Annotated in this window: 52 protein-coding genes and 1 other RNA gene (2 of these 53 cut by a window edge); 26 read left to right on the top strand and 27 right to left on the bottom strand. The window is 64.7% G+C overall.

Annotation, left to right across the window (positions count from 1 at the left end; all coding sequences use genetic code 11):
• From ABQU90_RS20785 to ABQU90_RS20750, 8 genes are all read right to left on the bottom strand, one after another.
• Positions 1-665, bottom strand: partial view of an argininosuccinate lyase gene (locus ABQU90_RS20785; protein ID WP_323522683.1) — the 5' portion only. It extends 631 nt beyond the left edge of the window; 665 of the gene's 1296 nt are visible here — the first part of the coding sequence; the start codon lies at positions 663-665; its stop codon lies off the left edge, out of view.
• A gap of 103 nt (positions 666-768) precedes the next feature.
• Positions 769-1722 carry an N-acetyl-gamma-glutamyl-phosphate reductase gene (gene argC / locus ABQU90_RS20780; protein ID WP_323522682.1) on the bottom strand — a complete coding sequence of 318 codons (954 nt, stop codon included), beginning with the start codon at positions 1720-1722 and terminating at the stop codon, positions 769-771.
• Positions 1719-2330, bottom strand: coding sequence for a GNAT family N-acetyltransferase (locus ABQU90_RS20775; RefSeq protein ID WP_323522681.1), 612 nt, complete (start codon positions 2328-2330; stop codon positions 1719-1721). Before ABQU90_RS20775 ends, argC begins: the two co-directional genes overlap by 4 nt.
• A gap of 5 nt (positions 2331-2335) precedes the next feature.
• Positions 2336-3679 carry an acetylglutamate kinase gene (locus tag ABQU90_RS20770; protein WP_115513153.1) on the bottom strand — a complete coding sequence of 448 codons (1344 nt, stop codon included), beginning with the start codon at positions 3677-3679 and terminating at the stop codon, positions 2336-2338.
• A gap of 48 nt (positions 3680-3727) precedes the next feature.
• Positions 3728-4828, bottom strand: a complete 1101-nt coding sequence (locus ABQU90_RS20765; protein WP_323522680.1) for an acetylornithine deacetylase — start codon at positions 4826-4828, stop codon at positions 3728-3730.
• A gap of 196 nt (positions 4829-5024) precedes the next feature.
• The gene (locus tag ABQU90_RS20760; RefSeq protein ID WP_311238580.1) at positions 5025-6266 is read right to left on the bottom strand and encodes an argininosuccinate synthase; all 1242 of its coding nucleotides are present in this window, start codon (positions 6264-6266) and stop codon (positions 5025-5027) included.
• Between the two features lie 72 nt (positions 6267-6338).
• Positions 6339-7364, bottom strand: coding sequence for an N-acetylornithine carbamoyltransferase (locus ABQU90_RS20755; protein ID WP_055852061.1), 1026 nt, complete (start codon positions 7362-7364; stop codon positions 6339-6341).
• A 309-nt stretch (positions 7365-7673) separates the two neighbouring features.
• On the bottom strand, positions 7674-8165 hold the full coding sequence (locus ABQU90_RS20750; protein WP_055852058.1) for a hypothetical protein: 492 nt from the start codon (positions 8163-8165) through the stop codon (positions 7674-7676).
• Positions 8166-8342: 177 nt separating this feature from the next.
• Between ABQU90_RS20750 and cysS the strand changes: the two genes are divergently transcribed.
• From cysS to ABQU90_RS20735, 3 genes are all read left to right on the top strand, one after another.
• A complete protein-coding gene (gene cysS, locus ABQU90_RS20745; protein ID WP_323522679.1) occupies positions 8343-9758 on the top strand; it encodes a cysteine--tRNA ligase in 1416 nt (471 codons plus the stop codon).
• Positions 9759-9988: 230 nt separating this feature from the next.
• Positions 9989-10426, top strand: coding sequence for a SufE family protein (locus tag ABQU90_RS20740; RefSeq protein ID WP_055852053.1), 438 nt, complete (start codon positions 9989-9991; stop codon positions 10424-10426).
• A complete protein-coding gene (locus tag ABQU90_RS20735) occupies positions 10423-11673 on the top strand; it encodes an MFS transporter (protein WP_323522678.1) in 1251 nt (416 codons plus the stop codon). Before ABQU90_RS20740 ends, ABQU90_RS20735 begins: the two co-directional genes overlap by 4 nt.
• Positions 11674-12250: 577 nt before the next feature.
• Here the strand turns inward: ABQU90_RS20735 and dksA are convergent.
• Positions 12251-12613 (bottom strand): RNA polymerase-binding protein DksA, encoded by a 363-nt coding sequence (gene dksA, locus ABQU90_RS22860; protein WP_267191048.1) that lies wholly within the window; start codon positions 12611-12613, stop codon positions 12251-12253.
• Positions 12614-12728: 115 nt separating this feature from the next.
• Between dksA and ABQU90_RS22855 the strand changes: the two genes are divergently transcribed.
• The 7 genes from ABQU90_RS22855 to eutC all read left to right on the top strand — a co-directional run bounded on the left by ABQU90_RS22855 (position 12729) and on the right by eutC (position 20204).
• Positions 12729-13340: a hypothetical protein gene (locus ABQU90_RS22855; protein ID WP_407078793.1), complete on the top strand. Its 612-nt coding sequence runs from the start codon at positions 12729-12731 to the stop codon at positions 13338-13340.
• Positions 13341-13360: 20 nt separating this feature from the next.
• Positions 13361-13660, top strand: a complete 300-nt coding sequence (gene yidD / locus ABQU90_RS20725) for a membrane protein insertion efficiency factor YidD (protein ID WP_323522676.1) — start codon at positions 13361-13363, stop codon at positions 13658-13660.
• Complete coding sequence (locus ABQU90_RS20720) at positions 13657-15006, top strand: dihydroorotase (protein WP_115513159.1); 1350 nt, start codon at positions 13657-13659, stop codon at positions 15004-15006. Before yidD ends, ABQU90_RS20720 begins: the two co-directional genes overlap by 4 nt.
• Entirely contained in the window at positions 15006-15845 is an 840-nt protein-coding gene (locus ABQU90_RS20715; RefSeq protein WP_323522675.1) for a M23 family metallopeptidase, read from the top strand. Before ABQU90_RS20720 ends, ABQU90_RS20715 begins: the two co-directional genes overlap by 1 nt.
• Positions 15846-16612: 767 nt before the next feature.
• Entirely contained in the window at positions 16613-17977 is a 1365-nt protein-coding gene (gene eat / locus ABQU90_RS20710; protein ID WP_115553923.1) for an ethanolamine permease, read from the top strand.
• Positions 17974-19386, top strand: a complete 1413-nt coding sequence (locus ABQU90_RS20705; RefSeq protein ID WP_323522674.1) for an ethanolamine ammonia-lyase subunit EutB — start codon at positions 17974-17976, stop codon at positions 19384-19386. Before eat ends, ABQU90_RS20705 begins: the two co-directional genes overlap by 4 nt.
• Positions 19383-20204: an ethanolamine ammonia-lyase subunit EutC gene (eutC, locus tag ABQU90_RS20700; protein ID WP_323522673.1), complete on the top strand. Its 822-nt coding sequence runs from the start codon at positions 19383-19385 to the stop codon at positions 20202-20204. The genes ABQU90_RS20705 and eutC overlap by 4 nt, the downstream gene beginning before the upstream one ends.
• 309 nt (positions 20205-20513) lie before the next feature.
• Here eutC and ABQU90_RS20695 read toward each other — a convergent pair whose 3' ends face one another.
• Both ABQU90_RS20695 and ABQU90_RS20690 read right to left on the bottom strand, forming a co-directional pair.
• The gene (locus ABQU90_RS20695; RefSeq protein WP_115513166.1) at positions 20514-20804 is read right to left on the bottom strand and encodes a hypothetical protein; all 291 of its coding nucleotides are present in this window, start codon (positions 20802-20804) and stop codon (positions 20514-20516) included.
• A gap of 258 nt (positions 20805-21062) precedes the next feature.
• Positions 21063-21566 (bottom strand): pyridoxamine 5'-phosphate oxidase family protein, encoded by a 504-nt coding sequence (locus tag ABQU90_RS20690; protein WP_193552451.1) that lies wholly within the window; start codon positions 21564-21566, stop codon positions 21063-21065.
• A 190-nt stretch (positions 21567-21756) separates the two neighbouring features.
• On the opposite strand from ABQU90_RS20690, the gene ABQU90_RS20685 reads away from it, so the two are divergent.
• The 3 genes from ABQU90_RS20685 (at position 21757) to ABQU90_RS20675 (ending at position 25339) form a co-directional block, all read left to right on the top strand.
• Positions 21757-21832, top strand: a non-coding RNA gene (locus ABQU90_RS20685) — sX9 sRNA.
• 265 nt (positions 21833-22097) lie between these two features.
• The gene (locus tag ABQU90_RS20680; RefSeq protein ID WP_323522672.1) at positions 22098-23279 is read left to right on the top strand and encodes a putative acyl-CoA thioester hydrolase; all 1182 of its coding nucleotides are present in this window, start codon (positions 22098-22100) and stop codon (positions 23277-23279) included.
• Between the two features lie 389 nt (positions 23280-23668).
• Positions 23669-25339 carry a glycoside hydrolase family 28 protein gene (locus ABQU90_RS20675; protein ID WP_323522671.1) on the top strand — a complete coding sequence of 557 codons (1671 nt, stop codon included), beginning with the start codon at positions 23669-23671 and terminating at the stop codon, positions 25337-25339.
• A 180-nt stretch (positions 25340-25519) separates the two neighbouring features.
• On the opposite strand, the gene ABQU90_RS20670 is transcribed toward ABQU90_RS20675, so the two are convergent.
• The 6 genes from ABQU90_RS20670 to efp all read right to left on the bottom strand — a co-directional run bounded on the left by ABQU90_RS20670 (position 25520) and on the right by efp (position 30540).
• Complete coding sequence (locus ABQU90_RS20670; RefSeq protein WP_323522670.1) at positions 25520-26209, bottom strand: isoprenoid biosynthesis enzyme family protein; 690 nt, start codon at positions 26207-26209, stop codon at positions 25520-25522.
• 28 nt (positions 26210-26237) lie between these two features.
• The gene (locus tag ABQU90_RS20665) at positions 26238-26903 is read right to left on the bottom strand and encodes a phosphoglycolate phosphatase (RefSeq protein ID WP_349780890.1); all 666 of its coding nucleotides are present in this window, start codon (positions 26901-26903) and stop codon (positions 26238-26240) included.
• 112 nt (positions 26904-27015) lie between these two features.
• On the bottom strand, positions 27016-27735 hold the full coding sequence (gene ubiG / locus ABQU90_RS20660) for a bifunctional 2-polyprenyl-6-hydroxyphenol methylase/3-demethylubiquinol 3-O-methyltransferase UbiG (protein WP_055852321.1): 720 nt from the start codon (positions 27733-27735) through the stop codon (positions 27016-27018).
• A 29-nt stretch (positions 27736-27764) separates the two neighbouring features.
• The gene (locus tag ABQU90_RS20655; protein WP_323522668.1) at positions 27765-29102 is read right to left on the bottom strand and encodes a TRZ/ATZ family hydrolase; all 1338 of its coding nucleotides are present in this window, start codon (positions 29100-29102) and stop codon (positions 27765-27767) included.
• A gap of 17 nt (positions 29103-29119) precedes the next feature.
• The gene (locus ABQU90_RS20650; protein ID WP_323522667.1) at positions 29120-29968 is read right to left on the bottom strand and encodes a PA3715 family protein; all 849 of its coding nucleotides are present in this window, start codon (positions 29966-29968) and stop codon (positions 29120-29122) included.
• A 5-nt stretch (positions 29969-29973) separates the two neighbouring features.
• On the bottom strand, positions 29974-30540 hold the full coding sequence (gene efp, locus ABQU90_RS20645; RefSeq protein ID WP_055851998.1) for an elongation factor P: 567 nt from the start codon (positions 30538-30540) through the stop codon (positions 29974-29976).
• A 101-nt stretch (positions 30541-30641) separates the two neighbouring features.
• Here efp and epmB point away from each other — a divergent pair, with 101 nt between their 5' ends.
• On the top strand, positions 30642-31670 hold the full coding sequence (gene epmB / locus ABQU90_RS20640) for an EF-P beta-lysylation protein EpmB (protein ID WP_323522666.1): 1029 nt from the start codon (positions 30642-30644) through the stop codon (positions 31668-31670).
• A 252-nt stretch (positions 31671-31922) separates the two neighbouring features.
• Here epmB and ABQU90_RS20635 read toward each other — a convergent pair whose 3' ends face one another.
• The 3 genes from ABQU90_RS20635 to ABQU90_RS20625 are packed head-to-tail and all read right to left on the bottom strand — an operon-like array spanning position 31923 to position 35782.
• On the bottom strand, positions 31923-34040 hold the full coding sequence (locus tag ABQU90_RS20635) for a putative bifunctional diguanylate cyclase/phosphodiesterase (RefSeq protein WP_055851992.1): 2118 nt from the start codon (positions 34038-34040) through the stop codon (positions 31923-31925).
• Complete coding sequence (locus tag ABQU90_RS20630) at positions 34037-34966, bottom strand: phosphate/phosphite/phosphonate ABC transporter substrate-binding protein (RefSeq protein ID WP_311238597.1); 930 nt, start codon at positions 34964-34966, stop codon at positions 34037-34039. Before ABQU90_RS20630 ends, ABQU90_RS20635 begins: the two co-directional genes overlap by 4 nt.
• A gap of 51 nt (positions 34967-35017) precedes the next feature.
• Entirely contained in the window at positions 35018-35782 is a 765-nt protein-coding gene (locus ABQU90_RS20625) for an RNA methyltransferase (protein WP_115559012.1), read from the bottom strand.
• Positions 35783-35898: 116 nt separating this feature from the next.
• Between ABQU90_RS20625 and ABQU90_RS20620 the strand changes: the two genes are divergently transcribed.
• Positions 35899-36732, top strand: a complete 834-nt coding sequence (locus ABQU90_RS20620) for an inositol monophosphatase family protein (protein ID WP_005994417.1) — start codon at positions 35899-35901, stop codon at positions 36730-36732.
• A 343-nt stretch (positions 36733-37075) separates the two neighbouring features.
• On the opposite strand, the gene ABQU90_RS20615 is transcribed toward ABQU90_RS20620, so the two are convergent.
• Entirely contained in the window at positions 37076-37687 is a 612-nt protein-coding gene (locus tag ABQU90_RS20615; RefSeq protein ID WP_323522665.1) for a superoxide dismutase, read from the bottom strand.
• A 263-nt stretch (positions 37688-37950) separates the two neighbouring features.
• Here ABQU90_RS20615 and ABQU90_RS20610 point away from each other — a divergent pair, with 263 nt between their 5' ends.
• Both ABQU90_RS20610 and ABQU90_RS20605 read left to right on the top strand, forming a co-directional pair.
• A complete protein-coding gene (locus tag ABQU90_RS20610) occupies positions 37951-38391 on the top strand; it encodes a ribonuclease (protein ID WP_311238600.1) in 441 nt (146 codons plus the stop codon).
• On the top strand, positions 38388-38813 hold the full coding sequence (locus ABQU90_RS20605; RefSeq protein ID WP_323522664.1) for a barstar family protein: 426 nt from the start codon (positions 38388-38390) through the stop codon (positions 38811-38813). Before ABQU90_RS20610 ends, ABQU90_RS20605 begins: the two co-directional genes overlap by 4 nt.
• 190 nt (positions 38814-39003) lie before the next feature.
• Here the strand turns inward: ABQU90_RS20605 and ABQU90_RS20600 are convergent, their stop codons facing one another.
• Positions 39004-40899, bottom strand: a complete 1896-nt coding sequence (locus ABQU90_RS20600; RefSeq protein ID WP_323522663.1) for an ATP-binding cassette domain-containing protein — start codon at positions 40897-40899, stop codon at positions 39004-39006.
• A 108-nt stretch (positions 40900-41007) separates the two neighbouring features.
• Between ABQU90_RS20600 and dbpA the strand changes: the two genes are divergently transcribed.
• Positions 41008-42384, top strand: a complete 1377-nt coding sequence (dbpA, locus tag ABQU90_RS20595; RefSeq protein ID WP_055851976.1) for an ATP-dependent RNA helicase DbpA — start codon at positions 41008-41010, stop codon at positions 42382-42384.
• Between the two features lie 355 nt (positions 42385-42739).
• Here the strand turns inward: dbpA and ABQU90_RS20590 are convergent, their stop codons facing one another.
• Both ABQU90_RS20590 and ABQU90_RS20585 read right to left on the bottom strand, forming a co-directional pair.
• Positions 42740-43300, bottom strand: coding sequence for an adenine phosphoribosyltransferase (locus tag ABQU90_RS20590; protein ID WP_055851973.1), 561 nt, complete (start codon positions 43298-43300; stop codon positions 42740-42742).
• Positions 43301-43392: 92 nt separating this feature from the next.
• Positions 43393-44949, bottom strand: a complete 1557-nt coding sequence (locus ABQU90_RS20585; RefSeq protein WP_323522662.1) for a protein adenylyltransferase SelO — start codon at positions 44947-44949, stop codon at positions 43393-43395.
• A gap of 280 nt (positions 44950-45229) precedes the next feature.
• On the opposite strand from ABQU90_RS20585, the gene ABQU90_RS20580 reads away from it, so the two are divergent.
• Positions 45230-46105 carry an alpha/beta hydrolase gene (locus tag ABQU90_RS20580; protein WP_323522661.1) on the top strand — a complete coding sequence of 292 codons (876 nt, stop codon included), beginning with the start codon at positions 45230-45232 and terminating at the stop codon, positions 46103-46105.
• Positions 46106-46214: 109 nt separating this feature from the next.
• Here ABQU90_RS20580 and ABQU90_RS20575 read toward each other — a convergent pair whose 3' ends face one another.
• Both ABQU90_RS20575 and ABQU90_RS20570 read right to left on the bottom strand, forming a co-directional pair.
• Positions 46215-46913 carry a glutathione S-transferase family protein gene (locus ABQU90_RS20575; protein ID WP_323522660.1) on the bottom strand — a complete coding sequence of 233 codons (699 nt, stop codon included), beginning with the start codon at positions 46911-46913 and terminating at the stop codon, positions 46215-46217.
• A 385-nt stretch (positions 46914-47298) separates the two neighbouring features.
• On the bottom strand, positions 47299-47508 hold the full coding sequence (locus tag ABQU90_RS20570) for a cold-shock protein (protein ID WP_055851961.1): 210 nt from the start codon (positions 47506-47508) through the stop codon (positions 47299-47301).
• A gap of 268 nt (positions 47509-47776) precedes the next feature.
• On the opposite strand from ABQU90_RS20570, the gene ABQU90_RS20565 reads away from it, so the two are divergent.
• The 4 genes from ABQU90_RS20565 (at position 47777) to ABQU90_RS20550 (ending at position 52232) form a co-directional block, all read left to right on the top strand.
• A complete protein-coding gene (locus ABQU90_RS20565; protein ID WP_311238606.1) occupies positions 47777-48262 on the top strand; it encodes a YaiI/YqxD family protein in 486 nt (161 codons plus the stop codon).
• Between the two features lie 56 nt (positions 48263-48318).
• Positions 48319-48867, top strand: coding sequence for a YaeQ family protein (locus ABQU90_RS20560; protein WP_311238607.1), 549 nt, complete (start codon positions 48319-48321; stop codon positions 48865-48867).
• Positions 48864-50045 carry a BaiN/RdsA family NAD(P)/FAD-dependent oxidoreductase gene (locus ABQU90_RS20555; RefSeq protein ID WP_323522659.1) on the top strand — a complete coding sequence of 394 codons (1182 nt, stop codon included), beginning with the start codon at positions 48864-48866 and terminating at the stop codon, positions 50043-50045. Before ABQU90_RS20560 ends, ABQU90_RS20555 begins: the two co-directional genes overlap by 4 nt.
• A 117-nt stretch (positions 50046-50162) precedes the next feature.
• Positions 50163-52232: a GGDEF/EAL domain-containing response regulator gene (locus ABQU90_RS20550; RefSeq protein WP_323522658.1), complete on the top strand. Its 2070-nt coding sequence runs from the start codon at positions 50163-50165 to the stop codon at positions 52230-52232.
• A gap of 227 nt (positions 52233-52459) precedes the next feature.
• On the opposite strand, the gene htpX is transcribed toward ABQU90_RS20550, so the two are convergent.
• Positions 52460-53338: a protease HtpX gene (gene htpX / locus ABQU90_RS20545; protein ID WP_115513184.1), complete on the bottom strand. Its 879-nt coding sequence runs from the start codon at positions 53336-53338 to the stop codon at positions 52460-52462.
• A gap of 97 nt (positions 53339-53435) precedes the next feature.
• Between htpX and gluQRS the strand changes: the two genes are divergently transcribed.
• The 3 genes from gluQRS to phaR form a co-directional block, all read left to right on the top strand.
• Positions 53436-54335 carry a tRNA glutamyl-Q(34) synthetase GluQRS gene (gluQRS, locus tag ABQU90_RS20540; RefSeq protein ID WP_323522657.1) on the top strand — a complete coding sequence of 300 codons (900 nt, stop codon included), beginning with the start codon at positions 53436-53438 and terminating at the stop codon, positions 54333-54335.
• Between the two features lie 85 nt (positions 54336-54420).
• Positions 54421-55161 carry a beta-ketoacyl-ACP reductase gene (locus tag ABQU90_RS20535; RefSeq protein WP_055851936.1) on the top strand — a complete coding sequence of 247 codons (741 nt, stop codon included), beginning with the start codon at positions 54421-54423 and terminating at the stop codon, positions 55159-55161.
• A 159-nt stretch (positions 55162-55320) separates the two neighbouring features.
• Positions 55321-55736, top strand: partial view of a polyhydroxyalkanoate synthesis repressor PhaR gene (phaR, locus tag ABQU90_RS20530; RefSeq protein ID WP_005994381.1) — the 5' portion only. The gene runs 160 nt beyond the window's last position; the window shows 416 of its 576 coding nt (coding positions 1-416); it begins with the start codon at positions 55321-55323; the stop codon falls past the right edge of the window.

Here is a 55736-nt window from a genome sequence, read left to right as displayed (position 1 = left end):
CGTGCAAAACCGAGTTCGGCAGTGGTGTGCGCACGGTCCAGCGGAAGATTGACGCCATACCCGGCGGCGGTGCCGAGCGGGTTGCTGTCCACCAGGTGCAGGGTATCGGTCGCGCGCACGGCGTTATCGATAAATGCCTCTGCCCAGCCCGCCCACCACATGCCCGCCGACGACACCACCGCACGCTGGATATGCGTGTAGCCCGGCACCGGCAATGCGGCTTCGGCCTGCGCGCGATCCAGCGCCACCTTGGCGATCTCGCGGCTGAGCTCGGCCACGCGCTGCAGCTTGTCTTTCAGCCATAGCCGAGTGGCGACCAGAATCTGATCGTTACGACTGCGCCCGGTGTGGATCTTGCGCCCGGCATCGCCCAGACGTTCGGTCAAGCGCGCTTCGATCGCCGAATGGCAATCTTCGTATTGCGCATCGAGCACGAACGCGCCGCTGCGGAAATCGTCCGCCAGCAGATCGAGTTGTTCGCTCAAGCCGCCCAGCTCTTGCAAGGACAGGATGCCGATGTGCTGCAGCCCCTGCGCATGCGCCTTGCTGGCTGCGATGTCGTGCAGGAAGAACTCGCGATCCAGGATCACGTCGTCGCCGGCCAGAAACGTCTGGATTTTGGCGTCCACCGCAACACCGGGCTTTTGCCACAACAGATTAGTCATTTGGGTCCTTTTTGCGGTACTGGAGACCGGGGACTGGGGACCCGGAAAAGCTAAGAGCGTTTGCCCTTGCTCTTCCCGGGTCCCCGGTCCCTGGTCCCGAGAATCACATCGAAATTGCGGTCAACTCATCCCAGCCAAACGCCAGGTTGAGATTCTGCATGGCCTGGGTCGCCGCGCCCTTGAGCAGGTTGTCCAGCGTCGCCACCACCACCACGCGCTTGTTGCCGGGCGCCAGGGTGATGCCGCCAATCTGCACGCCGTGTTTGCCTGCGATGCGGCTCACCCACGGCGCCTCGTCGACAAGCTCGATCAGCGGCTCGCCCACGTAACGCTGTGTATAGCGCGCCTGGATCTGCTCGCGCGTCAGCGGCTGCTGTAGCCACAGGTTGACGGTCATGGTGATGCCGCGAAAATGCGGCGCCACATGCGGCATGAACTCTACCGGCACGCCGAGCTGCGCCGACACTTCGCGCTCGTGCATATGGTTGGTCAGCGCATACGGCATCAGATTGTCGGCGAGCAGCTCGGGGTTGTTCTTGTCCGATGGCGTAGTCCCTGCGCCGGAATAACCGGACACGCCAAAGCATTGCGGCGGGCCGGCCAGCTGATCCAGCAATGGGGTGATCGCCAGCTGCATTGCAGTGGCATAGCAGCCGGGGTTGCTGATGCGGCGCTGCCCCGCATACTTGCCACGGGTGAGCTCCGGCAAGCCGTAATACCACGCCGGGTCGAAGCGATAGTCTGCCGACAGATCGATCAGCAGCGTCTGCGGCCGGCGCGCATCGATTGCGGCAACAAACGGCTCGGCCTTGCCATTGGGCAGCGCCAGGATCACCACATCGGCACCCTTGGCGGCCACCGCGTCGGCATCCAGGCTCTCGAATCGCAGATCGCCGCGATAGCCGTCGTTGTGGTCGGCCACGGCCTGCCCCGCCAGTTCGCGCGAGGACACGAACACCAGCTGCAGATGCGGATGCGCCACGACCAGCTTGATCAGTTCCGAACCGGTGTGCCCGCGGGCACCAACGATGCCGATGGTTGTTGCTTGAACACTCATGCGTTTGCTTCCAGGCGGAACTGAAGGTGGCGTTTCACCCCGGCCCATTCCGTATCGATGATGGAGAACACCACGGTATCGCGCGGCGTACCGTCGGCATGGCGGGTGTGATTGCGCAGTACGCCGTCCTGCTTTGCACCCAGCCGCGCGATCGCCGCGCGCGAGGTGTGATTGAACCAGCTGGTTTCGAACACCACGCTCAGGCAGCCCAGCGTTTCGAAGGCGTGCTGCAGCAGCATCAACTTGGCTTCGGTATTGACGCCGCTGCGCTGCACACGCGGTGCGTACCAGGTGTAGCCGATCGACAGCCGCGGCACGGCGGCATCCAGCGCGTAATAGCGCGTGCAGCCGACGATGTCACCTGCCGCATCGCGCACCACCAACGGCAACGCCGTGCCATCGGCGCGGGCTGCCATTGCCGCCGCGATGTAGACATCGACCTGGGCCGGTGCCGGCACGCCGGTGTACCACAAGCGCGACAACGCGCCGTCGCCCAGCGCCGCACGCAGGCCATCGGCATGCGCAGGCTGCAGCGGCTCCAGGGTGGCGTGCTGCCCACGCAAGATAGGCATCTCGCTCCAGGTCGGTGGCAAGGCGACAGGTGTCATTGCGCTCAGCCCAGCAACGTCGGCTGACGTGTCGCGCAGTGCGCCACGCAGTGCTGGATCTGTTCGAAATTCTCCAGCCCGTACCAGAACACCTTCCACTTTTCCTGCTTGATGCAGCCGTCGGATTCGGCGTAGTAGAAGATGTTGACCTGGTTGTTGTGACGCGAGCGCCAGAACAGCTGTGGGGTCTCTTCGCGCATCACATTCCATACCGCACGGCCCAGGCCTTCGCCTTGCGCATCGTCGAGCACGGCGAACTTGTCCAGATAGGTCAGCCGGCCTGCACCGAACTGGCCTTCGTCGGTGAGAATCACCGCAGCGCGATAGTTCTCGCTGACGTAAGCGCGCAGCAGCGTGGTGTTGGCGAAATAATCCGGCACCAATGTGCGGCCGAAGCTGGATTCGATCAGCGACGTCAACCGCGGCAGATCCAGCTCATCCCACGAAGTCGCGCGCAGCACGCGCTCGCCCCGCCGCACCAGCGTGCCCGAGCCCTTATGGGTGAACAATTCCTTAGCCAGGTCCGCCGGCCGGGTGATCGACACCGACGATTCCAGCGGCAGGCGATCGAGCAGATCCTTGATCTGTTCGATCTTCACGCGCATGCCGCCATTGATCCACGGCTGCTGCATCAGGTGATCGTATTCGGTGGACAGGTTGATCGAATCGATCAGCTTGCCATCGGCATCCAGCAGCCCGCCGGTGCCAGTGAGGAAGATGATCTTGTACGGCTGCAGTTCCTGCACCAGTTCGTTGGCAGCAAAATCCGCATTGATGTTGAGGATCTGCCCGCTCGGGGTTTCGCCCAGGCTGGTGATCACCGGGATCGAACCGGCCTGCAGGCTGGCCTCGATCGGCGCCAGATTCACCGCCTTGACCTCACCGACCAGGCCGTAGGTGTCGCGGTCCAGATACTCCGCTTCGAATACGCCGCCGGTGATCGATGTCGCACGCGCACCGTTCTGCTGCAGCGCTTCCACCAGCTTGAGATTGGACGCCTGGAACACCTTGCGCACGATCGCCAGCGCTTGCGGCGAGGTCACCCGCAATCCGTTGACGGTCTGCTTTTCGATGCCCGCTGCAGACAGCTCGGCATCCAGCTGCGGGCCGGCGCCATGCAGCACGATCGGGGTCAAGCCCACTTCCTGCAGAAACGACAACGACGACGTCAGCGCGTCCAGGTCGTCGCGCAGCACTGCGCCGCCCACCTTGACCACCGCAAAGCGCTTGGCGTCCAGCTGCGAAAAACGCTTGAGGTACTGGCTGATTTCCTTGGCGCTGGCCATGCTCGAAAGCAGGCGCACGATGGTCTGGCGGGTCTGTTTGTGGGGCTGTGCGGAGAGGGACATTGCCGTGATCGAAAGAGGAGAAGGATGCGCCAGGCGCAGGAATCGGCGTCAGTGCGCGCCGTTGATGATGCGATTGACCGATTCGGCGTAACGCTGCAATTGCTCCAGCGTCACGAATTCGTCGGCGGTGTGCGCCTGGGCAATGTCGCCCGGGCCATAGACCAGCGCGGTATAGCCGCCGGCCGAAAACAGCGAGGCTTCGGTCCAGAAGTCCACCGCGTTGCCGATCGGCAGATCCAGCGCATCGGCCACATCGCGCGCGGCCAGGCGGCGCTCTTCGGCGCGCGCGATGTCGCCCGACGGCAAGCTCGGCCCACGAAAGGTTTCTTCGAAGTGCGCTGCCGCAGGATCGGCAAAGCCGGCAAACGTGGCCAGCAAGCCCTCCACGTCCATCGACGGCAACGGACGAAAGCCGAAGCGCAGCTCGGCGGCCGGCGCGATCATGTTGGCTTTGATGCCACCATCGACGCGGCCGATATTGAAGCGCAAGCCGGTCAAACCGCCGAAGCGTGCGTGCGCCAACGACTCGACATGGTCCAGTGCCTTGCCACCCCAGCGCATTGCCTGGTGCAAGGCGCTTGCGGACGGATCCTGCTTGCCCGACGCATGCCCGGCACGGCCGGCAAAGCGCATCAACACCGAACTGATGCCGCGATGCGCCAGCACTGCTTCGCTCATCGTCGGCTCGGCCACCAACACCGCCTCGTATGGCAACCCACGCGCCAGAAATGCAGCGATGCATCGCGGGTCGTTGGCCTCTTCGTCGGAAGAAAACAGGAACGCCGCATCGCCATCGCCGGCATTGGCCGCAGCCACCAACGCCGCCGCCGCGCCCTTGATGTCGCACACGCCCAGACCGATCACCCGGTCCTCGGTGGGCCGCATCACGTGCGGGTCGGCGCTCCAATGCGGCGAATCCGGCACCGTGTCCAGATGCACGTTGAACAGATACGTTGGCGTGCCGCGCACCGCGTACAGGCTCACTGCACCGGCGCCGTGGTCGATCACCTCGACCTGGAAGCCGGGCAGCTGTGCGCGCAGGTAATCGAAGATGCCGCCCTCGGCAGCGATCGCCCGCGGCGGATTGCGGGTGTCGAAGGACACCAGTGCCTGTAGATGCGTCAGTGTGTTGTCGAGCAGTGTGGTCATTGATCGCGTCTTGATTGCGTCCAGCAGCGTATGGTTGGTCTTTCTAACGCCCGTCTAGCCCTTCCCCCGCCTGCGCGGGAAGGTGCCCGACAGGGCGGATGGGGGCATGCGTCAAGCCGCCCTCATCCGGCGCTCTGCGCCACCTTCTCCCGCACGCGGGAGAAGGAAGATGCGGGTTGCCGACGCGGCGGTCGCCTCAGCGGTTGACTTGCGCGTACAGCGTGGAGCTCATGCCGAACAGCTTGATGAAGCCTTCCGCCTCTTCCACGCCCCAATCGGCCGACTGCGCGTAGGTCGCGCCCTTGGTATTGAGCAGGTGCGGCGAACGCACCGCCACCGCATCGACGCGGCCGCCGCGGGTTTCCAGCGTCACTTCGCCGTTGACCTTGGACTGCGAGGACTTCAAGAACGCTTCGATATCGGTCTTGAGCGGGTCGTGATAGAAGCCTTCGTACACCAGCTCCACCCACTTGCGCGCCACGTCCGGCTTGAAGCGGTTCTGCTGCTTGGTCAGTACCGCATCTTCCAGCGCACGGTGCGCGGTGAGCAGCGAGATCAGGCCCGGCGCTTCGAACACGATGCGGCCCTTCAAGCCGATCACGGTGTCGCCGGTGTAGACGCCACGGCCCACGCCGTACTGCGCGAACAAGGTGTTGAGCTTGGCCAGGATCTTGGCGCCCGGCAGCGGCTTGCCATCCAGTTCCACCGCTTCGCCTTCGACGAACTTCAAGGTCACCGTCAATGCTTCGGTCGGCCACGCACTGCGCGGCGCGCACCACCCACGTGCCCCCTCGCCCGGCGCTTCCCAACGGTCGATCTCGCCGCCGGACATGGTCAGGCCCAGCAGGTTCTCGTTGATGGTGTAAGCCTGCTGCTTGGCACGCACACCGAAGCCACGCGCTTCCAGATACTTCTGCTCATAGGCGCGGGTCTGGGTGTGTTCTTTCTGGATTTCACGGATCGGCGCGACGATCTGGTAATCGCCCAACGCCTTCACCGCCAGGTCGAAACGCACCTGGTCGTTGCCCATACCGGTGCAGCCGTGCGCGATGATGCGCGTGCCCAGCTCTTCGGCGCGCTTGAGCGCGGCATCGACGATCAGATAGCGGTCGGACACCAGCAACGGGTACTGGCCCTGGTAGCCCTCGCCCGCCCATACGAACGGCTTGACGAAGCCTTCCCAGATTGCCGGGCCACCATCGACGGTGACATGGCTGGCCGCACCGAGCTCGGCAGCACGCTTCTCGATGAAGTCGCGCTCGTCGGCATCCACGCCGCCGGTATCGGCAAACACCGTGTGCACCGCATAGCCGCGCTCCTGCAGATACGGGATGCAGAAGCTGGTATCGAGGCCACCGGAAAAAGCGAGAACGATATCTTTGGTGCCGGGAGTGGAGAGTGGGGATTCGGGATTGGTGGAAGCGGTCTGCTGCGACATGGGGGCTCTCTGTGGAAGTTGACTAAGTTGGGTCGGGAGCGGAGTTCGCCGTTGCGAATCCCCAATCCCCAATCACGAATTCCGGCTGCCCTGGCCTACCAGGGCAGCCATGATCGCCTTCTGCACATGCAGGCGGTTTTCCGCCTCGTCGATGGCGATGCAGTTGGGCGAATCCATCACCGCGTCGGTCGCCTTGACGTTGCGACGCAGCGGCAGGCAGTGCGAGAACACGCCGTTGTTGGTCAGCGCCATCTTGGCTTCGTCGACGATGAAGTGCTGGTACTGGTCGCGGATCGGCTTTTCCGGCTCCCAGTTGCCGAAGAACGGCAGCGCGCCCCAGCTCTTGGCGTAGACGACATCGGCGCCGCTGTAGGCGCTTGCGATGTCGTGGCTCACCTGCAGCGAGCCGCCGCTTTCGGCCACGTTCTGCGCCGCCCAGTCCATGTAACGCTGATCGAGGATGTAATCCGGCGTCGGGCACAGCAGGGTCACGTCCATGCCCATGCGCGTGGCAATCGTCAACGCGGAATTGGCCACCGCGGTGTTGAGCGGCTTGGGGTGATAGGTCCAGGTCAGCACGTACTTTTTGCCGCGCAGATCCTGCGTGCCGAAGTGTTCCTGCAATGCCATTGCGTGCGCCAGTTCCTGGCACGGGTGGGTGATGGTCTCCATGTTGATCACCGGCACCGGCGAATACTTGGCGAAGCTCTTCAGCACCTGATCTTCGCGGTCCTTGGACCAGTCGACGAACTTGGGAAACGCGCGCACGCCGATCAGATCGACATAGCGGCCCAGCACGCGCGCCACTTCGGCGATGTGCTCCTCGGTGTCGCCGTCCATCACCGTGCCCAGGTTGAACTCGATCGGCCAGGCATCCTTGCCCGGCTGCAACACCACCGCATGCCCGCCCAGCTGGAACGCACCCAGCTCGAAGCTGGTCCGCGTGCGCATGGACGGGTTGAAAAACACCAGCGCGATCGACTTGCCCTTCAGCTCGCTTCCCAGCTTGTTGCGTTTGAACAACGCGGCCTGGGTCAACAGCGCGTCCAGTTCGGCGCGGCTCCAGTCCTGGGTGTTCAAGAAGTGCTTCAGTGACATCGATCGATCCTTTGCTGCGTGCTTCTGCTGCGTGGTCCGCCAGGAGCGACGGGGTGCGCGACATGCGCGTTTCTTGCGGTTGAAACTTTTGTGACGCCAGAACGAAAAAACCCAGCCGGTGGGCTGGGTTTTCAGAACGGACAGCAAAACGCCCCGGTTACCCAGCGAAAATGTGGGATTCCGGTCGGCGGGCACGCGAGGTCATGCCGGAGGCCATCCGGGCCGCGCTGGTGTCGTGCTGAAAGGGGATTGCTTGCATAGGGCGCGAATCCTCGCATGCATGCGGGTACGGCGCAACCGCCATGCCCCTCAGCGCGGCGGCGCGACGATGGCGTCGGGAATATAGGGGGTCACCGAGACCCGGATGCGCAGCCGGTTGCCCGGATCTTCCGGCAGCCGCGAGCGGTACTTGGTGCCCTTGTAGACGTAATCCACGTCGAAGGCGATCGGCCGCCGGAACTCGCGTGGCACTTCCACTACCCGGCAATTGCGGCGAGTACTGGTCGGCGGCACTGCAGCCGGGGCGGGCTCGGGCCTGCGCGTGAACATCTCCTTGACCGAATCCACCATGCGGTTGATGCGGCCCTCGTCTTCGACCGACGCAACCGCCACCGGTGCTGCCTGTTCGGCCTCGCACTGCTCTTCGATACGGGTGGCGCGCAGCGTCTGGTAGACCGGCTCGACATTGAGCACTTGCGCATAGTCCAGCTTGACGTTCTCGATCACCACGACCCGGTTCTTGGGGTCCGGCTCTGCCGCGTGCACCGAGACCGCCGGCCAGGCGAACACACACAGCAGCATGAAGAACAGAGAAGGTCGCATCAGTACCAGGAAGGCATAGCCGGGCAATACGTTAGTGTATGGAGCTTGTGATCTCCGGGGCTGAACGCAGCCCATCCGGTCGGCGGTGTCGGTATGCCGGTTCGCCATCCTCCCGCGAGGGGCTAGAATCGCGCGGTTACCCTTTTTCAGATGCCGATGAGCCTGCGCCTGCACAACAACCTGACGCGGCGGGTCGAACCGTTCGCGCCGCTCGATCCGTCCAGCCCCACCCTGTATGTGTGCGGCCCCACCGTCTACAACTACGCGCATATCGGCAACGCCCGCGGCCCGGTGGTGTTCGACGTGCTCGCCGCGCTGCTGCGGCGCCGCTTTGGGGCGCTGCGCTACGCGCGCAACATCACCGACGTGGACGACAAGATCAACGCCGCCGCACAGGCGCAGGGCGTCCCGATCTCCACCATCACCGACCGCTTCGCCGCGATCTACCGGCAGGACATGGCCGCGCTGGGTGTGGTGCCGCCGGATATCGAACCGGAAGCCACCGCGCATATCCCGCAGATCGTGGCGATGATCGAGCAGCTGATCGCCAACGGCCATGCGTATGCCGCCGAAGGCCACGTGCTGTTTGCCGTGGCCAGTTTCGACGGCTACGGCAAGCTGTCGCGTCGCGACCCCGATGAAATGCTGGCCGGCGCCCGCGTGGACGTGGCGCCGTACAAGCGCGACCCCGGCGACTTCGTGCTGTGGAAGCCATCCACCGACGACCTGCCCGGCTGGGACTCGCCGTGGGGCCGCGGCCGCCCCGGCTGGCATATCGAATGCTCGGCCATGGCCGCCGCGCACCTGGGCCCGACCATCGACATCCATGCCGGTGGCGTAGACCTGCAGTTTCCGCATCACGAAAACGAAATCGCGCAAAGCGAGTGCGCGCATGGCGGCGCCACCTTCGCCCGCTTCTGGCTGCACAACGGCATGCTCAATTTCAGCGGTGCCAAGATGAGCAAGTCGCTGGGCAATATCGAGACCGTGCACGATCTGATCGCCAAACATCCGCCGGAAGCGCTGCGTCTTGCGCTATTGAGCGCGCATTACCGGCAACCGCTGGATTGGTCGGATGCGTTGATCGACGATCAGGTCAAGCGGCTCGATGGCTTGTACGGGACCTTGCGAAGCCTGAAAGCGATCGACGCGGAGCCAGCGATTCCAGAGCAGATGGAAGACGCGCTCAACGACGATCTCAATACGCCACTGGCGCTGGCGGTGCTGGCAAAGCTTGCCAAGGATGCGAACCGGGCGCTGCTGGAGTTTGCTCCGGCCGGCGGCCCAATCGATGGGCTTAGCCCAGAGAATCCTGCAGCATTGCAACGCGCCAAGGCCGAGCTGCTGGGTGCCGGAATGGCGCTGGGCTTGTTGCAGCAAGACCCGGCCGCCTGGTTCTCGCGCGGCACCGATGCCGGCGACGATGCACGCATCACCGCCCTGGTCGAAGAACGCAGCACGGCGAAGAAGGCCAAGGATTTTGCCCGTGCCGACGCCATCCGCAAGCAACTCGCCGACGAAGGCATCGTGTTGGAAGACACCCCGCAAGGCGTGCGCTGGAAGCGCAGCTGACCTCTTGCCTGCGTCCGTCAGATTTCTTCTCCCGCGCGCGGGAGAAGGTGCCCCGAAGGGGCGGATGAGGGTGCAGGCGAAGCCGCGTGTACCGCTTTTTTGAGGGCTGGACGACGTCCGCATCGAATTCCAGCGAGGCTTCGCCCGTACCCTCACCCCAACCCCTCTCCCGGAGGGAGAGGGGCTTTGACCGAATGCCCCTAGATTTTGCGAACGATTCTGGAATTTTGATGACCACCACCCCCTTTCCGCTTGAACCCACTGCCGTCGAAGCGCAGGCCGCCATTGCCGACGAGTTTTCATTCTTCAGCGACTGGTCCGAGCGCTACCAGTACCTGATCGATCTGGGCCGCAAATTGCCCACTTTCCCAGAGCAGTGGAAGACCGAAGAACACCGCCTGCATGGGTGCCAGTCGATGGTGTGGATCGTGCCGGAAGGCAATGCCGAACGGCTGGACTTCCATGCCGTCAGCGATTCGGCCATCGTGTCCGGGCTGATCTATCTGGCGCTGCGCGTGTATTCCGGGCGTAGCGCGCAAGAAATTCTGGCCACCGAACCGGACTACATCGCCGGCATTGGCCTGGCCAAGCACCTATCGCCGACGCGTAGCAACGGCGTGGCCGCCATGCTGGCCTTCATTCGCGACACTGCACGCGCACAACAGTGAGCACGCCGACGCCCTCGCCCACCGACTCGCTGCGCACGCTGTTCGCCCATCCGGGCTTCGGCCTGGTGTTGCTGTACCGCGTCGCGGCAATGCTGTCGTACCAGATCGTGGCGGTCACGGTCGGTTGGCACATCTATGAGATCACGCGCAATCCGCTGTCGCTCGGGCTGATCGGCCTTGCGGAAATCCTGCCGTTCTTCTGCATTGCGCCGTTTGCCGGCTATCTGGTCGATCATCTGCCACGCAGGCGCCTGGGCATGGTCGCAGTCCTGGGGTTGGTCGCCACCGCGTTGCTGTTGATGGCGATCGCACAGGGCTGGCTGCCCATCCAGGGCGTGTGGCCGATCTATGCCGCCATCGCATTGACCGGCGCGGCGCGCTCGTTCCTGTCGCCGGTCTACAACGCCTTGTTCGCGCGTGCGTTGCCGCGCGAAGCGTTCGCACGCGGCGCCAGCATCGGCAGCGTCACCTTCCAGGCCGGCATGGTGATCGGCCCGGCACTGGGCGGCGTGCTGGTCGGCTGGGGCGGCAAGGGCCTGGCCTATGGCGTCGCCGCAGGCGTGGCATTGGTGGCGATCCTGGCCCTGGCGTTGTTGCGCGTCAGCGAGCCGGTCAAGGCCGGCCCACGTGCACCGATCTTCCGCAGCATCGCCGAAGGGGCGCAGTTCGTGCTCTCCAACCAGATCATGCTGGGCGCGATGGCGCTGGACATGTTTTCGGTGCTGCTGGGCGGCGCGGTGTCGATGTTGCCGGCCTTCATCCAGGAAATCCTGCATTACGGCCCCGAAGGACTGGGCATCCTGCGCGGTGCGCCGGCGCTGGGCTCGATCGTGGTCGGCGTGTGGCTGGCGCGGCACCCGCTGCAGCGCAATGCCGGCCGCATCCTGATGCTGTCGGTGGCCGGCTTCGGGCTGTGCACGATCGCCTTCGGCCTGTCGCGGCACTTCTGGCTGTCGGCGGCGATCCTGCTGGTCTACGGCATGTGCGACGGCGTGTCGGTGGTGGTGCGGCAGACCATTCTGCAGCTCGCTACGCCGGACGCGATGCGTGGCCGGGTGTCGTCGATCAACGGCATCTTCATCGGCTCCTCCAACGAGCTGGGTGCGTTCTACGACGGCGTCATGGCACGGCTGGTCGGGCTGGTGCCGGCGGTCGTTATCGGCGGCTGCGTCACGCTGGGCGTGGTGGCAACCACGGCCTGGAAGGCGCCGCGGTTGCGCAAGCTGGACTTACGCGATCTGCAATAAGCGCAGCCGACAAGACGACTGCGCTCACTGCAACACGGGCGCAGTCGGTGCTCGGTGCTGTAGGTACACCGCGTGCACGTGGGTTCTGAGCGCGGCGGCCGAATCCGCCTGATGACTTCTCGCTGCGTGTTGTCCGCCGCTTCAAGCCAAGCCTGGCGAGGCATCGGCTGCAAATGCTGACGGTGTGCCCGCAACGGGTTGTCCAGCCGCTCCAGGCCAAGCCTGGCGAGGCATCGGCTGCAAATGCTGCCGGTGTGCCCGCGACGGGTTGTCCAGCCGCTCCAGGCCAAGCCTGGCGAGGCATCGGCTGTAAATGCTGCCGGTGTGCCCGCGACGGGTTGTCCAGCCGCTCCAGGCCAAGCCTGGCGAGGCGCTGGTCGCAGAGGCCGCCAGTGCCCTGCACCGCTTGCGCGTACTCGCGCCGCGATGGTCGATGCAACGGGATCCACCTAATCCGCAAGGCACCGCGTCGCCTGCCCCACTGCAACGACGCGCCACGACAACGGCCCGCAACAACCCACCGCCCACAAAAAACCCCGCACATGGCGGGGTTTTTTATGCGGACGAAGAAAGGCGATTAGTCGCCCTGCTGCTTCTGCAGATGCTCCCAACGCTCCTGGGCGTCGATGGTGCGCTCGGCAGTCAGACGCGCGTCCAGGCGGTCCAGTCCGATTTCTTCGCCGGTGTCCACGCAGTAGCCGTAGTCGCCGTCTTCCAGACGCTTCAGCGTGCTGTCGATCTTGGAGATCAGCTTGCGTGCACGGTCGCGCGCGCGCAGTTCCAGCGAATTCTCGGTCTCGCGCGTGGCACGCTCGGCTTCGTCGCCGATGTCGCGCACTTCTTCGCGCAGGTTTTCGATGGTCTGCTTGGATTCCTCCACCATCTCGTTGCGCCAGCTCTGCAGACGCTGACGGAAGTATTCCTGCTGCAGTTTGCTCATGTACTCCTCGTCCGCCGAAGGCTTGTAGCCCTGCGGGAGGATCGGGCGACCGGTGGTCTCGTCGTTCTTGTAGTCGACCACTTTGTACTTGGTCTTGGGCGTCGGGCTGGATGACTTGGCGGTCACGGCCACTGCCACCTTGCCGACCGGACGGGTCGCGGCGGGCTTGGCGGGGGCTTCGGTTTTGGTTGGCGTTTTTGCGGAAGATTTCGAAACGGGCACGGGATTCTTAAGTGACGGGGTCGCGGGCTTTGCCGGCTTCGCAGGGACGGCCTTGGGGGCCGGTGCGGGCGCGGGCTTCTCAGCCTTGACCGGGACTGACTTGGCCGGAACCGGCTTGGTGGCCGGCTTCGGTACGGACTTGGACGCCACCGGCTTGGCAGCCGGTTTGGCGGCAGCCGGAGCTGCCTTGCTCGCCGCCGGCTTGGCAGCGGTCTTGGCGACAGGTTTCACGGGCTTGGGCGCTGCGGCCTTGGAAGCCGGCGCCGGCTTGGCAGCGGCCTTGGTCGCAGGTGCCTTCTTGGCAACCGGTTGCGCAGGAGCCGGAGTCGCCTTCTTGGCGGCCGGTTTTGCAGCGGCAGGCGCCGCTGCCTTCTTCGCAGCGGGTTTGGCGGACTTCTTGGCGGCCTCTACGGCCTTTTTTGCAGGTTTTTTAGCAGCCACGAAACGCTCTTCCTTGGTTCCCCCGGGGCCCGGGAAAGCGGGCCTTTATAACGTACCCCGCTGACCCCCGGCAACCACCTATTAATGCAAGTGGCATATGATTGGCAAGTGATCGGACGCCTGCTCATCGCGCTGTTGCGCTTCTACAAGCTGTTCATCAGCCCGCTGCTCGGGCCGCGCTGCCGTTTTGCGCCCAGTTGCTCGGAGTATGCGATGACCGCCATCGGCCGCTTCGGCCCGCTACGCGGGAGCTGGCTGGCTGCGCGCCGGCTCGGCCGCTGTCATCCCTTCCATCCGGGCGGCTTCGATCCGGTGCCCGACGCATCCGCGTCCACCGCCCCTTCCCCCTCTTCTTCCTGCAGTTGCAAAGGACCTCATCCATGAGCCGAACCGTCATCATCAACGCCCGCCTGGTCAACGAAGGCAAGGAGTTCGACGCCGATCTCCTGATCGAGGGCGGTCGCATCGCCAAGATCGACAGCAAGATCACGCCCGCCGCCGGCGACACAGTGGTGGACGCGGCCGGGCGCTGGGTGCTGCCGGGCATGATCGACGACCAGGTGCACTTTCGCGAGCCGGGCCTGACCCACAAGGGCGACATCGCTACCGAATCCGGCGCCGCCGTGGCCGGCGGGCTGACCAGCTTTATGGACATGCCCAACACCAACCCGCCCACGCTGGACGCGGCCGCGCTGCAGTCCAAGTACGATGCTGCGGCCGGGCGCGCCTGGGCCAACTACGGCTTCTACATGGGCGCCAGCAACGACAACCTGGCCGCGATCCAGTCGCTGGACCCCAAGACCGCGCCGGGCATCAAGGTGTTCATGGGCGCCTCCACCGGCAACATGCTGGTCGATAACCCCGAGACGCTGGACGCGATCTTCCGCGACGCGCCGACGCCGATCATCACCCATTGCGAAGACACCCCGACCATCGACGCGACGATGGCGCAGTACAAGGAAAAGTACGGCGATGCGCTGACCCCGGACATGCACCCGGACATCCGCTCGCGGCAGGCCTGCCTGAAGTCCTCGCAGCTGGCCGTGTCGCTGGCGCGCAAGCACAACACCCGTCTGCACGTGCTGCATATCTCCACCGCAGACGAGCTGGGGCTGTTCGAAGCCGGCCCGCTGGTGGACGCCGACGGCAAACTGCGCAAGCGCATCACTGCCGAGACCTGCATCCACTTCTTGCGCTTCGACCGCAGCGATTACGCGCGGCTGGGCAACCTGATCAAGTGCAACCCCGCGATCAAGGACGCAGACGACCGCCTGGCCCTGATCGAAGCGCTGGCCGAAGACGTCATCGACGTGCTCGCCACCGACCACGCCCCGCATACCTGGGAAGAGAAGCAGAAGCCCTACGCGCAGGCGCCGTCCGGCTTGCCGCTGGTGCAGTACGCGCTGGTCGCCGCGCTGGAGCTGGTGCATGAAGGCAAGCTGCCGATCACCCGCATCGTGCAGAAGTTCGCGCATGCACCGGCGCAGTTGTTCGATGTGGAAGAGCGCGGCTTTCTGCGCGAAGGCTACTTCGCCGATCTGGTGATGATCGACAACACCCCATTCACCGTGAAGCGCGAGCAGGTGCTGTCCAAATGCGGCTGGTCGCCGTTCGAGGGCACCACGTTCCGCTCGCGCATTGCCGCAACCTGGGTCAACGGGCAGCAGGTGTGGGACGGCGAGCAGTTGGTCGGCAGTGCTGCTGGCCAGCGCCTGACCTTCGACCGCTGATGCGCGCAGCACTGTTTGGTGCATGGCTGGCGTTGGCGCCGGCCATGCTGAGTGCGGGCGCAGTGCAGGCGCAGGCCGCGAGCGAGGCTGGGGTGGTGTTCCCGGCCAACGCCTCGCAAGGAGCCATGGTGATCGGCAAGGTACCTGCCGGCAGCACCGTGCAATATGCAGGGCGCACGCTGCGCGTCAGTGGCTACGGCAGCGTGGTCTTCGGCATCGGCCGCGACGCGACCGGCCCGCTGCAGGTGCAAATCACCTTGCCCGATGGCACCCAGCGCAGCAGCAGCATCGCAGTGACGCCGCGCGATTGGCCAACCGAGCGCGTCAACGGCGTGCCGCCCAAGACGGTGAACCCGCCTGCGGCCATTGCCGAGCGCATCAAGCGCGAGCAGGCGCAGGTCACCGCCGCGCGTGATCGCGACGATGCACGCACGGATTTTGCGCAGCCCTTTATCTGGCCGGTGCAGGGCCGCATCAGTGGGCGCTTCGGCAATGCGCGCGTGTACAACGGCCAGCCCGGCGCCGGTCACTCTGGCATGGACATCGCCGTGCCGACCGGCACGCCGGTCAAGGCCCCGGCTGCGGGCGTGGTCACGTTTGCTGCGCCGGATCTGTATCTGACCGGTGGCACGGTCCTGCTCGATCACGGCTTCGGCATCAGCTCCAACTTTCTGCATCTGTCGCGGATCGACGTCGAAGTGGGCGATCGGGTGGAACAGGGCCAAGTGATTGCAGCGGTGGGGGCGACGGGACGTGCGACCGGGCCGCATCTGCATTGGGGGATGAATTGGTTCGATGTGCGTATAGATCCCTTGTTGGTGCTTGAGCGCGGGAAGTAGCTCTGCTGGCTGTTGGAACACTGGCGCGCAGCGGCGCGGTGGACATGCTGGCAGCCAGATATCTCTGCGGCGCGGTTCGATGTGAGTATCGATCCACTACTGGTGCTTCAGCGCGGGAAGTAACTCCGGATGGGCGGCTTTTCCCTTCTCCCATCGGGAGAAGGTGGCGCGCAGCGCCGGATGAGGGTGCGGCAGCGGCTGGTTAACTGAGTAACCGTACCCTCACCCCAACCCCTCTCCCGAGGGGAGAGGGGCTTTCACTTGCCGGCAGCGAAGCGGGCCCTCGACGAATCCACACAAGTGTTGATTGATCGAATGCGTAGGCTGTGGGCTGTGGCAATGCCAGCGTTTGCGCATCAAGCGCTCAACCCGTGCGCACTCACAGCAACTCGTGGACACCTCCCTTCTCCCTCCGGGAGAAGGTGGCGCGTAGCGCCGGATGAGGGTGCGGCGGCGGCTGGTTAACTGAGTAACCGTACCCTCACCCCAACCCCTCTCCCGAGGGGAGAGGGGCTTTCAGCGATTGCAGCCGCACAGCGGCCTGTCGGCGATTCCACCCACTTGTCGATTGATCGGATTGGAACGCCACCACGTTCCGCCACACCTACCCGCTGCGCTTGTGTCCGTCGCCGGGCTTTGGGGTATAACCGGACGAACGTCGATCATCGCCGATGACAGCGGCGGATCGGCCAGCGACGGTCAGTCCGAGCTGGCGATCACGCCCTTGCAATCGACGTGCTTCGTCTCCCCTCCCCCGACTGCAGGAGATGTGCGACATGCGCAACGAGCAACTCAAGCCCACACTCGGCACCTGGCAGCTGTGGGGCATTGCGGTGGGTCTGGTGATCTCCGGCGAATACTTCGGTTGGAGTTACGGCTGGGGCACCGCCGGCACGCTGGGATTTCTGGTCACCACCGTGCTGGTCGCAGTGATGTACACCTGCTTCATCTTCAGCTTTACCGAGCTGACCACGGCCATTCCAAATGCAGGCGGGCCATTCGCCTACAGCCTGCGCGCGTTCGGCACCTATGGCGGGATGCTGGCCGGCCTGGCCACGTTGATCGAATTCGTGTTCGCGCCACCGGCCATTGCGATGGCGATCGGTGCGTATCTGAATGTGCAGTTCCCCACGCTGGACCCGCGCATCGCCGCCATCGGCGCGTATGTAATCTTCATGAGCTTGAACATTGTCGGCGTGGCGATTGCGGCTGCCTTCGAGCTGATCGTGACCTTGCTGGCAGTGATCGAACTGTTGGTCTTCATGGGCGTGGTAGCGCCGGGTTTCAGCGTGGCGCGCTTCGCCGCCAATGGCTGGGCCGGCAGCGACGTGTTCGGCCCTGCGGCCATCTCCGGCATCTTTGCGGCAATTCCGTTTGCGATCTGGTTTTTTCTGGCGATCGAAGGCGCAGCGATGGCGGCCGAGGAGGCCAAGGACCCCAAGCGCACGATCCCGCGCGCCTACATCGCTGGCATTCTCACCTTGGTGGTGTTGGCGCTGGGCGTGATGGTGTTTGCCGGCGGCGTGGGCGACTGGCGCCAGCTATCCAACATCAACGACCCGCTACCGCAGGCGATGAAGGCCGTGGTCGGCAACAGTTCGACCTGGTTGCACATGCTGGTGTGGATCGGCTTGTTCGGGCTGGTGGCCAGCTTCCACGGCATCATCCTGGGTTACTCGCGGCAATTTTTCGCGCTGGCGCGTGCCGGCTTTTTGCCGCACGGGCTGGCAAAGTTGTCGCGCTTTCGTACGCCGCACCGCGCGATCCTGGCCGGCGGCGCGATCGGCATTGCCGCAATCTGCAGCGATAGCGTGGTGAAGATTCAGGGCATGTCGCTGACGGCGGCAATGATCACCATGTCAGTGTTCGGCGCCATCGTGATGTATGTCATGAGCATGCTCAGTTTGTTCAAGCTGCGACGCTCTGAACCTGGGCTGGAGCGCAGCTTCCGCGCACCCGGGTATCCGGTGGTGCCGGCGATTGCGCTGTTGCTCGCGTTGGTCTGCCTGGTGGCGATGGTGTGGTTCAACCCGATCGTGGCGTTGATCTTTGTCGGCCTGCTGCTGTTTGGCGCGCTGTGTTGCGTGCTGAGCCTGCGCAGCCAGACGTCCACCGTGGCCAGCGGCAGATGAGCGGCTTTGCGTTTACGGCCGGCGGCGAGCGGTTCCAGTTTGCCGATCTCAAAACGTTGCTGGCCAAGGCGACGCCGGCACGTTCGGGCGATCAACTGGCCGGGCTTGCGGCCGATTCCGAGCTGCAGCGCGTCGCGGCGCAGATGGCGCTGGCAGACCTGCCGTTGCGGCATTTTCTTGATGAAGCCGTGGTGCCGTATGACACCGATGAAGTCACCCGGCTGATCGTCGACCAGCACGACGCCGACGCATTCGCCGCAGTGGCGCACCTCACCGTCGGCGGGTTTCGCGATTGGTTGCTGAGTGCGCAGGCCGATGAAGCCGCACTGGCCGCGCTGGCCCCCGGCCTGACCCCGGAAATGGTCGCCGCAGTGTCCAAGCTGATGCGTGTGCAGGACCTGATCCTGGTCGCGCAAAAGATCCGCGTGGTCACGCGCTTTCGCAATACTCTGGGATTGCGCGGGCGGCTATCCACGCGCCTGCAACCCAATCATCCCACCGACGATGCCACCGGCATTGCCGCCAGCGTGCTCGACGGATTGTTGTACGGCAATGGCGATGCGGTGATCGGCATCAATCCGGCCAGCGATAGCCTGGCAGCCACCACCACGTTGTTGCGCATGCTCGATGCGGTGATCACCGGCTACCAGATCCCCACGCAGTCGTGCGTGCTGGCGCATATCACCACCACTATCGAGGCCATCAATCGCGGCGTACCGGTGGATCTTGTGTTCCAGTCCATCGCGGGCACAGAGGCCGCGAATGCCAGCTTCGGCATCAACCTGGCGGTACTGCAGGAGGGCTACGAGGCGGGGCTGTCCTTGCGGCGCGGTAGCGTCGGCGACAACGTGATGTATTTCGAAACCGGCCAGGGCAGCGCGCTGTCGGCCAACGCACATCATGGCGTGGATCAACAGACCTGCGAAGTGCGCGCCTATGCGGTGGCACGACAGTTTAAGCCGCTGCTGGTGAACACCGTGGTCGGCTTCATCGGCCCGGAGTATCTCTACGACGGCAAGCAGATCATTCGTGCGGGGCTGGAGGATCATTTCTGCGGCAAATTGCTTGGCGTGCCGATGGGCTGCGATATCTGCTACACCAACCATGCCGAAGCCGACCAGGACGATATGGATATGTTGCTGACTCTGCTCGGCACCGCCGGCATCAACTTCATCATGGGCATTCCCGGCTCGGACGATGTGATGCTGAATTACCAGACAACCTCATTCCACGATGCGCTGTATGCGCGTCAGGCGCTTGGCCTGCGTGCGGCGCCCGAATTCGAGCGATGGCTGGACCAGCAAGGCATTCTGCGGCTATACGCCGATGGGCGGTTTGAACTGGGCAACGAGGTACCTGCAGCGTTTCGCCGTGCGCTGTCGCACTTCCCCACCGAGTCGCCGCAATGAGCAGCCCGACGACACCCCCGCACGATGCCTGGGCGCAACTGCGTCGGCTCACCCCTGCGCGCATCGCACTCGGGCGGGTCGGCACCAGTCTGCCCACTGCCGCGCACCTGGATTTCCAGCTCGCGCATGCGCAGGCACGCGATGCGGTGCATCTGGCATTCGACCCGGCACCATTGCAGGCCGCACTGGAACAACGTGGGCGCAGCAGCATTCTGTTGCACAGCGCTGCGGTGGACCGGCATGCCTATCTGCAACGCCCGGATTTGGGACGCCGCCTGGCCGACGACGCTGCCACGCATCTGCGCGGGCTCACCGCTGTGCATGGCGGCGGGCATGATGTCGCCGTGGTGGTTGCCGACGGGCTCTCGGCGCTGGCCGTGCATCGGCACGCGGCGCACATGCTCGAACAGATCGATGCCCTGGCTGCACATGAAACCTGGTCGCTGGCGCCGGTGGTGTTGGTTGCACAAGGGCGCGTCGCGATAGGCGACGAGGTCGGCGAGCTGCTCAAGGCACGCGTGGTGATCGTCTTGATCGGCGAGCGGCCGGGCCTGAGTTCGCCCGACAGTCTCGGCCTGTATCTCACCTACACGCCACGCGTCGGCTTGACCGATGCCGCACGCAATTGCATCTCCAATATCCGTACCGAAGGACTGAGTTACGCCGAAGCCACGCACAAGCTGGCGTATCTGTTGCGCGAAGCGTTCCGCCGTAAGTTGTCCGGTGTGCAACTCAAGGACGAAGCGGAACAACCGGCATTGCCGTCGGCGGGGCCTGCCGATGCGGTGCCGCGCACGTTCCTGTTGCCGGATGCATAACGCTCTGGCCGATGAATCGGAGATGGGTCGTCAACAAGGCGACTCATCAGCGACGAGTGCTTGCCCGCCTGCCGCCGCCTGCAAGATGCAATACGCGATCATTGCAGGCCGGCCGATGAGAGCGCGCGGCTGGCGCCTGCAATGCACTATTTTTCGCGCAGCGCCCGCTCACTGACGACGCCGTTAACGCCAGGCTTTCATCAATCAGCGCGCGTCGCAGTCGCGATGTCAGATCGGCGCAAGGTCCGTTGCGCAAGGAATCGACCACGGCAGCCCGCGAGGTCGTGAGTCCGGTCTTGTCGTGGAGGTCTACCTCAGCGCACCATCCTGCGGATTGCTTGCAGCATAAGTACTGGTCTGCAGCTCGCTGTCATGCACATGACGCAGCGCATTGCGCACATCCTCTGGCAACCGATCCACATCCAATAACACCTTGCCAGAATGCACATCGCGCACCACCGACGCCGGCAGGACGAAATCGCCGCCGTTCTCGATATTGATCACCAGCTCGGCGCCATCGTTGCGGATATCGCGCACCGCGCCCACACCAACTTCGCCGTCGCGCAGGAATACCATCTGGCCGATCTCGATCTGCTGCATGTCACTCTCCTCATGAAGCACCGGCGCAAGCGCGCTGTGCCGTGGGGATTGATCATCGCGCCGCTCGGTGTTCTGCCGTGGTGAAGCGCAGATCAGTGCGGCGCATGCAAGGCGCACGGGCGGCCCCTACCCAAGCGTTCCACACCGACAAGACCGTGCGAGCGAAATCCCAACGCTGTCGTCGCGTACCGATGCGCAATCGTCGGGATACAAGCGGCACGCACACGCGACATTGAAGGCCGCGTGTGCATGCAACCGTCAACGCAGCGGAACGTCCGCTACCTTGTCCTGGTAATCCTTCTTCGGGTCGACGCCGAACAGCACCTTGATGCCGGCGAGCAGACTGGAGCCGTTGAGCCAGATCTGCGCGTGATCGGGGTCCAGACGCAACAGCGCCAACTTCGGATCGTCCTTGCCGCCTTCGTACCATGCTGCGACGTACGGGTTCCACAACCGCTCGATCACGGCCGGGTCAGTGTCTTCGCGCAGCGATCCGCTGATGCTGGCGAATAGATCATGGCCCTTGCTGCTGAAGGCGCCGATGACGCGGCGGCCCTGCCCAAGCATTGCGATCAATGCATTGTCCTTGGATGTGAAAAACCAGATCGGACCACCGCTGTCGCCCTCGATCTGCGCGGTCATCGGACGCGCATGGCCGTCTTCGACGCCATCCAGGCCCAGCATCACGGTGCGGTCGGACTTCAACGCCTTCCAGAATTTTTCCTGCAGTTCTTTGGGATCTGCCATTTCGATTCCTGACATACGCGCTTTTACGCGGGCCGTTGAGTCTGGAAGGCCGCACGCCCACGGCATGTGAGGACGCACAGGCAACGCATCGGTATAAGGCAGCCGCATCGAGTCAGCGGCCATGCGCGACTGACAACACGATTAGGAGCGGCCAACACAATGACTGCGCAGCCGCCAGACGGGCGCTAGCGGCGCCAGGTACGGCAGGGATCACGCGTGCACGCCATTTGATTCGCGCCGCCCGCATCCACCTGACGGCTGCTCGCTACGTTGTGAGAGCCGCTCTAGTGGTGCGCGTTGCGACCTGCAGCTGGTGTAAAGCGTGACCACAGCGCACATCCTGCACATTGCTTGGCGTCGCCGGCGCCAACAAGCGACCCCGGCAGTACCATCGCTCTGCACCGCAGGCGGCACCGACGTGAACTCCAACCCGACCACGACGCCTGCTCCATCGCAGGCAACCGCGCTCGACGACTCACGCAGCGCAGAACATCTGCGGTGCCCCCACGTGTCTGTATGCGTCCCTTCCCAAAAGAGCGCCACACCATGTCCGTCTCGCACATCCGCACGACCTGCATCGCCGCTGCACTATTGAGTCTTGTCAGCGTTGATGCGGCAGCACTCACCGGCACCGCTTCACGTCCGCAGCTCACCAGCAGCGAAGCAAGCACTTATACGATCGCCAAAGCGCTGGCCAAGGCCGGGCCGATCACTGCATTGGTCACCGACAACTGGAATCCCACTGCCGGCGTTGCCTTGCTCAGCGCGGACTATGCGGTGGCCGCGGATGGCTCCACGCGCTACCGCACCGTGCAGTCGGCGATCGATGCGGCAGTGACCGCAGGCGGCACCACGCGTCGCTACATCAGCATCAAGGCGGGCACCTATACCGAACTGGTGTGCGTGCCGACCAATGCGCCGCCGTTGACCCTGTTCGGGCTGGGTGCGGCCAAGGCCGACACCATCATCCGCTTCAACAATGCCAACCCCACGCCCAAGCCCACCGGGACGGCGAGCCATGCGTGTGCCAGCAATGCCTCGGCCGCCACGGTGGGGACATCCAACAGCGCCACGCTGACGGTGCGCGCGGCCGACTTCCAGGCACGCCATCTGCGTGTGGACAACAATTACGTCGAAGGCACCTACGCGGACAACAACCAGGCGGCTGTCGCGCTGGCAGTGCGCGGCGACAAGGCGAGCTTCGAAGATGTGCTGGTGACCGGCAACCAGGACACCTTGCTGATCAGTGCGACAAATGCAGCCAATGTCATTCGTGCGTATTTCAAGAACAGCACCATCGATGGCGATGTGGATTTCATCTTCGGCTCCGGCGTCGGCGTGTTCGACACTGCCAACATCCGCTCCACCGGCGCGCGCCTGGGAACCAGCCGAGGCGGCTATGTCTTTGCACCCAGCACGCGCCCCGGCAGCGCGTACGGCTTTCTTGCCATCAACAGCACCTTTGTCAGCCTGTCCGGTTCGCCCGACAACCAGACCTATCTGGGCCGCGCCTGGGACGAAGGCATCAGCAATCTGGGCGCTTACGTCAACGGCACCTCGCCCAATGGTCAGGTGACGGTACGCAACTCCACGCTGGGTAGCCATATCCGCAAGACCACGCCCTGGAATGCCTCCACCGCAAGCCGCCCCTATTGCAGCAGCAGCTGCACCAATTCGGCAAACCGCTTTTACGAGCACGGCAATAGCGGTGCGGGTGCCGCCGACTGAGCGATAGCCAGGACAGCTGCGCCGCTCTCCAGCAGCCTCGCAGCAAAACCTGCGTTTAGCACTGCACTCGTCGCCTGCTGGCAGCCCGCGTGATGCGGCCTGCCAGCAGGCGATATTGTTTGGCACGTCTCCGCTCCACTGATGGCCGCGCATTGCTGGATGAGGCAATGCGTTGGTTGGCTTCGGGGATGCGGTGCCGAGTTCGCCCCTCCGACGTCGGCAGCCGACACGAGGCTCCACGCTTACGGCTCCCCTAAGCGATCGACGTAGCGACATCGATACCCGCACTGCATGCACTGTGCCTCCCCCCCCACGGTCATCCAGTTGTCATGCAACGTATCGATGCCGCGCGCAGATTGCACCGCCGCGCCCCATCGGAGCACTCCCCCATGCAACCTACGTTTCCCTTTCCAGCCATCGCGCCGCTCACACTCGCCTTGTTCGGCATGACGACCTTCCAGGCCGACGCGGCGCGACCGCATGGGCAGGATGTGCCAGACACCGCGCACAGCATCTCCACCCGCTGGGGCGTGGTCCAGCAGCCGAGCTTGCCGACGCAGAGTTGCGCCACGCTCAAGGCCGCGCTGGTGCCGGTGGCCGGTTCGCTGGACACGCTGGATGCCGATCCCGCCCACTCCAAGCGCGATACCGCACGCCTGCAGGCGGCCATCGACGATTGCCCTGCCGGCAGCGCGGTGCATCTGGTCCCCGGCGATGCCGGCGAGTCCGGCCTGCTCAGTGGGCCGCTGACCATCAAGAGTGGAGTCACGTTGTGGATCGACCGCGGCGTCACCTTGTTTGGCTCGCGCAATCCGCAGGACTACGACAACGGCCTGGGCATCTGCGGCACCGCCACCAGCGACAAGGCCAAGTCGTGCAGTCCGCTGATCCACATCTCCGATGCGGCCAAGAGCGCCATCGTCGGTGCGGGCAAGATCGACGGCCGCGGCGGCAGCACGCTCACTGACGGGCCCAATGCCGGCAAGGCCAGCTGGTGGGATCTTGCGTACCTCAACGTCACCAAAGGCTTGAGTCAGCACGTGCCGCGTCTATTACAGATCGACAACAGCACCGACGTCACCTTGTACGACATCACCCTGGAAAACTCGCCCAATTTCCATGTCATCAGCGACAACGTGGTGGGCCTGACTGCGTGGGGCATCAAGATCCTGGCACCCAGCCTTGTCTATTCGCGCCCCGGCTACCAATGCCCGGCTGGCAGCACCCCGGACGTCAATCCGCACGCTACCTGCTTCACGCCAGAAACCGCCAAAAATACCGACGGGTTCGACCCCGGTCAGTCGAAGAATGTGCTGCTGGCGTACTCCTACATCGGCACCGGCGACGACGGCGTGGCGATCAAGGCGCATGCCAACAGCAAGCGCAGCATCGCCTCGGAAAACATGCTGTTCGCCTACAACCAGTTCTACTACACCCACGGGTTCTCGCTCGGCAGCGAAACCGATTCGGGCATGCGCCATATCGCCGTGCGCGGGTTGAGCATCGACGGCTTCAACGCCAACGATGTGCAGCGCGATCCGTATTCGGCCAATGGCCTGCGCATCAAGTCCGATGCCTCACGCGGCGGGCAGGTCTACGACATCAGTTTCGAGAACATCTGCATGCGCGGGGTTGCGCGCCCGTTGGTGTTCGATGCCAATTACGCCAATGCGGCGACGCGCGACAAGATCCCGCAGTTCAACGGCATTTCGCTCAGTAACGTGCATTCGCTGGGTTCGACCACATTGGGTGGCGGCGAGCTGAGTTTCTACGGATACCGTGATGCCAGCACCACCCGGCCGATCACCATCTCGCTGGACAATGTCGTGCTGGAAGGTGGCAAGGTCAGCTTCGCGCAGCCGCATTTCGGTGGGCCTGCGAGCAACCCGGGCGCGACGCACTTCACTTTCAAGGGCGGCCCGGTGAGCTTTTACGATCAGCTGACGGAATCGGTGCCCAACGATGTGCAGCTGCAAGGCAAACCCGGCCCGGGCGCGCCACTGCAATGCAATGACGCCTTCATTGCCTATCACTCGGTGCTGCCGGATTCGCCGATCTGAGTCGAATGTTCTGAGCTGCAGCACAGCAGTCACTCGCTGATGCATCGCTTGCTGCGATCAACCGATCGCAGCAAGTCATCGGCTCAAAGCCAACAATGCAACGGGCACGCATCCGGCCAGCCGGCGGCGCGCACCAGTGCGCTTGCGCGCTACGGCCGCCATACGGCCGACGCAGTACGCTCAGTCAGCGCCGCTGGCCGAGCGCCAGCTATGCCACAACTGCTGCACCGGCGGTGGATAGGCCGCCTTGCCGCCCAGCTCGCGCTGCAAGCGCAACCGCGCCAGGCGCGACCACACCCGATGCGGTCGCGCCAAGGCCGGCTTGCGTGGCCATGCGTGCAACAGCTGCGTGCGCCAGGCCACCGTGGTGACACCGCCAGGCGCGGCGCTATCGCCGGCCACGCGTTGCCGCGCATCCAGCCATTGCACCGACACCGCAGTGGCATCGCTTGGCACCGTGCGCGTAAACAGCACCGCTTCCACTGCGACCACTGCCTCGGCGAAGGCCCGTAACTGGTCCAGCGCCTGCTGCAGCGATGCCGGCTGTGCGCGTGCGACCTGCATGGTCGGCAAGGTCTCGGCCAACTGCGCCCACGGCGCGCGCACCGGCTCCAGCACGCGTCCCAACGGATGCCGCGAGCGTTGATTGGACCAATCGCGCAACTCCTGCTGCCACCACGCCAGCTTGGCGTCGGCCGGCAACGGGTCGCCGGGGATATTCATGATGTCCTCCCATTCCTGCAGCAAGGCGAACCAGGCCGCGGTCAGGTGGCGCTGCGCTGCGGGAACGAACGGCTCGGCAACCGACCACTCCGGCCAGCGGGTTCGCCACTTGTCGAGAAAACTGTCGAGAGCGCTGGATTGGCTCATGGCGGGTCCAGAAATAAGTTCAAAAGAATCAGGTCTGCGGCCACGTGGCCGGATTCCACAGCAGCTGCGGCTGGTCCACCAGCACATCGGCCTGCCAGCGCGCCGGCACATCGTCATGCAGGCGATAGCCCCACAACACCGCCACCGACGGCATGTTGGCCGCGCGCGCCGCGAGAATGTCGCGCTCGTCGTCGCCGACGTAGACGCACTGCGCAGGCGCAACGCCGATGCGTTCGGCGGCGGTCAGCAACGGCAGCGGATGCGGCTTGCGCTCGGGCAAGGTATCGCCGCCGATCAACACGGCACAGCGCTGTTGCCAACCCAGTTGCGGCAGGATCAAGCGTGCAAGAGATTCGGGCTTGTTGGTGACCACGCCCCAGATGCAGCCGGCCGCTTCCAGCCGCGACAGCAGCGCTTCGACACCATCGAACAGCTGCGAGTGGGTCCCGATCAAGCCTTCGTAGCGACGCAGGAACTCCGGCACCAGGTCGGCGCGCGCAGCGTCATCGAGCTCGGCAAAGGCCACACCCACCATCGCACGCGCGCCTTTCGACACCACCGGCCGCAGCTGCTCCAACGCAATCGGCGCACGCTCGCGCTCAGCCAGCATTGCGTTGACCGTGGCCAGCATATCCGGCGCACTGTCCAGCAAGGTGCCATCCAGATCGAACAACGCCGCATGCGGAAAACTCACGCGCCCACCACGAGTGACCAACGACAAGCAGCCCGGCAGGAATCGAAAGCCATCAAGATCGCAGCCAACCGCGGTTGCGAATGCCGAATCCCGACTCCCCAATTCCCGCCCGTCACGGCCTCACCGCATACGCCAGATAATTGACCTCGGTGCGCGAGGACAGCCGCGCCCGATTGCGCCATGGCTCGTACAGCATGCCGCTGACGTCTTGCAGCTGCAGTTCGGCGCTGCGCAACCACGCCGCAAGCTCCGATGGCTTGATGAAGTCCTTGTAGTGGTGCGTGCCCTTGGGCAGCAGCCGTGCGATGTATTCGGCACCAACCACCGCCAGCGCGAATGCGGCCGGCGTGCGATTGAGCGTGGACAGGAACAGCTTGCCGCCCGGCTTGAGCAGGCTGGCGCAGGCGCGGATGATCGCGGTCGGGTCCGGCACGTGTTCGAGCATTTCCATGCAGGTCACCGCATCGAAACTGCCCGGCTGCTCGGCTGCCAGGTCTTCCACCGACTGCACGCGGTAATCCACCTGCACGCCCGATTCCAGGCTGTGCAGCCGGGCGACTTTCACCAGCTCTGGAGCAAGATCGATTGCGGTGACCTGCGCGCCCAGGCGCGCCATCGACTCGCTGAGCAAGCCGCCACCGCAGCCGACATCCAGCACCCGTGCGCCGGCCAGTTCCTGACGTGCGGACACGTACGCAAGACGCACCGGATTGAGCGCATGCAGCGGCTTCTGCGGGCCGTCGGCGTCCCACCAGCGGTTGGCCAGCGCGGCGAATTTATCCAGCTCGGACTGATGAAAATTGCTGGAGGTGGATTGGGTCGTGGGATTCATGCGGAACTCCGGGATGCGATAACGCGCGATCAGGCGCGGACGGTGCGGATGCGTTCGCGCCATTGCCGCGCATTGGCGACCAGGGCAGCGGTATCCATGTCGATCAGCTCGCGCTGCACCAGCTTGGGCTTGCCGGCGATCCACACATCGGTGACCTGATGACGGCCGGCGGCATAGATCAATTGCGACAGCACATGATGCAGCGGCTGGGTCTCCAGCGCAGACAGATCCACGCAGACCAGATCGGCCTGTTTACCGATTTCGATCGAGCCAATCTTGTCGCCGAAGCCCAATGCACGCGCGCCGCCCAACGTGGCCGCGCGCAAGGTGGTGGCCGCATCCAGCGCGGTGGCATCGTTGGCCACGGCCTTGGCCAGGATCGCGGCAGTGCGGTTTTCGCTGAACATATCCAGATCGTTGTTGCTGGCGCAGCCGTCGGTGCCGATGGCCAGATTCACCCCTGCGCGTTGCAGCGCGCATGCCGGGCAGAAGCCCGACGCCAGCTTGAGGTTGGACTCGGGGCAATGCACCACGCTGACGCCGCGTTCGGCGCACAGATGGATTTCTGCCTCGGTGAGCTGGGTCATGTGCACAGCGATCAGGCGGTCGTTGACCAAGCCCAACCGATCCAGCCGTGCCAGCGGGCGCTGGCCGTACTGCTTCACCGAATCGGCCACTTCCTGCGCAGTTTCATGCGTGTGCAGATGCACCGGCATGTCCAGCTGATCGGCGAGCATGCGCACGCGTTCGAAGTTGGCGTCATTCACCGTATACGGCGCATGCGGTGCGAACGCGGTGCCGATCAACGGATCGTCGCGCCATTGGTCGTGCAGCTCGCCGGCCCGCGCGAAGTATTCGTCGTCCGACGATGCCCACGCGGTGGGGAAATCGATGATCACCGCGCCCACCAGCGCACGGAAACCGTGTTGCTTGTAGACCGCCGCCTGCACATCGGCAAAGAAGTAGTTTTCGTTGACGCAGGTGGTGCCGCCGCGCAGCATCTCGGCGATGGCGAGCGTGGTGCCGTCGGCCACGAACTCAGGCCCGATCACCGCCGCTTCCACCGGCCAGATGTGCTGCTGCAGCCACACCATCAGCGGCAGATCGTCGGCAATGCCGCGCAGCAGGGTCATCGGGTTATGCGTATGCGCATTGACCAGACCCGGCATCAGCGCCGCCTCCGGGCGCGAGACAGTCTGCTTCGGCGCAAAGCGCGTGCGTGCTTCGGCAGTCGGCAGGATCGCCACGATGACGCCGTTGCTGACCGCCACCGCGTGGTCTTCAAGCACCACCGCATGCGGTTCGATCGGCACCACGTAACCGGCTTCGATCAACAGGTCGCACGCTTCGGGAGGGGCATTGGTCATGAGCGTATCCATAAAGGTTAGTTGTCGAACGGCCAGCTGCGGTCGCCACCGGCCACAGGCACATAGCGCTGGCCGTTGTAGCGCAGCACCTGGCGCACGCGGCGGGTGCGTTCGGTATCGGTGTCGCTGCCAGCGGTGCTCTCCGTAGTAGCGACGTTGGCTGTCAGCACGATGTCCGCATAGCCGGCATGTGCCTGCGGCGCCATGCTCAGGCTCAGATTGGCGACTTCGGTGATGACATCGCTCCTGCCCATCATGCACGGCTCGCCTTCCACACGTTGCCAGGCATAGAGATCGCGTTGCAGCACCGGGCGCAAGTTGCGCCCCTCGCGTACCAGCAAGGTCAATGCCTGATTGCTGTAAAAATCCGGGCAGCTGGGCCCACGCGCAGCGCTATGCACCACCACGCCGATCGCGCGCACGCCTTTGGCCAGGTCATAGCGCGCCGTATCCAGGCGCAGGCTGTCGGCAGCGAGTTCGAAGGCCGCGTCCTCGCCCATTTCCTGGGCGTAAAACGCCAGCACCTTGCCGCTGGCGGCATCGAGCATGGCCACGCGCAACTCAAGGTCGCGCTCGCCAGCCACGGTCTGAGCGTCGCCGGCAAACGCGATTGCTGCAAGCCGGATGGCCGGATCGTTCGGCCACGGCTTGCAGGTCTGGGCCACTGCACGCTCGACCGGCACCGTGGCGGCAGCGCCGCCCACGACACCGGAGGTTGCAATGGCCGCAACGGCGGCCACGTCACCGGCGTCGCAAGTTGCGGCGGCCGATTGCGCAAAGGCCGGGCACGCTACGAGCGCAGCCCACAGCCCCACCAGGACACCGGCACTGCGTACCGCTCGAACAGACAGGCGTCGCGGGCGCATCCGGCTTACTTGACGCGCGCCGAATATTCGCCCGAACGCGTATCGACCTTGATGATTTCGTCCTGATTGACGAACAACGGCACGCGCACCACCGCACCGGTTTCCAGCGTGGCCGGCTTGCCGCCGCCGCCCGAGGTATCGCCGCGCACGCCCGGATCGGTCTCGGTGATCTTCAGCTCGACGAAGTTCGGCGGCTGCACCCAGATCGGCGCGGAATTCCACAACGTCACGATGCAATCTTCTTCGCCCTTGAGCCACTTCTCCGCGCCGCCCATGCCGGCCTTGTCGGTCTGCACCTGCTCGAAGGTTTCCGGGTCCATGAAGTGCCAGTACTCGCCATCGCTGTACAGGTAACGCATGTCGGTATCGACCACGTCGGCCACTTCCAGGTCATCGGTCGCCTTCATGGTCATTTCGACCACGCGGCCGGACCTGATGAAGCGGTACTTCATGCGGGTGAAGGCCTGGCCCTTGCCCGGCTTGACGTATTCGGTCTCGGTGATGACCGCCGGCTCGTTGTTGACCAGGATCTTCATGCCGTTCTTGACGTCGTTCATGCCAACAGTGGCCATGGTGCAGCTCCTCGATAAGACCACGACCCGCCACACGGTGGCCGGTCGGATTAGAATGGGGCGCCCGCCGCAACCGGCGGGCATTGGTTTTGTGACCGCACATGATAACCGCAGCCCCCGTCGCCTTACAGCCATCCCCGCCCTCCACCCTGCAGCCGCCGCGCTGGCAGCAGCAGTGGCGCGATGCCGTGCGCGACCCACGCGCATTGCTGGAACTGCTGGGCCTGGACGCGCAAGCGGCCGGCATCAGTGCAGACGCGGCCGCGCAGTTTCCGCTGCGCGTCCCGCAGGCCTTCGTGGCGCGGATGCGGCACGGCGACCTAGACGACCCGCTGCTACGGCAGGTGCTGCCGCTGGATGCAGAAATGCAGCCGGTGCCAGGCTTCGGCCTGGATGCGGTGGGCGATGCCGCCGCCAAGACGGCCGCCGGGGTGATCCAGAAATACCGCGGCCGCGCCCTGCTGATCGCCACCGGCAGTTGCGCGGTGCACTGCCGCTACTGCTTCCGTCGCCACTTCCCGTACGCAGAAGAAACTGCCGCGCGCGACGGCTGGCGTGAGGCGGTGGAGGCGATCGCTGCCGACCCGGACATCGACGAAGTGCTGCTGTCCGGCGGCGACCCGCTGTCGCTGGCCACGCCCAAACTGGTCGAACTCACCGACGCCCTGGCCGCCATCCCACACCTCAAGCGGCTGCGCATCCACAGCCGCCTGCCGGTGGTGTTGCCCGCACGCGTGGACGCGCCCCTGCTGGCCTGGCTGCGCAGCCTGCCGTGGCCGGTGGCGTTTGTGATCCACGCCAACCACGCCAACGAATTCGATGCCGACGTGGACAGCGCCATGCACGCCTTGCGCGATGCCGGGGTGCAACTGCTCAATCAGGCGGTGCTGCTGCGTGGCGTCAACGACAGCGTGGACGCCCTGGCCGCGCTGAGCGAACGCAGCTTTGCCGCCGGCGTGCTGCCTTACTACTTGCATCAGCTCGATCGCGTAGCGGGCGTGGCGCATTTCGAAGTGGACGACGCCCGCGCACGCGCCCTGCATGCGGAACTGGCCACGCGCCTGTCAGGCTATCTGGTCCCGCGCCTGGTACGCGAAATCCCAGGCGATACCGGCAAACGGCCGCTGTAACCAACCAACGCTAGCAGTGCATCGTAGGAGCGCACCCGGGCGCGACGGAGCCTTACCGATAAATCCCATCGCGCCCAGGTGCGCTCCTACGGTGGTATCCGGTTCCATATGGAGTGCGCGAAATTCCGGGCGATATCGGCAAGCCGCCGCTGTACCTACACCGCCCAAGCACTCCTCGTCGTAGGAGCGCACCCGGGCGCGACGAAGCCTCACCGGTAACGCCAATCGCGCCCAGGTGCGCTCCTACGGTGCTTAGCCCGCCGCGATCAGCTTGACCATATCGGCCGGGCTCAAGGGCCTGCTGAACCAGTAGCCCTGCCCCAGATCGCAGCCGCGCTCGCGCAACAGGTTGAACTGCGCCTCTTGCTCGATGCCTTCGGCGACTACCGTAATTCCCAGCGAGTGGGCCATGTTGATGATGGCCGTGGTCAGCGCCAGATCGTCCGGGTCGCGCTGCAGGTCGGCGATGAAGCTCTTGTCGATCTTGACCCCATCCACCGGCACCTGGCGTAGATGGCTTAACCCGGAGAAGCCGGTGCCGAAGTCATCCAGCCACACCTTCACACCGGTGCGGTGCAACTGATCGAGCAGGCTGGCGGCCATCATCTCGTCGCCGATCACCGCCGTCTCGGTCAGTTCCAGATGCAGGCGCGCGGCCGGCAACCCGGACTCGGCTAGGCACTCGGCCACGGTATCGATCAGGTCGCCGCTGCGCAGCTGCCGCGGCGACACGTTGACCGAAATAAACAGGCCCTCGCCCACTTCCGGCCACTGCGCCGCTTCCAGGCAGGCCGCGCGCAGCACCTTGGGGCCGATCATTTCGATCAACCCACTCTGCTCCGCAATATCGATAAACGTCGATGGCGCGATGGTGCCCAGCGCCGGGTGCTGCCAGCGCAGCAGCACCTCCACGCCCACCAACAGGCGGTCGCTGGTGCGGTAGATCGGCTGATACACCAGCCGCAACTCGTCGCGCTCCCAAGCGCCGCGCAGCTCGTGCTCCATATGCACGCGTCGCTCCACGGCATGGTCGGCCGCGCGGCTGTAGAAACGGTGGCAGTTTTTGCCGGCGACCTTGGCCTGGTACATCGCGATGTCGCCGTTCTTCAGCAGCGCGGTGGCATCGTTGGCATCGTCGGGGAACAGCGTGATGCCGATCGAGGTGCCTAGGAAGACTTCGCGGCCCTGCACATTCAACGGGCGGCTCAATTCATGCACCAGGCGGTCCGCCAGCTGTGCAGCGAGCAGGGTGACATCGCCGCTTTGCAGCAGGATCACAAACTCGTCGCCACCGAAGCGCGCCAGGATCGCATCGTCGCCACCCAGCGCAGAAACCGCGCGACTTATCCGGCTGGCGAACTGCAACAAGGCCTCGTCGCCCGCCTCATGACCAAGCGTATCGTTGACGCGCTTGAAGTCGTCGATATCGGCAAACAGCAGCGCCAGCTTGCTGTTGCTGCTGCGCGCGGTATTGAGCAGGTAGTCCAGACCTTCGCGAAAACCCAGGCGGTTGGTCAGCCCGGTCAGCGCATCGGTGTAGGCCATATGACGCACTTCGCGGTCGTGCCGGGCAATGCTTTCGCTCATGCGGCCGAATGCGGAAATCAGCTCGCCAATCTCGTCGTTACGCGGATGCGGCGGCAATTGCACGGCGTAGTCGCCGCGCTCGATCTGCCGCGCCGCCGCCGCCAACAGCCGCACCGGCGCCACCAGCGTGCGTTGCACATAGATCGCCAGCAGCACGCCCAGCGCCACCAACGCGGCCAGCAGCACCAGCAACCAGCCCAGATCGCGCTTGCCGATCGCATTGAGGTTCTGAACCAGGGTCAGATTGGCGCCCGACTCGATCTTGCGCACCCGCTCGCGCGACATGCCCACGCGCACCCCGCCGATGCGCTGATCGCCGATCTTGATCGGCACCGTCACGTCCAGCACCTCGGGCGAGGATTGCAGCAGCATCGCCTGCGCGGTCACCGCCTTGGCCGCGAGCGGGTCGTCCATGCGCTGACCGTAGCGCTGCAGATTGGGCGTGCCGTCATGCACCAGCAGCCCACGCCGATCGAACACCAGCACATACGTCACCACCTGCTGGCGCGAGGCATTGCGCACCAGCGCGCCTACCGCCCCCAGGTCGGAGTAATACAGCGGATTGGCCAAGCCGGAGGCAAGTTCGGTCGCCAGCGTCTCGCCGCGGGTGCGCAGGCTGCGATCGAACAGCTCGTGCAGGATCTGTGCGCTGAGCCCGCGCACCTCGCGCTGCATCGCACTCTGGCGTTGCAGCAACGACGCCAGGATCGCGCCAACCAACAGCAAGGTCAGCGCCATGACCAACAAAAAGCGTGCCTGCAACCCGAAGCGCACCTGGCTCATTCGATTTCATCCCTGACGTGCCGCAAGCCGGCGCTCAACGCATCCAGACGCCTGCGACTACCGCCATCCAGCGGGTGAAACGCGGTGGTGCCGAAAAAGCGCTTGAGCGCCGGTCCGGCCAGCGGGTCGGATGCTGCCTGCAGCAACACCACGCGCAGGCGACGCTCCACTGCCGGGTCCATGCCGGAGCGCACCATTTCCACCGCACGCGGCACCGGCGCGCTGCGGTACACGATGCGGAAATCGCGTTTGAACACTGGCGGCAGATGCCGCTCGTCGTCCCAATCGAGATTACTGAAGGCGCCGGCATCGATCAGGCGCTTGTGCACGAACGCAGCGACATTCAACTTGGAGCCGACCATCAGATAGCCCACCGAGCCCGGTACCTGAGGGTCGTCGGGCGACAGCAGCACGTCGCAGGCGATGCCGTTGCGCATCAACTCCAGCATCGGCACCAGATAACCGCTGGTGGAGGACGCAGTCTGCAATGCCAGGCTATGCCCGCGCAGTTGCGTGAGCGACTGGATCGGGCTGTCGCGGCGCACGAAGAAAACCGTGTGGAACTCGCGCACGCCGCCACGTTCGGTCATCAGCAACGGGTGCGCGCCGCCGCGCCGCTCCAGCAACATCGCCGCACCGGTGGTCTCGCTGACCCAGTCGACCCGGCCACGCCGCAAATAGCTGGACATCTGGCGCGCATCCGGCGCCATCAGGATCTCGCCACGACGAATACCCACCTCGCGCATGCGCGGAACCACGTAGTCCAGCAGTGGCTTGAGTTGATCGTAGTGCGTGGCGGGGTCATCGCTGATCCGCCCGAGCACCAATACCGAGGAGGGCGCTGCCGCAGCCGTCGCGGCCAAGCCTGCCCCGGCCACCAGCCAGCAGGCAATCAGACACCATTGTAGACCGCGCAAAACGGACACTCCCCTAGAGCCGCGGACAGCCTAGCCGAATCTGTGAAGATGTGACAGACGTCAGTTTCCGGCACGCTTGGCCAGCATCGCCATGCGCTGCGCATCGGACAGGATGCCGCGGATCAGCCGCACCTCCTGCTCGGTCATTTCCGCGCGCAACAACAGCCGTCGCAACTTGCGCATCGCCGACTCCGGCGCGCGCCCCTTGTGGAAGTCGATCTCGTCCAGGGTTTCGCCAAACTGGCCGAACATGCCTTCCAGCTGCGCATGGCTGGCCGGCCCGTCGCGCAGGCCGGCGGCGGCGGCCGGTGCTGGCTCGGCCTCGCCAGCTGCCAGCTGTGCCAGCCGTACTTCGTAGGCGAGCACCTGCACCGCCGCCGCCAGATTGAGTGAACTGAACTGCGGGTCGGATGGGATATGCACCGCCGCGTGGCAGAGCTGCAATTCGTCGTTGGTCAGGCCGGTGCGCTCGCGGCCGAACACGAACGCCACTTCGGCCGGTTCGCTCGCCTTGGCCAAGGCCCGCTGCGCACCTTCGTCCGGCAGCAACTCTTCCAAGGCCACCCGACGCGCCCGCGCCGTGCAGCCGATCACCAGCGTGCAGTCGGCTACCGCCTCGCCCAGCGTGGCGAACAGCGGCGCATCGCCCAACACGTCCTCGGCGCCGGCCGAGCGCCGATACGCGTCTTCATCTAGTGCGCGTTCGGGCGCCACCAGTACCAGCCGCGAGATACCCATGGTCTTCATCGCACGCGCGGCGGCGCCGATGTTGCCTGGATGCTGGGTACCGACAAGAACAAAACGGATGCGCTGGCTGACGGACATGAACGGAGATTGGGGAGCTATTCGGTCGTAGATGGTAAACTGCGCGGCCGGCTTTGGTGCCGGACCGCTCTTTTACCTTCGCCATTTTCGATTCTGCCTTCACGGGAGCTTTAACCATGCAGAAACCCGCCGTCACCGTCATGGTCAAAGCCGCCCGCCTCGCCGGCAATGTGCTGTTGCGTGGTATCAACAAGCTGGATGCACTCAACGTGGTGCAGAAGGGCCGCATGGACTACGCCAGCGAAGTCGATGCCGATGCCGAAAAAGTCATCATCAAGGAACTCAAGCGCGGTTACCCTGAGTACGCGGTGTTCGGTGAAGAAGGCGGCGTGCAGGGCGGCAAGAGTGGCCGCTATACCTGGGTCATCGACCCGCTGGACGGCACCAGCAACTACCTGCGCGGGTTTCCGCATTACTGCGTGTCGATCGCGCTGGTGGAAAACGGCGAACCGACCGACGCGGTGATCTTCGACCCGCTGCGCAACGAGCTGTTCACGGCCAGCCGCGGCGCCGGCGCGGTGCTCAACGACCGCCGCATCCGCATTGCCGAGCGCAAGGATCTGGAAGGCGCGATGATCCACACCGGCTTCCCGCCGCGTGAGCGCGCACGGATCAGTGCGCAGCTGAAGTGCGTCGATGCGGTGCTGGTGCAGGCCGAGGACGTGCGCCGCACAGGCTCGGCCGCGCTGGATCTGGCCTACGTGGCCTGCGGGCGCGCCGATGCCTACTTCGAAGCCGGCGTCAAAGCCTGGGACATCGCCGCCGGCGTGCTGCTGGTGCGCGAAGCCGGTGGCCGCGTCTGCGACTACAAGGGCGCCACCCCGCCGCGCATGGACAACATGGGCCCGGAAACCCAGCAGATCGTTGCCGGCAACATCAAGATCAGCGACGCGCTGCAGAAAGTCATCGTCAACACCGGCTACGCGCGCGAGTTCGACGCCAAGTTCTGATTGCCGCTCCGGCAATCGTAGGAGCGCACCCGGGCGCGACCGAGCTTTCCACCAGAAAGCCCCTCGCGCCCAGGTGCGCTCCTACATGACAGACCGCAGCAAACACAGAAGGCCGGGATCGCTCCCGGCCTTCTTGCGTTACAGCGGCAACACAACTACCCAGGAAAGTTCGACGCCAAGTTCTAATTGCCGCTCCAGCAATCGTAGGAGCGCACCCGGGCGCGACCGAGCTCCCACCAGAAAGCCCCTCGCGCCCAGGTACGCTCCTACATGACAGACCGCAGCAAACACAGAAGGCCGGGATCGCTCCCGGCCTTCTTGCGTTACAGCGTCAGCTTAAAACTCAGGCGATCGCAGCGTGGTAGCGGCGCTCGACTTCGTCCCAATTGACAGCGTTGTAGAACGCGCCGATGTATTCCGGGCGGCGGTTCTGATACTTCAGGTAGTACGCGTGTTCCCACACGTCCAGGCCCAGAATCGGCGTGTTGCCTTCAAACAGCGGGCTGTCCTGGTTGGCGGTGCTTTCCACCACCAGCTTCTTGTCCGGGGTCACGCTCAGCCATGCCCAGCCCGAGCCGAAGCGGCTGACGGCAGCCTTGGTGAAGGCTTCCTTGAACTTCTCGAAACCACCGATGTCCTTGTCGATCGCCTTGGCGACCTCGCCCTTGGGCTCACCGCCGCCGTTGGGCGACAACACGGTCCAGAACAGCGAATGGTTGGCGTGGCCACCACCGTTGTTGCGCACCGGGCCCTGCAGGTTTTCCGGCAGGCTCTTCAGCTTGGATACCAACTCGTCGATCGGCAGGTCGGCGTACTCGGTCCCTTCCAGCGCCGCGTTGACGTTGTTGATGTAGGTCTGGTGATGCTTGCTGTGATGGATTTCCATCGTCTGCGCATCGATGTTCGGTTCCAGCGCGTCGTAGGCGTAGGGCAACTGCGGAAGGGTGTAGGCCATGCGTGTCTCCTGGACTTGCCGCCCGGCGAAGACCGGGCGTTGCGGGGTAGATGGTAAGGACGCCGACGGCGCTTACCAAGGGCAGCGGCAGGGAAACTTCATCCCATTGCATCGGGTGCCGCGCCCTGTTGGCTGCACACCTTGCACCAGCCCCCGGTTACTTGGATGTGAATCGCGAAGGCGCCCTGCCGCGTTCAAAGTCGACACAGTCGCGCAGCGGCATACTTGCTCTGCCGCACACTCTTCGCTTCCGGATCGTCTTCATGCGCAAGCCCGCTTTGCTGATCGTCGCCATCGTGCTGCTCGTTGCCGGCTTATGGGGCATGCGGACGCTGCAGACGCCCAAGCCGCAGTTTGCGCCGCAGCTCAACGCACCGATCGCTGCAGCACCGCCAGCGCGTCAGGTGCCGCACTTGCCGGCCTTTTTGCCGACCGAAGCGATGGCCACCATCGTCTTGATCCAGCGCGGCGGGCCGTTTCCGTATCCGCAGGATGGCGGCGTATTCGGCAATCGCGAACACCGGCTACCGGAACGCCCGCGTGGCGACTACCGCGAATACACCGTCGACACACCCGGCAGCGCCGATCGCGGCGCACGCCGCATCGTCACCGGCGGCACCCCGCCGCAAACCTGGTACTACAGCGACGATCATTACCAAACCTTCAAATCGTTCCAGGGCCCGACCCCGGAGCAGGCGCCATGAGCGCGGGCGACTTTGCGCTGGACCTGTCCGACCCGCAGCAATCTGGCGTCTATCAGGCAGACACCGACGATCTGGACACCATGGCAGCGCTGGCGCGCGATGCTGGCTTGCGCATCCTGCGCGTGGATCTGGCCACCTGCAGCGACAAACGCATGCTGTTGATGCGCCTGGCCACCCAACTGGATTTCCCCGCCAGCTTCGGCCGCAACTGGGATGCATTGAGCGATGCGCTGCGCGACCTGGCCTGGCTGCCCTCCCCGCACGGCTATGCGTTGTTGATCGACGGCGCCGAGGCATTGGCGCAGGCAGCGCCGAATGAGCGCGATACCTTGCTGGATATTCTCGATGAAGCCGCCACTGCCTGGGCCGCTCGCGGGCTCACATTTGCAGCGTTTGTGGCGCCTGCGAGTGCTTGCGACTGAGAGCGGCTAACAAACCCTCCCGAACGCTGTTGCAATGGAGGCAACGTCTTGGCCACAAATGACGCAATGTTGGGTTAGAGCGATCAAAGACTGACGGGACCACGAAGCCGGCCGCGCCCACCTCGCGATGCCTGTTTGCCGCGCCTACCAACCCACAAGACCGGCGCGCAGTCGCGCGCCGGTCCGGCAATCAACTATCCAGCTCGCTCCAGCGCGCGAACGCTGCATCCAGCTGCGCCTGCGCATCTCCCAGCGCGGCGGTATGCGCGGCCATCGCTGCGCTGTCGCGCTGATAGAAGGCCGGGTCGTTCATCGCATTGGTGAGCGCTGCGACCTGCTGCTCCAGGCTGTCGATCAAGGCCGGCAACTGCTCCAGTTCGCGCGCATCCTTGTAGCTGAGCTTGCGCTTGGGCGCGGCATCTACCGCTGGCACCGCAACCGCCACGGGCGTGGTCGCCGCAGCCGTCGCCGAGGCCTTGGCGACGGCCATCGCATTGGTCGCCGGCGTACGCCGCTGACGCAACGAATCGCTATAACCGCCGACGTAATCGCCGATCAGGCCATCGCCTTCCATCACCAGCGTCGAGGTCACCACGTTGTCGAGGAAGTCGCGGTCATGGCTGACCAGCAGCAAGGTGCCGGTGTATTCGCCAAGCAGCTCTTCCAGCAGCTCGAGCGTTTCCACGTCCAGATCGTTGGTCGGTTCGTCCATCACCAGCAGGTTGGACGGCTGCGCAAACAACCGCGCCAGCAGCAGGCGATTGCGCTCGCCACCGGATAGCCGCGTGATCGGCGCGCGTGCGCGCTCTGGGGTGAACAGGAAATCCTGCAGATACGCATGCACATGCTTGCGCTTGCCGTTGATCTCCAGGAAATCGCGGCCTTCGGCCACGTTCTCGATCGCGCTCCAGTCCTCGCGCAGGGTCGAACGGTACTGGTCGAAGTACGCAATCTGCAGATTGGTGCCGATGCGAATTTCGCCTTCCTGCGCCTGCAGATCGCCCAGCAGCAACTTGAGCAAGGTGGTCTTGCCGCTGCCGTTGGGGCCGATCAGACCGATGCGATCGCCACGCTGGATGATGGTCGAAAAGTCCTTGACCATCGTGCGCGCACCGAACGCAAAGCCGACCTCCTTGGCCTCGATCACCTTCTTGCCGGACGACTCGCCCTGCGAGACTTCCATGCGCACATTGCCGGTCAGGTCGCGACGCTGCACGCGCTCGTTGCGCATCGATTCCAGACGTCGCACACGGCCTTCGTCGCGGGTACGACGCGCCTTGATGCCCTGGCGGATCCAGACTTCTTCCTGCGCCAGCATCTTGTCGAAACGCGCATTTTCCTGCGCCTGCGCATTGAGCCGTTCTTCGCGACGCCGCTCGTAGTTGGCCCAGTCGCCCGGCCAGCTGGTGACCTGGCCACGATCGATTTCGACGATGCGGGTCGCCAACGCACGCAGAAAGCGCCGATCATGGGTCACGAACAGCACGCTGCCGCTCCAGTTCTTCAGGAACGACTCCAGCCAATCGATCGCTTCGATATCCAGATGGTTGGTCGGCTCGTCCAGCAGCAGGACATCCGGCGAGGACACCAGCGAGCGCGCCAGCAGCACACGTCGTTTCATGCCGCCGGACAGCCGCGCAAACTCCGCATCGCCGTCCAGTTCCAGCTTGGTCAGGGTCTCGGTGACGCGTTGATCCAGCGCCCAACCGTCGGCCGCGTCGATCTTGGCCTGCACCTTGCCAAATGCATCGGCATCGAACACTTCGGCATGGCTGAGCTGATGGAACTCGGCCAGCCAGTGACCCAGTTCGCCCAGGCCATCGGCCACCACGTCGAACACGCTGCCGCCGGTACCCTGCGGCACCTCCTGCTCCAGCCGTGCGATGCGCACGCCCTGCTGCACGCGCACTTCGCCGTCGTCGGGCTTGAGCTCGCCGGCGATCAGTTTCATCAAGGTCGATTTGCCGGCGCCGTTGCGGCCGATCAGGGCGATACGCTCGCCCGGCTCGATCGTGAGGTCGGTTTTTTCCAGCAACAAGGGGCCGCCGACGCTGTAGTCGACGCTTTGCAGAGTGATTAAAGGCATGCGCCAATTGTACGGGAATCGGGAATGGTGAATCGGGAATGGAAAAAGCCGCAGCCACTACCTTTGCGATTCCCGATTCCCACTCCCGATTCCCGGCTAAAATGCGCCATGAACGAATTCTCCGCGCTGCCGCTGTCGCCGGCCCTGGCCCCCGGCATCGACGCCCTTGGCTACACCGTCCTTACTCCCATCCAGGCGCAGAGCCTGCCGCCGATCCTGCAGGGGCTGGACGTCATCGCCCAGGCACCGACCGGTAGCGGCAAGACCGCCGCGTTCGGGCTGGGCCTGCTGCAGAAGCTCGATCCTGCCTTGACCCGTGCGCAGGCGCTGGTGCTCTGCCCTACCCGCGAATTGGCCGACCAGGTCGGCAAGCAGCTGCGCAAGCTGGCCACCGGCATCCCCAACATGAAGCTGGTGGTGCTCACCGGCGGCATGCCGCTGGGCCCGCAGCTGGCATCGCTGGAAGCGCACGACCCGCAAGTGGTGGTCGGCACGCCCGGCCGCATCCAGGAACTGGCCCGCAAGCGCGCGCTGCATCTGGGCGGCGTACGCACGCTGGTGCTGGACGAAGCCGACCGCATGCTCGACATGGGGTTCGAAGAACCCATCCGCGAAATCGCCAGCCGCTGCGACAAACATCGCCAGAGCCTGCTGTTTTCGGCCACCTTCCCGGACATCATCCGCACCTTGGCGCGCGAGATCCTGAAGGACCCGATCGAAATCACCGTCGAAGGCGCCGATAACGCGCCGGAAATCGATCAGCAGTTCTTCGAGGTTGACCCGACCTATCGGCAGAAGGCGGTCGCCGGCCTGCTGCTGCGCTTCAACCCCGAATCCAGCGTGGTGTTCTGCAATACCCGCAAGGAAGTGGATGAAGTGGCCGGCTCGCTGCAGGAGTTCGGTTTCTCCGCACTCGCGCTGCATGGCGACATGGAACAGCGCGACCGCGATGAAGTGCTGGTGCGCTTCGTCAACCGCAGCTGCAATGTGCTGGTGGCCAGCGACGTGGCCGCACGCGGGCTGGACGTGGAAGACCTGGCGGCCGTGGTCAATTACGAGCTGCCCACCGATACCGAAACCTACCGCCACCGCATCGGCCGCACCGCCCGCGCCGGCAAGCGTGGGCTTGCGCTCAGCCTGGTGGCCTCACGCGAAACAGCGCGCGCGCAGGCGCTGGAAGTCGAACAAGGCCAGCCGCTGAAGTGGTCGCGTGCACCGTTGGCGACCGCGCGCCCGGCGCAGCTGCCGCAGGCGGCGATGACCACATTGCGGATTGACGGCGGCAAGACCGATAAGCTGCGTGCCGGCGACATCCTGGGCGCGCTGACCGGTGAAGCCGGACTGTCGGGCGCGGCCATCGGCAAGATCGCCATCTACCCCACCCGCTCCTACGTCGCCATCGCGCGCGCGCACGTCGCCAAGGCCTTGGCGCATCTGCACGCGGGCAAGATCAAGGGACGCCGGTTCCGGGTCAGCAAGCTCTAAGCAACGGTCACAGCCTGCGCGAGCGCATGAACCTGGATGCGGCATTGGCCGAGTTCAGCGAGTCTCACGCGACAGATAAGGCGGCCGGTGCAATGCCGGCCGCATGCGAGGCCTTGCTGGCGTTACGCCGATGCGTGCACTTGCTCGTAGCATTGACTGCCGCGATACACGATTTGGCGCGGCCAACAACCGGTAGCGCGCAGTTCTGGGCAGGCACCAGAGCATGGCCGAGAGCTGCGATGCAGACGCATTCGCGGTGCACCCCGAGGGCCATTGCGCCTGCCTGCTGGTAAGCGCACTCCGAACACCCACCGCGCCTATCTACTGGCAAGCGCGCTAGGTCAGGCGGTCGACCTCAGTAAGCCAAGGTCGCCAGCAGCGGCACATCGTTGACCCACTTCTCGCGGCCCTGCAGTGCTTTCAGCTCGACGAGCACTGCCGCGCCGACGATTTCCAGCTCCAACTGTGCGGCCAGGCTCAGCGCAGCACGCAACGTGCCGCCGGTGGCCAGCACGTCGTCGACAATCAGCACACGCGCGCCGCGTGGCAATGCGTCTTCGTGCATTTCGATGCGATCGGTGCCGTATTCCAGGGCATATTCCTGGATCAGGGTGCGCCCCGGCAGCTTGCCCGGCTTACGGACCGGCACGAACCCGGTCCGCAGTTCGCGCGCCAAGGCCGCGCCCAGGATGAAGCCGCGCGCTTCGATACCCAGCACCGCGTCCAGCGGCGTGGTGCGCCAGGGCTGCGCCATCTCATCCAGCGCAGAGGCGAAATCCGGGCCATCGGACAGCAGCGGCGTGATGTCCTTGAAGACGATCCCCGGCTTGGGGAAATCGCCGATGTCGCGAATCCGTTCCGACCAGTGATTGGGGCCGGAGGAGTTGGTGCCGGCGCAGCGGGTGCAGTCTGTCATGGTGGGATGGCGTCGTTGCCAGTGGGGACCGCCCTATTCTAGGCTGCGCAGCGCTTGACGCGGCATTTATGGCATCCGTGCGTCTGAGCGCGTCAGGAACTGCAGGACAGCATCGAACACCCGGCGCGATCGCGCGCCCACTCCGGCCGGCGGGCGGCAAACGCCGCGTTGCCTGCTTGGTCGTCATACGGCCTGCGCATGATCTCCAGCACTTCCTGCACGCCCGATGGGTCGCCCTGCTCGGCCTTGTCGATCGCCTGTTGCGCCAGGTAATTGCGCAGCACGTAGCGCGGGTTGGCCAGGCGCATCCGCTCGCGCCGCTGCTCCGGCGACAAGCTGTCCTGCTGCAGCCGAGCGGCGTAACGCTGCAACCAGTCGTGCAGCTGCGGCGCAGTGGCCAGGCGCTTGTGTTCGTCGTAGAACGCCTCGTGCAGCAGCTGCGGGTCCGGCTGCGCAGGGGCGACGTCCATCAACGCTCGGAAGGTCAGCGTCATGTCCATTTCCGCCTCGCGCATCAGATCACGCAGCGCATCGAGCAGTTGCAGGTCCTCGTCGCGGCAATCGGCCAGCCCCAACTTGGCAGCGGCGTCGTTGCGGTCGCACGCCAGATAGGTGTCGCGAAACCGGTCCAGCCCCTGCTGCAGGGGTGCGGCGTCGGCGAACAGCGGCGCCAGCGCCTGCGCCAGACGGCCCAGGTTCCAGTACGCCACCTGCGGCTGGGTGCCGAAGCGATAGCGGCGGCCCTGCGCATCGGTGGTGTTCGGGGTCCAGTCCGGGTCGTAATCGTCTATCCACCCATACGGGCCGTAATCGATGGTCAGGCCCAGGATCGACATGTTGTCGGTATTCATCACCCCGTGCACGAAGCCCACCCGCATCCAGTGCGCCACCATCACCGCAGTGCGCTCGCAGATCTGCGCGAACCACGCCGCATAGAGCGCCTCGCCACTGCCGTCCAGTTCCGGGAAATCGCGCGCAATGGTGAACTCCACCAATTGCCTTAACAGGGCGAGGTCGCCGCGCGCACTCGGCAATTCGAAATTGCCGAAGCGGATGAACGACGGCGCCACCCGGCACACAATCGCCCCCGGCTCACGCTGCGGCCGGCCGTCGTAGAACATGTCGCGTACCACTGCATCGCCGGTGGTCAGCAGACTCAACGCACGCGTGGTCGGCACGCCGAGATGGTGCATCGCTTCGCTGCACAGGAATTCGCGAATCGACGACCGCAGCACCGCCCGGCCATCGGCGCCGCGCGAATACGGCGTCGGGCCGGCGCCCTTGAGCTGCAACTCGTAACGCCCGCCATCCACACCGATCGCTTCGCCCAAGGAAATCGCCCTGCCGTCGCCCAGTTGGCCAGCCCAATGGCCGAACTGGTGACCGCCGTAATTGACAGCCCATGGCTGCATGCCCGGATACAGGCTATTACCGCCAAAGACCTCGGCAAAGCGCGCACTCGCAATCTCGGCCGCGTCCAACCCGAGGGCCTGCGCCATCTCTGCCGAATAGGCGACCACGCGCGGCGCAGCAGCCGGGGTCGGCAGCACCGACGACCAGGCGGCGCTGACCTCGCGACGGCGCGAACCGTTTTCTGGGTCGCCGGGCAACTGTTGGCGCAGGCGATTATCAAAGTGCAGCGTTGTCATATCGCAAGCCTAGGCCACCGACGGTGAACTTGACATGGGCCACCCCGCATCCGGGCGCGCGTGCGCAGCGTATCTTCACTTCGCATACCGACACCAAGCGAGTTCCTCCTGCACATGCTGGCGACAACAGATCACCGCTAATACGCGTCGCAATCGCCACACGGCCGCCGATGCAATGCGCAATTGCCGGACATCGCTGCCGATGGACGTGCACGCGATCCAGCGCGCACCACTCGTTCGCACCCGACCGACTCACGCCCCTTCCTGACCGACATCGCCCATGCCTCTTCGCGCATTCCGCTGGATCCGTCCCGCCCTCCTGCTACTCGGCTCGCTCAGCCTGACGGCCTGCAGCAGCGTGTTCTTCGGTGGCATCAATGCCGCCTCCAGCCGCGATGGCGTCGTCGAACATCCCAACCAGGTCTTCGATCCCGAACATGGTCTGGCACTGGACGTCTACCAGCCACGCGGTGTGGTGGACGCGCCGGTGGTGGTGTTTTTCTATGGCGGCACCTGGAAACACGGCAAGCGCGCCAATTATCGCTGGATGGGCCGCGCGCTGGCCCGTCAAGGTGTCGTCGCGATGGTGGCCGACTACCGCAAGTTCCCGCAGGTGGGGCTGCAAGGGTTCATGGCCGACGCCGCCAGCGCAACCGCCTGGAGCTATCGGCACGCGCATGCGTACGGCGGCGACCCCACGCGGCTGGCCGTGATGGGGCACTCGGCCGGCGCCCACATCGCCGGGCTGCTGGCAACCGATCGCAGCTGGCTGCAAGCACAAGGCTTGCAACCGCAGCAGTTGTGCGGCTTTGTCGGCCTGGCCGGGCCCTATGATTTTGCTCCGATGACCGATCCCGAAATCATCGAGATCTTCGGCACCTCGCCAGCCGATCAGGCCAAGTCGCAACCGGTGCTCTACGTCGACGGCAACGAACCGCCGATGCTGCTGTTGCACGGCGACGCCGACCGCGTCGTCGAGCCACAAAACAGCGTTGCGCTGGCCGAAGCCATGCGCAGCAAGGGAGAAAACGTGCAGGTCAAGTTTTATCCAGGCGTCGGCCATATGGGCCTGGTGCTCGCCTTCCGCAAGCCGCCGGCCGATTCGCCGGAACTTCGCGACACCGTGCAATTTCTTCGGCAGTGCAAAGCGCGCTAAGGTTGGGCTGACGACCATGATGAGCGACTGCGCGGCTGGCAGCCCCGTCATGGGCCGGTGATCTAACAGCGGCGTGGCTGCCGAAGCCACGCCGTTGTCATATCCAACCTCAGTCGTTGTTGTTGCGTCCCATCAGCGCGTAGGGACCACCTTTCTTCAGTGCAGCCTGATACGCGGGGCGCGCCTCGATACGTTCCAGAAACGCGCGCAAGCGCGGATAGTTCTCCAGCCCGCCACCACGTGCCGCCGCAGCCTGGGCCGGGAAACTCATCTGGATATCGGCAGCGGTAAATCGCTCGCCGGCAAACCAGGCACTGGCCTGCAGCGACTGCTCCATCCAGTCCAGATGCAACTTCACCTGCGGTCCGACAAAACCCGACATCGCCTTGTCCACGATGGCACGCGCAATGGGTTTGGCGAAGAACGGCATCGGCGCGCTACGGATGCGACCGAAGATCAATGTCATCAACAGCGGCGGCATGGCCGAGCCTTCGGCGTAGTGCATCCAGTAACGGAACTGCTGACGCTCCGGGGAGTCGATCGGCCGCGCAGGCGGCGACAGCGCGCATTCGGTGTCGTAGCGCTCGGTCAGATACTCGAGAATGGCGCCCGACTCGGCGATGGTCAGGCCGCCATCGACAATGACCGGCGACTTGCCCAGCGGGTGGATCGCGCGCAACTCTGCCGGCGCCAGCATGGTCTTGGGATCGCGCTCATGGCGCACGATCTGATAGGGCAGCGCCAACTCTTCGAGCAGCCACAGTACGCGCTGCGAACGGGAGTTATTGAGATGGTGAACAGTGATCATGGCAAGCGGCCGCACACGGAAAACGCCATCCTACCCACCTGGACGTCATTGCCGCGCGCAAGCACTGCCGCACGCCGACCAATCGTCGGTCTGTCGCTTGATCGTTCTTGCGTATCGCCCGACGTAACGTACGTGTTGAGTAACCGCCGCAGAGGCAGGCTGGCCAACTAACGTGGTTGGACGACTGGAGGCGGCAGGAAGACCGGGAAACTCGGCAAATCGAACATCGGACAGGCACGACCTGGATGCAGACCAGCCGTGGCGTGGAGACACACACGACCACACCGGCGCAGGGTCACTATCGGACAATAAAAAACGGCGACAATAAAAAACGCCGGCCGCTTTCGCGACCGGCGTTTTTGGCAACCCTAAGGTTGCAGACGGATTAGACCGCCTGCACCTGGTCAGCCTGCATGCCCTTCTGGCCCTGCACGGCGACGAAGGAGACCTTCTGGCCTTCCTGCAGCGACTTGAAGCCGGTGCCCTGGATGGCACGGAAATGCACGAACAGGTCCGGGCCGCTTTCCGGGGTGATGAAGCCGAAGCCCTTGGCATCATTGAACCACTTCACGACACCCATCTGACGATCTGACATTTTACTAACTCCTGAACTATTGATTGATAAATCGCAGCGTCCGAAAAGCCGGAGCTGAGACTGAGTTGCAGGCGTTGGTAAAGCGGAACGATGAAGCGAGATCTGTAACGATCCGGCTGCATCAGGCCACGATTCACGGTGACCCTTGCAAACACAGTGCGTGCACAGTACTCGTGTTTTCGGCAAAAAGCGACACCTCGCGTCAAATCTTTTGCAGTCAGGCCAAATCCGACTGTCTGTCAGGCCCCTCCCCATCCACAATAGTGCGATGAATACGCCTCAAACACCGACACGCGCGCAGATCTGGGTCGATGCCGACGCCTGCCCCGCGGTGATCCGCGACATCCTGTTCCGCGCCGCTGCGCGCACCGGCACCGCCGTGACCCTGGTCGCCAATCACTATCTCAGTACGCCGTCCCTGCCCCATGTCCGCGCCTTGCAGGTGCCTGGCGGCCCGGACGCGGCAGACGACGCGATCGCCGAACGGGTGGCCGCAGGCGACCTGGTGGTGACCCAGGACATTCCGCTGGCCGCACGCGCACTGGAAGCCGGTGCTACGGCGGTCGGCCTGCGCGGCGAAGCGTTCACCAGCAACACCATCAAGGAGCGCCTGTCGGTCCGTGGCTTCATGGAAGAGCTGCGCGGCGCCGGTATCGCGACCGGCGGGCCGCCGACACTGCACGCACGCGATCGCCAAGCCTTCGCTGCCCAGCTGGACCGCTGGCTGGCCGCGCAACCACGCACGCCGACCTAACGCGCCGCAGCTGGACCGGGCGCGTATCATGAGCGCCCTTTGCAATCGGCATCCTGATGGCTCTCACCGCCACCGTCCGTAGGGCGGAACTTCAGATCAGCGACATGGACCGCGGCTACTACGCCAACCATCCGCTGACCCTGGCCCAACATCCTTCCGAAACCGACGAGCGCCTGATGGTGCGGCTGCTCGCGTTCGCCTTGTTCGCCGACGACCGCCTGGAATTTGGCCGCGGCCTCAGCAACGACGACGAACCCGACCTGTGGCGGCGCGACTACACCGGCGACCCGGATCTATGGATCGACCTCGGCCAGCCCGACGAGAGTCGCGTGCGCAAGGCCTGCAACCGTTCGCGCGAAGCGGTAGTAATCGGCTACGGCGGTCAAGCCACCGAAACCTGGTGGAAGAAACACGCCAACGCCATGGGCCGGCACAGCAACCTGCGCGTGATCGAACTGGACTCGCAGGCCACCGAGGCCCTGGGAGCGCTGATCCAGCGCGGCATGCGTTTTGACGTGATCATCCAGGACGGCGAAGTGCAGATGCTGGCCGACCACGGCAGCGTCACCCTGACCCCGATGGTGCGGCAAGCGCCGGTCGAATGAGCATGCGTTGCGACGTACTGGTCATCGGTGCCGGGGCTGCCGGCCTGATGAGCGCCTTCACCGCCGGCCGACGCGGCCGTCAGGTGCTGGTGCTGGACCACGCCAACAAGGTCGGCAAGAAAATCCTGATGTCCGGCGGCGGGCGCTGCAATTTCACCAATACCGGCACCACGCCGGGCAACTTCATTTCCGCCAATCGCCACTTCTGCAAGTCTGCGCTGGCGCGCTACAGCCCGGGCGATTTCGTGGAGCTGGTCGAGCGCCATGGCATCGCGTATCACGAAAAGGAGCTGGGCCAGCTGTTCTGCGATACCTCATCCAAGCAGATCGTGCGGCTGTTGCTGGACGAGTGCGAGGCAGCCGGGGTGCAGATCCACACCCAATGCGAGGTGCGTTCGGTCCGCCGCGACAGCGACGGCTTCACGCTCGACACCACCTTGGGGCGCGTACAGACGCAATCGCTGATCGTCGCCACCGGCGGACTGTCGATTCCCAGCATGGGCGCCAGCGGCTTCGGTTACGCCCTGGCCAAGCAATTCGGCCATACGCTGCTGCCGACGCGCGCCGGGCTGGTGCCGCTCACCCTGAGCGGCAAGCATCAGGAACGTCTGCAGGACTTGTCCGGCCTCGCCCTGCCGGTGGAGGCGCACTGCAACGGGGTCAGTTTCCGCAACTTCATGCTGCTCACCCACCGCGGCGTCAGCGGGCCGGCGATCCTGCAGATCTCGTCCTATTGGCAGCCCGGTGACGACTTGCGGCTCGACCTGCTGCCGGGGCAAGACGCAGTCGCATGGCTGCGCGAGCAGAAACAGCAACGCGGGGCCACCGAGCTGCGCAATGTGCTGGGCGATGTGATGCCGCGACGCTTTGCGCAACGCCTGTGCGAAGCGTGGTTGCCGGACAAACCGGTGCGTCAGCTGGATCCACCGCAGCTGCAGAGCGCCGCCGACCTGCTTTCCGCCTTCCCGCTGATCGCCAGCGGAACCGAGGGTTACCGCACCGCTGAAGTAACGCTGGGCGGAGTCGATACCGATCAGGTCTCAAGTGCGACCATGGAGTCGCGGCTGGTGACTGGCCTGTACTTCATCGGCGAAGTGCTGGATGTCACCGGTTGGCTGGGTGGGTACAACTTTCAGTGGGCCTGGGCATCGGGACATGCCGCAGGCAGCGTGGCCTGATCCCTCTTCATCGCACGGAAGCGTGGCCCAAGTCTCACACCGGATGCGGCTTTGTCCACAGACATGGACGCAGCCGATGACCTTCGTGTATTAAAGCCCGTCGCCAGGGAGTTGCGCATGCAAAGAGGTAAAGATCTCACCCTCCGCCTGATGATCGTCGACGACAGTGTCGAGCGTGCGGAGGCGATCGTGACAGCGCTGCGCAACGGCGGCATCGCGGTGCGGCCTTCGCGCCCGCAATCTCCGGAAGAGCTCGCCAGCATGCTCGCCGGCCAGATCGATCTGGCCCTGCATGGGCAAGCGCTGCAGATTCCGATGAGCGCTCTGCAGCAGCAGATCGCCGGCAGCGGCAAGGACATTCCGATCATCCTGCTAGCCGAGCGCATCGAAGAAAACGCATTGGTCGAGGCCGCTGCGCACGGCATCCGCGCCATCGTGCTGCGCCACCGTCCCGAACACCTGCTCTCCCTGGTGCGTTCGGAATGGGCCGACCTGCAGGCGCGTCGCGGCCTGCGTCGCATCGAAGCGCAGATGCGCGAAACCGAGCGCCGCTGCGATGCACTCATCGCTTCCTCGCGCGACCCCATCGCCTACGTGCACGAAGGCATGCATATCCGCGCCAATGAGGCGTATCTGGAAATGTTCGGTTTCGAGTCGTTCGACGATGTCGAAGGCGTGTCGCTGCTGGACATGATTGCCGCGCAGTACGTCGACGACTTCAAGCAATTACTCAAGGCCATGGCCAAGGGCGAGCCGCCGCCGGCGCAGTACAAGGTCGACGCGCGCCGGCTGGAAGGCGACACCTTCCCGGCGACGATGGAATTTGCCACCGCCACCTACGAAGGCGAGCCGTGCATCCAGGTGGTGTTCCGCCGCCGCGAGGAGTTCGACCCGGAACTGGCGCGCGAGGTCGAAGATCTGCGCCAGCGCGATCAGGTCACCGGCCTGCTCAACCGGCCCACCTTCATGGTGGCGCTGGAACAGGCGGTGGCGCGCGCCGGCCGCAGCGAAGGCCAATCCGGCTTTCTGCTCATCGAGCCGGATCACTACGCGCGCATCCTTCCCGAGATCGGCCTGGACTCGGCCGACGCCCTGATCGCCGCGATGGCCGCGCATGTGGCCGGTATCGTCGATGAAAGCGTGGTGGCGGCGCGCTTCGGCGAGCACAGCTTTGCCCTGTTGCTGGACGGCAACTACGCACGCTCCCACGCGCTGGCGGAAACGGTACGCGATGCGTTCGCGCAGCATGTTTTCAGCGTAGGCTCGCGCTCGGCCACGGTCACGGTGAGCATCGGCGGCGTGCAGATCGGCGAAAAGATCGCCAGCATCGGCCAGGTGCTCAATCGCGGGACCGAGGCAGTGCGCACCACCGCCGAGCTTGGCGGCAACGCGGTGAGCATCTACGACCCGGCCGCCTCCGATCGTGCCGAGGAAGAACGCATCGAGCGCTGGGTGGAGCAGCTGCGCGAGGCACTGGTTGGCGATGGCTTCCTGCTGCATTACCAGCCGGTGCTCAATCTGCAGGGCGAGCCGCTGGAGCTGTATCAGGCGTTCCTGCGCCTGGATCGCAATGGCGAGATGATGTCGCCAAATGCCTTCATGGCCATTGCCGAAGAGCACGACCTGGTCACCGAAATCGACCGCTGGGTGGTGGCCCGCGCCATCCGTCAGCTCGGTGAACGGCAACGTGCGGGGCACACAACGCACCTGCTGGTGCGTGTCGGGCCGAACTCGTTCTCCGACCCGCAGATGATCGACACCATCCGCGAGCAGTTGGCGGTCTACGGCGTGCCGGGCGAGCGCTTGTGGTTGCAGACGCCGGAATCGAAGGTGTTTACGCATCTACGCAATGCCCAGCAGTTTCTGGCAGCAGTGTCGGCGATGGGCTGCAAAGTCGGGCTGGAGCAGTTCGGTTCGGGCCTGGACTCGTTCCAGCTGCTCGCGCATTTCCAGCCGGCCTTCCTCAAGCTGGACCGCGGCATCACCGGCGACGTCGCCTCGGCCCGCGAGAGCCAGGAAAAGATCCGCGAAATCACCTCGCGCGCGCAGCCGGCCGGCATTTTGACCGTGGCCGAATTCGTCGCCGATGCGCAGTCGATGAGCAGCTTCTTCAGTGCCGGAGTGGATTATGTGCAGGGCGATTTTGTCGCACCGACCGGCCCGCTGATGAACTACGAATTCGGCTGATCCAACCGAAAGCCGGCAACGCAGGACAACAAAAAACCCGCAATGCGCGGGTTTTTTGTTGTCTTTCAAGCCGGTACGCAGTCGACCGGCTTCCGACCAGGCGATGCAGCGGGCACTGTTTCGTTGAGCATGGGCGGTGTGCTCATGTGGCCGTTGCACCAACGATCGATGCTGATGACGGCAGCGCCTTGCGCATCACACGGAGCCGCCGCGATCTCCGGTGCCGCTTACAGTGCAGCGCCATTGGCCGCACGCAACGCGGCAAGGCGCTCGGTCAGCGGCGGGTGGCTGAGGAACAGGCGACGCAAGCCATTGCCCACCCCACCGGAGATGCCGAACGCCTGCACCTGCGAGGGCAAGGTGCTCTGGCCGTGGTTGAGCGACAGCCGCTCCAGCGCGGCGATCATCTTGTTGCGCCCGGCCAGCTGCGCGCCACCGGCGTCGGCGCGAAACTCGCGCCGGCGCGAGAACCACATTGCAATCATGGTCGCGAACATGCCCAACACCATCTCCAACGCGAACACGATGATGTAGTAGGCAAAGCCACGGCCGCCCTCGCGGTTGCCCGACAAGGTGCTGTCGATGATGCCGCCGACCACACGCGCCAACACGATCACGAAGGTATTCAACACGCCCTGCAACAGCGCCATGGTCACCATGTCGCCATTGGCAACGTGGGCGATTTCGTGGCCCAGCACCGCTTCGGCCTCGTCCTGACTCATGTTCTGCAGCAGGCCGGTGGAGACTGCGACCAGGGCTTTGTTGCGATTGGCGCCGGTTGCGAAGGCATTGATTTCCGGGCCCTCGTAAACCGCCACTTCCGGCATGCCGATGCCGGCGGCCTGCGCCTGACGCCGTACCGTCTCCAGCAACCACCGCTCGGTCGGGGTGCGCGGCTCGGTGATGACCTGCGCACCGGTGCTGCGCTTGGCCATGAATTTGGACAGCAGCAGGGAAATGAACGCACCGCCGAAACCGAAGATGGCGCCCATCACCAGCAAGCCGCTCATCTGCGCGGAATTGACGCCCAAAACCGACATCACAATGCTGGCGAGGAACAACACCGCCAGGTTGGTCAGCAGGAACAGGAAAATGCGGTTGAACATGACGCGCTTGCTCCACTGATGCAGGGTGAACTGTTGCGGATTTGCGGCCGTCGCGGCTTGAAATCAAGCAAGCACATGACCGACGATTCAGCTGCCTATGCCATTGCCCCTCTACCGCGGCCGCTTCGCGCCCTCCCCGACCGGCCCCCTGCACTTCGGCTCCCTGCTGGCGGCGTTCGGCAGCTGGTTGCTCGCTCGCCATGCCGGTGGGCAGTGGTGCGTGCGTATCGAGGACATCGACCCGCCACGCGCTGAAGCAGGCGCGTCCGAACGCCAGCTGCGCAGCCTGGCCGCGTTCGGGCTGATTTCGGACCTGCCAGTGATCCGGCAATCCGACCGCGATGCGCATTACACCGGCGCAATCGCCACACTGCTGGAGGCCGGGCTGGCGTTCGAATGCAGCTGCAGCCGTGCCGATCTGGCCGAGATGGGCGGCATCCATCACGCTTGCGTGGCGGCGCTGGGCGACCGGCGCGCGGTGCGCCTGCGGGTGCCGCCACAAGCGCCGGTCGGCTTCGACGATGCCTTGCAAGGCCATGTGCGGCAGGACGTGTACGCCGACGTCGGCGATGTGGTGTTGCGCCGTGCCGATGGCTATTGGGCGTACCAGTTGGCGGTGGTGGTGGACGATGCACTGCAAGGCATCACCGATGTCGTGCGCGGCGCAGACCTGCTCGACTCCACCCCGCGCCAACTCCTGCTGCAGCGCGCCCTGAACCTGCCGCAGCCGCGCTATCTGCATCTGCCGCTGATCCTGGATGCCGATGGCCGCAAGCTATCCAAATCGCATGGTGCGCCCGCACTGGACGACGCCGACCCGCTACCGGCGCTGCGTGCCGCCTGGCAGGCCCTGGGCCAGGTGGTGTCCGCTCTGCCGCCGCGTGCAGATATCGACACGCTGCTGCAGCAAGCCGCGCAGCATTTTTCGCCCGACCTGCTACCGCGCACCTGCGCCCTGGGCAGCGATGGGCGCGCATCGCAGCCCCGGCGTGACTAGAATTGCGACCCAGCATCGACATCCGGGTGCGGCGCCTGCGCCGGCACCCTGATAGCCCCGGACTTACCTGCTTATTGGAGTCGTCATGACATCTCGCGTCGCATTGGTCACCGGCGGCACCGGCGGTATCGGTACCGCCATCTGCAAGCGTCTGGCCGACCAGGGCCACAAGGTGGCCAGCAACTTCCGCAACGAGGAAAAGGCACGCGACTGGCAGCAGCGCATGCAGGCACAGGGCTACGCATTTGCGCTGTTCCGCGGCGATGTGGCGTCGTCCGAGCATGCGCGTGCACTGGTCGAGGAGGTGGAAGCGTCGCTGGGGCCGATCGAGGTCCTGGTCAACAACGCCGGCATCACCCGCGACACCACCTTTCACCGCATGACTGCCGAGCAATGGCACGACGTCATCAACACCAACCTCAACTCGGTGTTCAACGTCACCCGCCCGGTGATCGAAGGCATGCGCAAGCGCGGCTGGGGCCGGGTGATCCAGATCAGTTCCATCAACGGGCTCAAGGGCCAGTACGGCCAGGCCAACTACGCAGCCGCCAAGGCCGGCATGCACGGCTTCACCATTTCGCTGGCGCGCGAAAATGCCGCGTTCGGGGTCACGGTCAATACGGTCTCGCCCGGTTACGTGGCCACCGATATGGTGATGGCGGTACCGGAAGAGGTCCGCGCCAAGATCGTGGCCGACATCCCAACGGGCCGGCTGGGACGCCCGGAAGAGATCGCCTATGCCGTGGCGTTTCTGGTCGCGGAAGAGGCCGCCTGGATTACCGGGTCCAATCTGGACATCAACGGCGGCCACCACATGGGCTGGTAACGTTTGCTGCAACTTTGCGGTGCAGCATGGATTTGGATCAAAAACCATGCTGCGCAACATTTTTAATGTGTCCGCTTAAGCAAATAAGGCCTTCTGACTGTTGCAACCGCTGCTGCGCTGCGCCATCCTGCGCGCACTATCAGTGTGAGTGAACGTTCCATGGCCGGACTTCGCATCATCAAGAAGTATCCCAATCGCCGTCTCTACGACACCGAGATTTCCAGCTATATCACCATCGAAGATGTGCGCCAGTTGATCATCGACGGCGAAGAGTTCGAAGTCCGCGATGCCAAGAGTGGCGAAGATTTAAGTCGTGCCGTCTTGTTGCAGATCATTGCCGACCGGGAACAGGACGGCGAGCCGATGCTCTCCACCCAGTTACTGAGTCAGATCATCCGTTTCTACGGAGATTCGCTGCAGGGCTTCATGGGTAACTACCTGGAGCGCAGCATGCAGGTGTTCCTGGACCAGCAGCAGCAGTTCCGCCAGCAGATGGGCAACCTGCTCGGGCAGACCCCCTGGGCGATGATGAACCAGCTGACCGAGCGCAACCTGGAGTTGTGGCAGGAGTTTCA

The sequence above is a fragment of the Xanthomonas sp. WHRI 10207 genome, assembly GCF_040202975.1.
Lineage (GTDB): Bacteria > Pseudomonadota > Gammaproteobacteria > Xanthomonadales > Xanthomonadaceae > Xanthomonas.
The sequence above is the reverse complement of the archived record's forward strand: the minus strand, read 5'-3'. Positions and strand labels throughout refer to the sequence as shown.

Excerpts from the sequence above, each read along its gene's own strand:
- argC (WP_323522682.1), bottom strand. The coding sequence starts at position 1,722 with ATGAGTGTTCAAGCAACAACCATCGGCATCGTTGGTGCCCGCGGGCAC.
- ABQU90_RS20775 (WP_323522681.1), bottom strand. The coding sequence starts at position 2,330 with ATGACACCTGTCGCCTTGCCACCGACCTGGAGCGAGATGCCTATCTTG.
- ABQU90_RS20770 (WP_115513153.1), bottom strand. The coding sequence starts at position 3,679 with ATGTCCCTCTCCGCACAGCCCCACAAACAGACCCGCCAGACCATCGTG.
- ABQU90_RS20765 (WP_323522680.1), bottom strand. The coding sequence starts at position 4,828 with ATGACCACACTGCTCGACAACACACTGACGCATCTACAGGCACTGGTG.
- ABQU90_RS20760 (WP_311238580.1), bottom strand. The coding sequence starts at position 6,266 with ATGTCGCAGCAGACCGCTTCCACCAATCCCGAATCCCCACTCTCCACT.
- ABQU90_RS20755 (WP_055852061.1), bottom strand. The coding sequence starts at position 7,364 with ATGTCACTGAAGCACTTCTTGAACACCCAGGACTGGAGCCGCGCCGAA.
- ABQU90_RS20750 (WP_055852058.1), bottom strand. The coding sequence starts at position 8,165 with ATGCTGCTGTGTGTGTTCGCCTGGCCGGCGGTCTCGGTGCACGCGGCA.
- cysS (WP_323522679.1), top strand. The coding sequence starts at position 8,343 with ATGAGCCTGCGCCTGCACAACAACCTGACGCGGCGGGTCGAACCGTTC.
- ABQU90_RS20740 (WP_055852053.1), top strand. The coding sequence starts at position 9,989 with ATGACCACCACCCCCTTTCCGCTTGAACCCACTGCCGTCGAAGCGCAG.
- dksA (WP_267191048.1), bottom strand. The coding sequence starts at position 12,613 with ATGAGCAAACTGCAGCAGGAATACTTCCGTCAGCGTCTGCAGAGCTGG.
- yidD (WP_323522676.1), top strand. The coding sequence starts at position 13,361 with ATGCAAGTGGCATATGATTGGCAAGTGATCGGACGCCTGCTCATCGCG.
- ABQU90_RS20720 (WP_115513159.1), top strand. The coding sequence starts at position 13,657 with ATGAGCCGAACCGTCATCATCAACGCCCGCCTGGTCAACGAAGGCAAG.
- ABQU90_RS20715 (WP_323522675.1), top strand. The coding sequence starts at position 15,006 with ATGCGCGCAGCACTGTTTGGTGCATGGCTGGCGTTGGCGCCGGCCATG.
- eat (WP_115553923.1), top strand. The coding sequence starts at position 16,613 with ATGTGCGACATGCGCAACGAGCAACTCAAGCCCACACTCGGCACCTGG.
- ABQU90_RS20705 (WP_323522674.1), top strand. The coding sequence starts at position 17,974 with ATGAGCGGCTTTGCGTTTACGGCCGGCGGCGAGCGGTTCCAGTTTGCC.
- eutC (WP_323522673.1), top strand. The coding sequence starts at position 19,383 with ATGAGCAGCCCGACGACACCCCCGCACGATGCCTGGGCGCAACTGCGT.
- ABQU90_RS20695 (WP_115513166.1), bottom strand. The coding sequence starts at position 20,804 with ATGCAGCAGATCGAGATCGGCCAGATGGTATTCCTGCGCGACGGCGAA.
- ABQU90_RS20690 (WP_193552451.1), bottom strand. The coding sequence starts at position 21,566 with ATGTCAGGAATCGAAATGGCAGATCCCAAAGAACTGCAGGAAAAATTC.
- ABQU90_RS20680 (WP_323522672.1), top strand. The coding sequence starts at position 22,098 with ATGTCCGTCTCGCACATCCGCACGACCTGCATCGCCGCTGCACTATTG.
- ABQU90_RS20675 (WP_323522671.1), top strand. The coding sequence starts at position 23,669 with ATGCAACCTACGTTTCCCTTTCCAGCCATCGCGCCGCTCACACTCGCC.
- ABQU90_RS20670 (WP_323522670.1), bottom strand. The coding sequence starts at position 26,209 with ATGAGCCAATCCAGCGCTCTCGACAGTTTTCTCGACAAGTGGCGAACC.
- ubiG (WP_055852321.1), bottom strand. The coding sequence starts at position 27,735 with ATGAATCCCACGACCCAATCCACCTCCAGCAATTTTCATCAGTCCGAG.
- ABQU90_RS20655 (WP_323522668.1), bottom strand. The coding sequence starts at position 29,102 with ATGACCAATGCCCCTCCCGAAGCGTGCGACCTGTTGATCGAAGCCGGT.
- ABQU90_RS20650 (WP_323522667.1), bottom strand. The coding sequence starts at position 29,968 with ATGCGCCCGCGACGCCTGTCTGTTCGAGCGGTACGCAGTGCCGGTGTC.
- efp (WP_055851998.1), bottom strand. The coding sequence starts at position 30,540 with ATGGCCACTGTTGGCATGAACGACGTCAAGAACGGCATGAAGATCCTG.
- epmB (WP_323522666.1), top strand. The coding sequence starts at position 30,642 with ATGATAACCGCAGCCCCCGTCGCCTTACAGCCATCCCCGCCCTCCACC.
- ABQU90_RS20635 (WP_055851992.1), bottom strand. The coding sequence starts at position 34,040 with ATGAGCCAGGTGCGCTTCGGGTTGCAGGCACGCTTTTTGTTGGTCATG.
- ABQU90_RS20625 (WP_115559012.1), bottom strand. The coding sequence starts at position 35,782 with ATGTCCGTCAGCCAGCGCATCCGTTTTGTTCTTGTCGGTACCCAGCAT.
- ABQU90_RS20620 (WP_005994417.1), top strand. The coding sequence starts at position 35,899 with ATGCAGAAACCCGCCGTCACCGTCATGGTCAAAGCCGCCCGCCTCGCC.
- ABQU90_RS20615 (WP_323522665.1), bottom strand. The coding sequence starts at position 37,687 with ATGGCCTACACCCTTCCGCAGTTGCCCTACGCCTACGACGCGCTGGAA.
- ABQU90_RS20610 (WP_311238600.1), top strand. The coding sequence starts at position 37,951 with ATGCGCAAGCCCGCTTTGCTGATCGTCGCCATCGTGCTGCTCGTTGCC.
- ABQU90_RS20605 (WP_323522664.1), top strand. The coding sequence starts at position 38,388 with ATGAGCGCGGGCGACTTTGCGCTGGACCTGTCCGACCCGCAGCAATCT.
- ABQU90_RS20600 (WP_323522663.1), bottom strand. The coding sequence starts at position 40,899 with ATGCCTTTAATCACTCTGCAAAGCGTCGACTACAGCGTCGGCGGCCCC.
- dbpA (WP_055851976.1), top strand. The coding sequence starts at position 41,008 with ATGAACGAATTCTCCGCGCTGCCGCTGTCGCCGGCCCTGGCCCCCGGC.
- ABQU90_RS20590 (WP_055851973.1), bottom strand. The coding sequence starts at position 43,300 with ATGACAGACTGCACCCGCTGCGCCGGCACCAACTCCTCCGGCCCCAAT.
- ABQU90_RS20585 (WP_323522662.1), bottom strand. The coding sequence starts at position 44,949 with ATGACAACGCTGCACTTTGATAATCGCCTGCGCCAACAGTTGCCCGGC.
- ABQU90_RS20580 (WP_323522661.1), top strand. The coding sequence starts at position 45,230 with ATGCCTCTTCGCGCATTCCGCTGGATCCGTCCCGCCCTCCTGCTACTC.
- ABQU90_RS20575 (WP_323522660.1), bottom strand. The coding sequence starts at position 46,913 with ATGATCACTGTTCACCATCTCAATAACTCCCGTTCGCAGCGCGTACTG.
- ABQU90_RS20570 (WP_055851961.1), bottom strand. The coding sequence starts at position 47,508 with ATGTCAGATCGTCAGATGGGTGTCGTGAAGTGGTTCAATGATGCCAAG.
- ABQU90_RS20565 (WP_311238606.1), top strand. The coding sequence starts at position 47,777 with ATGAATACGCCTCAAACACCGACACGCGCGCAGATCTGGGTCGATGCC.
- ABQU90_RS20560 (WP_311238607.1), top strand. The coding sequence starts at position 48,319 with ATGGCTCTCACCGCCACCGTCCGTAGGGCGGAACTTCAGATCAGCGAC.
- ABQU90_RS20555 (WP_323522659.1), top strand. The coding sequence starts at position 48,864 with ATGAGCATGCGTTGCGACGTACTGGTCATCGGTGCCGGGGCTGCCGGC.
- ABQU90_RS20550 (WP_323522658.1), top strand. The coding sequence starts at position 50,163 with ATGCAAAGAGGTAAAGATCTCACCCTCCGCCTGATGATCGTCGACGAC.
- htpX (WP_115513184.1), bottom strand. The coding sequence starts at position 53,338 with ATGTTCAACCGCATTTTCCTGTTCCTGCTGACCAACCTGGCGGTGTTG.
- gluQRS (WP_323522657.1), top strand. The coding sequence starts at position 53,436 with ATGCCATTGCCCCTCTACCGCGGCCGCTTCGCGCCCTCCCCGACCGGC.
- ABQU90_RS20535 (WP_055851936.1), top strand. The coding sequence starts at position 54,421 with ATGACATCTCGCGTCGCATTGGTCACCGGCGGCACCGGCGGTATCGGT.